General features: G+C 57.1%; 50 protein-coding genes and 3 pseudogenes (1 of these 53 running past the window's edge). 23 read left to right on the forward strand and 30 right to left on the reverse strand.

Annotated features, from left to right (window positions below; all coding sequences use genetic code 11):
- The first annotated feature begins 382 nt into the window (after positions 1–382).
- Both BM395_RS17500 and BM395_RS17505 read left to right on the forward strand, forming a co-directional pair.
- Entirely contained in the window at positions 383–1,774 is a 1,392-nt protein-coding gene (locus BM395_RS17500; RefSeq protein WP_090514252.1) for a DUF2868 domain-containing protein, read from the forward strand.
- The gene (locus BM395_RS17505) at positions 1,767–3,164 is read left to right on the forward strand and encodes a GTPase/DUF3482 domain-containing protein (RefSeq protein ID WP_069902303.1); all 1,398 of its coding nucleotides are present in this window, start codon (positions 1,767–1,769) and stop codon (positions 3,162–3,164) included. Before BM395_RS17500 ends, BM395_RS17505 begins: the two co-directional genes overlap by 8 nt.
- Here BM395_RS17505 and BM395_RS17510 read toward each other — a convergent pair.
- The 4 genes from BM395_RS17510 to BM395_RS17525 all read right to left on the reverse strand — a co-directional run bounded on the left by BM395_RS17510 (position 3,161) and on the right by BM395_RS17525 (position 6,967).
- Positions 3,161–4,225, reverse strand: a complete 1,065-nt coding sequence (locus BM395_RS17510; RefSeq protein ID WP_244529005.1) for a transporter substrate-binding domain-containing protein — start codon at positions 4,223–4,225, stop codon at positions 3,161–3,163. The two genes, BM395_RS17505 and BM395_RS17510, sit on opposite strands and share 4 nt — an antisense overlap.
- Before the next feature lie 138 nt (positions 4,226–4,363).
- Positions 4,364–5,158, reverse strand: a complete 795-nt coding sequence (locus BM395_RS17515; RefSeq protein WP_069902302.1) for a thymidylate synthase — start codon at positions 5,156–5,158, stop codon at positions 4,364–4,366.
- 95 nt (positions 5,159–5,253) lie between these two features.
- Complete coding sequence (lgt, locus tag BM395_RS17520) at positions 5,254–6,060, reverse strand: prolipoprotein diacylglyceryl transferase (RefSeq protein WP_090514255.1); 807 nt, start codon at positions 6,058–6,060, stop codon at positions 5,254–5,256.
- A 124-nt stretch (positions 6,061–6,184) separates the two neighbouring features.
- Entirely contained in the window at positions 6,185–6,967 is a 783-nt protein-coding gene (locus tag BM395_RS17525; protein ID WP_090514258.1) for a sulfite exporter TauE/SafE family protein, read from the reverse strand.
- Positions 6,968–7,181: 214 nt separating this feature from the next.
- Between BM395_RS17525 and BM395_RS17530 the strand changes: the two genes are divergently transcribed.
- Complete coding sequence (locus tag BM395_RS17530; RefSeq protein WP_090514261.1) at positions 7,182–7,928, forward strand: NRDE family protein; 747 nt, start codon at positions 7,182–7,184, stop codon at positions 7,926–7,928.
- Between the two features lie 38 nt (positions 7,929–7,966).
- Here the strand turns inward: BM395_RS17530 and ptsP are convergent, their stop codons facing one another.
- On the reverse strand, positions 7,967–10,246 hold the full coding sequence (ptsP, locus tag BM395_RS17535) for a phosphoenolpyruvate--protein phosphotransferase (protein WP_069902298.1): 2,280 nt from the start codon (positions 10,244–10,246) through the stop codon (positions 7,967–7,969).
- 22 nt (positions 10,247–10,268) lie between these two features.
- On the reverse strand, positions 10,269–10,748 hold the full coding sequence (locus tag BM395_RS17540) for an RNA pyrophosphohydrolase (protein ID WP_069902651.1): 480 nt from the start codon (positions 10,746–10,748) through the stop codon (positions 10,269–10,271).
- 196 nt (positions 10,749–10,944) lie between these two features.
- Here BM395_RS17540 and BM395_RS17545 point away from each other — a divergent pair, with 196 nt between their 5' ends.
- Both BM395_RS17545 and BM395_RS23195 read left to right on the forward strand, forming a co-directional pair.
- A complete protein-coding gene (locus BM395_RS17545; RefSeq protein WP_069902297.1) occupies positions 10,945–11,598 on the forward strand; it encodes a histidinol-phosphatase in 654 nt (217 codons plus the stop codon).
- 112 nt (positions 11,599–11,710) lie between these two features.
- Complete coding sequence (locus BM395_RS23195; RefSeq protein ID WP_141124107.1) at positions 11,711–12,100, forward strand: hypothetical protein; 390 nt, start codon at positions 11,711–11,713, stop codon at positions 12,098–12,100.
- A gap of 914 nt (positions 12,101–13,014) precedes the next feature.
- Here the strand turns inward: BM395_RS23195 and BM395_RS17550 are convergent.
- The gene (locus tag BM395_RS17550) at positions 13,015–13,455 is read right to left on the reverse strand and encodes a DUF2269 family protein (RefSeq protein ID WP_090514264.1); all 441 of its coding nucleotides are present in this window, start codon (positions 13,453–13,455) and stop codon (positions 13,015–13,017) included.
- 14 nt (positions 13,456–13,469) lie between these two features.
- Positions 13,470–14,984: a threonine ammonia-lyase, biosynthetic gene (gene ilvA, locus BM395_RS17555; RefSeq protein WP_069902650.1), complete on the reverse strand. Its 1,515-nt coding sequence runs from the start codon at positions 14,982–14,984 to the stop codon at positions 13,470–13,472.
- 193 nt (positions 14,985–15,177) lie between these two features.
- Between ilvA and rpiA the strand changes: the two genes are divergently transcribed.
- Together rpiA and BM395_RS17565 are read left to right on the forward strand one after the other, a co-directional pair.
- Positions 15,178–15,849, forward strand: a complete 672-nt coding sequence (gene rpiA / locus BM395_RS17560; protein ID WP_069902295.1) for a ribose-5-phosphate isomerase RpiA — start codon at positions 15,178–15,180, stop codon at positions 15,847–15,849.
- A gap of 75 nt (positions 15,850–15,924) precedes the next feature.
- A complete protein-coding gene (locus tag BM395_RS17565) occupies positions 15,925–16,257 on the forward strand; it encodes a YegP family protein (protein ID WP_069902294.1) in 333 nt (110 codons plus the stop codon).
- A 67-nt stretch (positions 16,258–16,324) separates the two neighbouring features.
- Here the strand turns inward: BM395_RS17565 and BM395_RS17570 are convergent, their stop codons facing one another.
- From BM395_RS17570 to BM395_RS17590, 5 genes are all read right to left on the reverse strand, one after another.
- Entirely contained in the window at positions 16,325–17,260 is a 936-nt protein-coding gene (locus tag BM395_RS17570) for an SdiA-regulated domain-containing protein (protein ID WP_090514268.1), read from the reverse strand.
- 133 nt (positions 17,261–17,393) lie between these two features.
- Complete coding sequence (locus BM395_RS17575; protein WP_090514271.1) at positions 17,394–17,741, reverse strand: NirD/YgiW/YdeI family stress tolerance protein; 348 nt, start codon at positions 17,739–17,741, stop codon at positions 17,394–17,396.
- A gap of 83 nt (positions 17,742–17,824) precedes the next feature.
- The gene (locus tag BM395_RS17580) at positions 17,825–18,736 is read right to left on the reverse strand and encodes an SdiA-regulated domain-containing protein (protein ID WP_090514274.1); all 912 of its coding nucleotides are present in this window, start codon (positions 18,734–18,736) and stop codon (positions 17,825–17,827) included.
- Positions 18,737–18,815: 79 nt separating this feature from the next.
- Positions 18,816–19,481 (reverse strand): fumarylacetoacetate hydrolase family protein, encoded by a 666-nt coding sequence (locus BM395_RS17585; protein ID WP_090514277.1) that lies wholly within the window; start codon positions 19,479–19,481, stop codon positions 18,816–18,818.
- 99 nt (positions 19,482–19,580) lie between these two features.
- On the reverse strand, positions 19,581–20,975 hold the full coding sequence (locus BM395_RS17590) for an FAD-binding oxidoreductase (protein ID WP_069902289.1): 1,395 nt from the start codon (positions 20,973–20,975) through the stop codon (positions 19,581–19,583).
- A gap of 183 nt (positions 20,976–21,158) precedes the next feature.
- On the opposite strand from BM395_RS17590, the gene serA reads away from it, so the two are divergent.
- Positions 21,159–22,388 carry a phosphoglycerate dehydrogenase gene (serA, locus tag BM395_RS17595; RefSeq protein WP_069902288.1) on the forward strand — a complete coding sequence of 410 codons (1,230 nt, stop codon included), beginning with the start codon at positions 21,159–21,161 and terminating at the stop codon, positions 22,386–22,388.
- 84 nt (positions 22,389–22,472) lie between these two features.
- On the opposite strand, the gene BM395_RS17600 is transcribed toward serA, so the two are convergent.
- From BM395_RS17600 to BM395_RS17610, 3 genes are all read right to left on the reverse strand, one after another.
- Positions 22,473–22,907: a DUF4399 domain-containing protein gene (locus tag BM395_RS17600; RefSeq protein ID WP_069902287.1), complete on the reverse strand. Its 435-nt coding sequence runs from the start codon at positions 22,905–22,907 to the stop codon at positions 22,473–22,475.
- A 124-nt stretch (positions 22,908–23,031) separates the two neighbouring features.
- Positions 23,032–23,529 (reverse strand): 2-thiouracil desulfurase family protein, encoded by a 498-nt coding sequence (locus tag BM395_RS17605; RefSeq protein WP_090514280.1) that lies wholly within the window; start codon positions 23,527–23,529, stop codon positions 23,032–23,034.
- Between the two features lie 35 nt (positions 23,530–23,564).
- Positions 23,565–24,188, reverse strand: a complete 624-nt coding sequence (locus BM395_RS17610; RefSeq protein ID WP_090514283.1) for a 2OG-Fe(II) oxygenase — start codon at positions 24,186–24,188, stop codon at positions 23,565–23,567.
- An 84-nt stretch (positions 24,189–24,272) separates the two neighbouring features.
- Here BM395_RS17610 and BM395_RS17615 point away from each other — a divergent pair, with 84 nt between their 5' ends.
- Positions 24,273–25,040 (forward strand): DUF2059 domain-containing protein, encoded by a 768-nt coding sequence (locus tag BM395_RS17615; protein WP_090514286.1) that lies wholly within the window; start codon positions 24,273–24,275, stop codon positions 25,038–25,040.
- Positions 25,041–25,044: 4 nt separating this feature from the next.
- Here the strand turns inward: BM395_RS17615 and bipL are convergent, their stop codons facing one another.
- Positions 25,045–25,983 (reverse strand): phospholipase BipL, encoded by a 939-nt coding sequence (gene bipL / locus BM395_RS17620; protein WP_090514289.1) that lies wholly within the window; start codon positions 25,981–25,983, stop codon positions 25,045–25,047.
- A 118-nt stretch (positions 25,984–26,101) separates the two neighbouring features.
- Between bipL and BM395_RS17625 the strand changes: the two genes are divergently transcribed.
- Complete coding sequence (locus BM395_RS17625) at positions 26,102–26,689, forward strand: DUF6436 domain-containing protein (protein WP_069902282.1); 588 nt, start codon at positions 26,102–26,104, stop codon at positions 26,687–26,689.
- Positions 26,690–26,783: 94 nt separating this feature from the next.
- On the opposite strand, the gene BM395_RS17630 is transcribed toward BM395_RS17625, so the two are convergent.
- Entirely contained in the window at positions 26,784–29,000 is a 2,217-nt protein-coding gene (locus tag BM395_RS17630; RefSeq protein WP_170860618.1) for a membrane-bound PQQ-dependent dehydrogenase, glucose/quinate/shikimate family, read from the reverse strand.
- A gap of 306 nt (positions 29,001–29,306) precedes the next feature.
- On the opposite strand from BM395_RS17630, the gene BM395_RS17635 reads away from it, so the two are divergent.
- Complete coding sequence (locus BM395_RS17635; protein ID WP_090514295.1) at positions 29,307–31,688, forward strand: penicillin acylase family protein; 2,382 nt, start codon at positions 29,307–29,309, stop codon at positions 31,686–31,688.
- 195 nt (positions 31,689–31,883) lie between these two features.
- On the forward strand, positions 31,884–32,099 hold the full coding sequence (locus tag BM395_RS17640) for a hypothetical protein (RefSeq protein ID WP_090514298.1): 216 nt from the start codon (positions 31,884–31,886) through the stop codon (positions 32,097–32,099).
- Positions 32,100–32,200: 101 nt separating this feature from the next.
- Here the strand turns inward: BM395_RS17640 and BM395_RS23875 are convergent.
- Positions 32,201–32,566, reverse strand: a pseudogene (locus tag BM395_RS23875) (methyl-accepting chemotaxis protein); the annotation flags it as partial.
- Between the two features lie 168 nt (positions 32,567–32,734).
- Positions 32,735–33,556 (reverse strand): annotated as a pseudogene (locus tag BM395_RS23880) (PAS domain-containing protein); the annotation flags it as partial.
- 467 nt (positions 33,557–34,023) lie between these two features.
- Between BM395_RS23880 and BM395_RS17650 the strand changes: the two are divergent.
- On the forward strand, positions 34,024–34,467 hold the full coding sequence (locus BM395_RS17650) for a YtoQ family protein (protein ID WP_090514301.1): 444 nt from the start codon (positions 34,024–34,026) through the stop codon (positions 34,465–34,467).
- Positions 34,468–34,555: 88 nt separating this feature from the next.
- Here BM395_RS17650 and BM395_RS17655 read toward each other — a convergent pair whose 3' ends face one another.
- The 8 genes and pseudogenes from BM395_RS17655 to BM395_RS17690 form a co-directional block, all read right to left on the reverse strand.
- The gene (locus tag BM395_RS17655) at positions 34,556–35,437 is read right to left on the reverse strand and encodes an ABC transporter permease subunit (protein WP_069902277.1); all 882 of its coding nucleotides are present in this window, start codon (positions 35,435–35,437) and stop codon (positions 34,556–34,558) included.
- Entirely contained in the window at positions 35,434–36,315 is an 882-nt protein-coding gene (locus BM395_RS17660) for an ABC transporter permease subunit (protein WP_170860623.1), read from the reverse strand. The genes BM395_RS17655 and BM395_RS17660 overlap by 4 nt, the downstream gene beginning before the upstream one ends.
- Positions 36,316–36,341: 26 nt before the next feature.
- Positions 36,342–37,484, reverse strand: a complete 1,143-nt coding sequence (gene potA / locus BM395_RS17665; protein WP_069902275.1) for a polyamine ABC transporter ATP-binding protein — start codon at positions 37,482–37,484, stop codon at positions 36,342–36,344.
- Between the two features lie 52 nt (positions 37,485–37,536).
- Positions 37,537–38,630: pseudogene (locus tag BM395_RS17670) on the reverse strand (polyamine ABC transporter substrate-binding protein).
- Positions 38,631–38,897: 267 nt separating this feature from the next.
- Positions 38,898–39,992 carry a polyamine ABC transporter substrate-binding protein gene (locus tag BM395_RS17675; RefSeq protein WP_090514307.1) on the reverse strand — a complete coding sequence of 365 codons (1,095 nt, stop codon included), beginning with the start codon at positions 39,990–39,992 and terminating at the stop codon, positions 38,898–38,900.
- A gap of 158 nt (positions 39,993–40,150) precedes the next feature.
- Positions 40,151–41,524 (reverse strand): aspartate aminotransferase family protein, encoded by a 1,374-nt coding sequence (locus tag BM395_RS17680; protein WP_090514490.1) that lies wholly within the window; start codon positions 41,522–41,524, stop codon positions 40,151–40,153.
- 56 nt (positions 41,525–41,580) lie between these two features.
- Positions 41,581–42,939 (reverse strand): glutamine synthetase family protein, encoded by a 1,359-nt coding sequence (locus tag BM395_RS17685; protein ID WP_069902273.1) that lies wholly within the window; start codon positions 42,937–42,939, stop codon positions 41,581–41,583.
- A gap of 39 nt (positions 42,940–42,978) precedes the next feature.
- On the reverse strand, positions 42,979–43,731 hold the full coding sequence (locus BM395_RS17690; RefSeq protein WP_090514310.1) for a gamma-glutamyl-gamma-aminobutyrate hydrolase family protein: 753 nt from the start codon (positions 43,729–43,731) through the stop codon (positions 42,979–42,981).
- A gap of 278 nt (positions 43,732–44,009) precedes the next feature.
- Here BM395_RS17690 and BM395_RS17695 point away from each other — a divergent pair, with 278 nt between their 5' ends.
- The 8 genes from BM395_RS17695 to aguA all read left to right on the forward strand — a co-directional run bounded on the left by BM395_RS17695 (position 44,010) and on the right by aguA (position 51,805).
- The gene (locus BM395_RS17695) at positions 44,010–45,389 is read left to right on the forward strand and encodes a glutamine synthetase family protein (protein ID WP_069902271.1); all 1,380 of its coding nucleotides are present in this window, start codon (positions 44,010–44,012) and stop codon (positions 45,387–45,389) included.
- 176 nt (positions 45,390–45,565) lie between these two features.
- Positions 45,566–46,624, forward strand: coding sequence for an extracellular solute-binding protein (locus tag BM395_RS17700; RefSeq protein WP_090514313.1), 1,059 nt, complete (start codon positions 45,566–45,568; stop codon positions 46,622–46,624).
- A gap of 157 nt (positions 46,625–46,781) precedes the next feature.
- Positions 46,782–47,390, forward strand: a complete 609-nt coding sequence (locus BM395_RS17705) for a LemA family protein (protein ID WP_069902269.1) — start codon at positions 46,782–46,784, stop codon at positions 47,388–47,390.
- A 1-nt stretch (position 47,391) separates the two neighbouring features.
- A complete protein-coding gene (locus tag BM395_RS17710; RefSeq protein ID WP_212633031.1) occupies positions 47,392–48,276 on the forward strand; it encodes a TPM domain-containing protein in 885 nt (294 codons plus the stop codon).
- A complete protein-coding gene (locus BM395_RS17715) occupies positions 48,276–48,779 on the forward strand; it encodes a TPM domain-containing protein (protein WP_090514316.1) in 504 nt (167 codons plus the stop codon). The genes BM395_RS17710 and BM395_RS17715 overlap by 1 nt, the downstream gene beginning before the upstream one ends.
- Before the next feature lie 74 nt (positions 48,780–48,853).
- A complete protein-coding gene (locus BM395_RS17720; protein WP_069902267.1) occupies positions 48,854–49,495 on the forward strand; it encodes a TetR/AcrR family transcriptional regulator in 642 nt (213 codons plus the stop codon).
- Between the two features lie 257 nt (positions 49,496–49,752).
- The gene (gene aguB, locus BM395_RS17725; RefSeq protein WP_090514319.1) at positions 49,753–50,634 is read left to right on the forward strand and encodes an N-carbamoylputrescine amidase; all 882 of its coding nucleotides are present in this window, start codon (positions 49,753–49,755) and stop codon (positions 50,632–50,634) included.
- 73 nt (positions 50,635–50,707) lie between these two features.
- Positions 50,708–51,805 (forward strand): agmatine deiminase, encoded by a 1,098-nt coding sequence (gene aguA, locus BM395_RS17730; protein ID WP_090514323.1) that lies wholly within the window; start codon positions 50,708–50,710, stop codon positions 51,803–51,805.
- Between the two features lie 65 nt (positions 51,806–51,870).
- Here the strand turns inward: aguA and BM395_RS17735 are convergent, their stop codons facing one another.
- Positions 51,871–53,133: an OprD family porin gene (locus BM395_RS17735; RefSeq protein WP_090514326.1), complete on the reverse strand. Its 1,263-nt coding sequence runs from the start codon at positions 53,131–53,133 to the stop codon at positions 51,871–51,873.
- 498 nt (positions 53,134–53,631) lie between these two features.
- The gene (desA, locus tag BM395_RS17740) at positions 53,632–54,819 is read right to left on the reverse strand and encodes a delta-9 fatty acid desaturase DesA (RefSeq protein WP_090514328.1); all 1,188 of its coding nucleotides are present in this window, start codon (positions 54,817–54,819) and stop codon (positions 53,632–53,634) included.
- Between the two features lie 166 nt (positions 54,820–54,985).
- On the opposite strand from desA, the gene BM395_RS17745 reads away from it, so the two are divergent.
- The gene (locus BM395_RS17745) at positions 54,986–57,259 is read left to right on the forward strand and encodes a putative bifunctional diguanylate cyclase/phosphodiesterase (protein WP_090514332.1); all 2,274 of its coding nucleotides are present in this window, start codon (positions 54,986–54,988) and stop codon (positions 57,257–57,259) included.
- Between the two features lie 194 nt (positions 57,260–57,453).
- Positions 57,454–57,671: the 5' portion of a PAS domain S-box protein gene (locus tag BM395_RS17750; RefSeq protein WP_244529006.1), read on the forward strand. The gene runs 4,942 nt beyond the window's last position; the window shows 218 of its 5,160 coding nt (coding positions 1–218); the start codon lies at positions 57,454–57,456; its stop codon lies off the right edge, out of view.

Below are 57,671 nucleotides of genomic sequence, written 5' to 3' on the forward strand. Positions count from 1 at the left end.
GATATCGTATGGCGTGGGAACGGGGTGATGCCGGTGGGCGCGGTGGTGGCGGTGAAAATCCATCGCGGGGAATTATTTGGTGTGGCCTGTATCGCCTGACGGATTGCCCCCTAGGGGCTATCCATCCTCCGGATCTCATACGGCGTGGGAACGAGGTGATGGCTTTGTGCGTGGAGGATGGATAAACCGCAGGTTAATCTGTCATGGCGATCTGTGGGATGTGGATTGCGATCGTGCTTGTGATGGTATTTTTCGCGGGTGTGGTAACACGTGAGTCCGGGTTGTCGAAAGCCTTGGCCCCAATCCATTGGGCTCATCAAGATTTAGCCCAACGCCGTATCAGGGGTTATGCTGAGGACATCATTCTGATTTGAGAAGCCGTGTGACTGACGCCTCAACGCCTCCAAACAAACTCAAACGCCTGTGGCTGACCGAGACTATCCGCCTGCGTGAAGAACACACCGGCCCGCTGGAAGACAGCGAGGCCAACCGTCAGGTGCGCGCCGCTGGCGGTGACTTCACTGAGCGTTTGCACGCGCGCGCACTGATACTCGCCGAGCGTGATGGCCAGTTGCGTGCGCTGGGTCACTGGATACAGGGCGCACGACTGGCGTTATTGGCCATTCTGTTGCTGGCGATTGTCAGCGGTGCGGGGCTGGCTGTGGCGGCGCTGGGCGACGGCAGCCGACCGGTAAACGTGTTCTGGGCACTTGGCAGTCTGCTTGGACTGAACTTGATAATGCTGCTCGGCTGGCTGCTCGGTTTGCTGTTTGCCGGAGGCGGCGGAGCACTGGGCCGCTTGTGGTTATGGCTGAGTGAGAAATTCGCCCGCGATGCGCAGGCCGCGCAACTGGCGCCTGCGTTGATGATTGTGCTGCAACGCCAGCGACTCAGCCGTTGGGCGCTGGGCATGCTGACCAATGGATTCTGGCTGGTTACCCTGTCCAGCGCCTTGCTCACACTGCTGCTGATGCTCGCCACCCGCCGCTTCGGCTTTGTCTGGGAAAGCACCATTCTGGGCGGCCAGACCTTCACTGCCCTGACCCAGGCAATCGGCGCGCTGCCAGCATTGTTTGGCTTCAGTCTGCCCGATGCCGAGCTGATCAGCGCCAGCGGCAACAGTGAATTAATCAGCGAATCGGCCCGGCAAATCTGGGCCGGCTGGCTGGTCGGCGTCGTGTTGGTGTACGGCATTATCCCGCGCCTGCTGCTCATACTCGGCTGCGCATGGCGCTGGTTCAGCGGCTGCAAAATCCTCGAGCTTGATACCAGCCTGCCCGCCTACAGCTTGCTGCGTGAGCGCCTGCAACCCAGCAGTGAACGCATTGGCATCAATGACGCCGCGCCTGAACAACTGCATCAAAACCATGCGGGCAATGCGCTGAATACCAGCGATGAGGCCATTGTGCTGGCGATAGAACTCGACAGCCGTCGTCAGTGGCCGCCAAGTCGCCTGCCCAAAGGCGTCGTCGATGCGGGCATGATCGACACGCGCGAACAACGCCAGCGCCTGCTCGAACAACTCAGCCGCTTCCCGCCCGCGCGTCTGGCCATCGCCTGCGATCCTCGCCGCTCGCCAGACCGGGGCAGCCTGGCCCTGATTGGCGAACTGAGCCGCAGTGCCGGCGCCACGCGCATTTGGTTACTGCAACCGCCCGCGGGTGAAGCGCTCGACAGCGATCGCCTGAGCGACTGGCACAGCGCCCTCGATAAACTGCAATTGCCTCATGCCGATAGCGCACCGCTGAAATGGCTGGAGACAGGCCATGACTAACAAGCCGCTGACACTGGCATTGGTGGGCCACACCAATGTCGGCAAGACTTCGTTGCTGCGCACCCTGACCCGCGATGTTGGCTTTGGCGAAGTCTCGCATCGCCCCAGCACCACCCGTCACGTTGAAGGGGCACGCCTGTCGGTCGAGGGTGAGCCGCTGCTGGAGCTGTACGACACGCCTGGCCTTGAGGATGCAATTGCGCTACTCGACTACCTCGAGCGTCTGGATCGACCCGGCGAACGTCTGGATGGCCCGGCGCGACTGGCGCGTTTTCTCGACAGCAGTGAAGCGCGCCAGCGTTTCGAGCAAGAGGCTAAAGTGCTGCGCCAGTTACAAGCCTCCGATGCCGGCCTTTACGTGATTGATGCACGCGAACCGGTGCTGGCCAAGTACCGCGATGAATTAACTGTATTGGCCATGTGCGGCCGGCCGTTACTGCCGGTGCTCAACTTTGTCGCCAACGACGCCCACCGCGAGCCGGAATGGCGCGAGGCACTGGCCCGCCTTGGTTTGCATGCACTTGTGCGGTTTGACAGCGTGGCGCCACCGGAAGATGGCGAGCAGCGGCTGTATGAGAGCCTGGCATTGTTGCTGGAAAAAGCCCGGCCCAAGTTGCAGCGCCTTGTTGATGATCACAACACTCAGCGCCAGGCCCGCCGCGAAGCGGGTATGCGTCTGATCGCCGAATTGTTGATTGATTGCGCGGCGTGTCGACGCAGTGTGCCGGCCGAACCGGCCGCGGAAAAGGCCGCAATCGAAGGGTTACGCCAGAGTATTCGCTTGCGTGAGCAGAACTGCGTTGAAGCGCTGCTGCGGCTCTACGCATTTCGCCCGCAAGATGCTCATTCGCAAGACTTGCCACTGCTCGACGGACGCTGGGGCGACGATCTGTTCAACCCGCAAACACTCAAGCAGTTAGGGGTCAAGGTGGGCGGCGGCATGGCGGCAGGCGCAGCCACCGGCGCGGGCATAGATTTACTGCTCGGCGGCCTGACGCTGGGCGCGGCGGCGGCGCTTGGAGCCATTGTCGGCGGCAGCGCGCAAACCTTGCGCAACTATGGTTCGCGCCTCAAAGGCAAACTGCGTGGGGAGCGCGAGCTGACCGTGGATGATGCAGTATTGCGCCTGCTCGCATTGCGTCAGCAGATGCTCCTCGACGCTCTGAATAGCCGGGGCCACGCGGCGGTCGATGCGGTGAAACTGGCCGCACCGCAAGACACCGCCTGGCGTGATGGCAAACTACCCGACGCCCTGAACAATGCCCGGGCGTATCCGCAATGGTCGAGCATTGGCAACGCCAACTGGCGCGACACCGCAGAGCGGCGCGCCGAGGTTGATGATCTGGCCGCGCGCTTGCTCAAGGACGCGGCCAAACGCCAACCGGTTTAGCGTCCCAGATAAAGCTCCTGCATTCTCGGCCACTCATCGCTGTTGGTAATGCGCAGCACTTCCTGGCTGATCGGCTCGCGCAGTTTGCTGCCGCTGGCCACGGCAATGGCGTAGGCCTGATTTTCGAAGGTGCCGGGCAGAATATTCAGCTCGCCCTTCTCCAGTTGGCGATTGCGAAACTGCATGATCGGCAGGTCATAAACCATCGCATCGACCTCGCCGTCCTGCACCGCACGCATACCGCTGAGTACATCCGGGTAACGGCTGTTACGAATCCGCTGGCTGTCGAGATAACGCGCACTGATGGTTTTGTCGATGGTCGCGACGTGCGAGCGGCGCAAGTCATCGACACCTTGAATGCCGCTGTGCAGACCGCCCAGCGTCAGCGTGCTGGTCACGGCAGCGGTAAAGGTCGACACCATGATCAACGCCGCAAACATCCAGACAATCGCAATCAAGCGGCCACCCATAGTCACCGGCGCCTTGTCGCCATAACCCACCGTGGTCATGGTCACAGCAGCCCACCAGAAACTATTGCCTAGCCCCTGAGCCGGGTTACCGCCGAACTGGTCCTTGTTGCGACGGCGCTCAAACGCCCAGAGCAGTGCGCCCACCAACAACAGCAAACCTGCAAGGCCCAACACCAGGCTGAAGAACTGCCACGAGAACAAACCCTTGAGCGCGTTCCAGCCAGCCGAGTCTTCGCCTTTAGGCACGGCAATGGCCAGGCCGGTTTGATAAAACGGGTGAGTGAAGTCGAGTTTCTCTTCGCGCTCGGCCGTCATGGTCAGCGCGCCGATCACCACATCCAGCTGATTGGCTTCGAGGCTGGGCAATAATTCGCCGAATTGCATGGGCACCAGCTCGAACTGATAGTCGAGCGACTTAGCAATATCCTGCCAAAGATCGACGCTGATCCCGCGCCAATTGCCATTTTCTTCGTGGATTACAAACGGTGGGACTTCGCTGATACCGACCCGTAATACCGGCTTTTCAGGCTCTGCGGCCCAGCTTGAAGTGCCCATCAGGCACAACAGAATTACGCTCAAAATCCTCAACACAAACCCGCTCCTTGCAGACTATCAAAGTCTCAGGGTAACAAATTTGTGCCAAGTGACCGGCCCGCTGATCATCGACGGCGCCGAAAAGGCGCCGACAACCCGTGCCTGAAAGCGCTGCGAATGCAGCGCTGGAGTGACTCAGACCGCGACTTCGGCCTTGATGTGCGGATGTGCTTCGTAGCCTACCAACTCGAAATCTTCGAACTTGAAATCGAACAGGTTGGTGACCGCCGGATTCAGTTTCATCTGCGGCAATGGCAGCGGCTCACGCGTCAGCTGCAAGTCGGTCTGCTCGATGTGATTGGCGTACAGGTGGCAGTCGCCTCCGGTCCAGATGAAATCACCCGGTTGCAGCCCGCAAACCTGCGCGACCATCAGCGTCAGCAGCGCGTAGCTGGCGATATTGAATGGCACGCCGAGGAAAATATCCGCCGAACGCTGGTACAGCTGGCAGCTCAACTTGCCATCCGCGACGTAGAACTGGAACAGCGCGTGGCACGGTGGCAGCGCCATTTGATCAACCAGCGCCGGGTTCCAGGCTGAGACGATCAGGCGACGCGAATCCGGGTTGGTCTTGATCATGTCGATCAGCTTGCTGATCTGATCAATCGACTGACCATTAGGCGCAGGCCAACTGCGCCACTGATAGCCATATACCGGGCCAAGATCACCGTTTTCATCGGCCCACTCGTCCCAGATGCGCACACCGTTTTCCTTGAGGTAACGGATGTTGGTGTCGCCCTGCAGGAACCACAGCAGCTCATGGATAATCGACTTGAGATGGCACTTCTTGGTGGTCACCAAGGGGAAGCCATCCGCCAGATTGAAGCGCATCTGATGGGCAAACACCGAGTAGGTGCCGGTGCCGGTGCGATCACTCTTGAACGTGCCGGTTTCGCGCACCAGACGCATCAGATCGAGATACTGTTTCATTACAACTCCGCAAACGTGCCATCGGCGCTGACCGACTGGACTCAATCGGTCAGCACAAAGGTTTAATCGAGCATTTTACTTGAGCTGGAGCCTTCTCAGTGCGAGTTGGCGGCAGCGGGCGACTGACGGCGGTAAGCGTAGGCGATAAGGCCCAGACCGCCGAGAATCATCGGCAGCGACAATACCTGGCCCATGGTCAGCCAGCCCCACGCCAGATAGCCCAATTGTGCATCCGGCACACGGACAAACTCGACAATAAAGCGGAAGATCCCGTAGCACATGGCAAACATGCCGGACACTGCCATGGTTGGACGCGGCTTGCGCGAGTAGAACCAGAGAATGGTGAACAGTGCCACGCCCTCAAGGGCAAACTGATACAACTGCGACGGGTGGCGCGCCAACTGCTGCGGGTCGGTCGGGAAGACCATAGCCCACGGCACGTCCGTTGCCTTGCCCCACAATTCAGCATTGATGAAGTTGCCGATGCGCCCAGCGCCCAGACCAATCGGCACCAGCGGCGCGATAAAGTCCATCAGCTCGAAAAAGGTCTTGTTGTTGCGTTTGCCGAACAGCCACGCCGCCAACATCACGCCGATAAAGCCGCCGTGGAACGACATGCCGCCCTTCCACACTTCGAGAATCAGCAGCGGATTGGCGATGTAAGACGACAGATCGTAAAACAGCACATACCCCAGACGGCCGCCCAAAATCACGCCCATCGCGCACCAGAACACCAGGTCGGAGAGCTTCTCCTTGCTCCAGGTCGGCGCAAAGTCATGCAACCGGCGCGACGCCAACAGCCAGGCACCACCAATGCCGATCAGGTACATCAGGCCGTACCAGTGAATCTTCAGGGGGCCGATGGCCAGAGCAACCGGATCAATCTGCGGGTAAGGCAGCATTCAAAACTCCTCAGTGCCTTCGCGAATATCAGGCCAGGCAATAAATTAACGGTGCGCAGTTTACGCCAGAGTGACAGTAACTGGCGAAAACCATAAGCGCCAATCAAGCAGTTTCAGACCAGAATCACAGCAAGAAATTCACACCCACCGAGAACAGCAGCAGCGCAAACAACCGCTTGAGCATCAGCGGTGATAACCGATGCGCCAGCCGCGCGCCAACACGGGCGAAAAACATGCTGCTGATGGCGATGCCCGCCAGCGCCGGCAGGTAAATAAAGCCTGCACTCCATTCGGGAAGCTGCGGGTTGTTCCAGCCATTCCACATAAAACCGATGGCGCCGGAAACGGCAATTGGCAGGCCACAGGCGGCTGAGGTGGCCACGGCTTTTTGCATCGGCACGCTGCGCCAGGTCAAAAATGGCACGGTCAATGTGCCGCCACCGATACCGAATATTGCCGAGGCCCAGCCAATAACCACACCGGCGCCCGTCAACCCGACCTTGCCCGGCACAACACGGCTGGGATTGGGCCTGAGTTGCAGGCTCATTTGCACCGCAACCACAAGGGCGAAAACCCCGATAATCCTTTGCAGCATTTCACCGTTGAGCAGCGCAGCGGTCATGCTCCCGAGCTGGCCTCCGAGGCAAATGCCCAGCAGCATCCAGACAAATAGCGGCCAGAGCACTGCGCCTTTGCGGTGATGCTCAAGTACCGAGTTGATCGAGGTAAAAATGATCGTCGCCAGCGAGGTGCCGATCGCCAGATGCGTAAGAATCTCGGGGGCAAGACCCTGCGCTTTGAAACTTAAAACCAGCACCGGAACGATGATTATTCCGCCACCTACGCCAAACAGACCGGCCAGAACCCCGGCCGCCGCGCCCAGCGATAAATACATCAACAGTTCCATGCCCACCCCCGATAACGAAGACGCATGTTAACGGATGCACAGACGTGGCTCTAGTCGAACCAGTAAGTGCTACGAGGCTGATCAGGCAGAGCAATTGAATGCTGGACGCTGGGCGCTTGATGCACGTATTTTCAAATGAACAGGAACCCGGGTAAGCGTGTCTGCCGATTGTGCTGGCGGAACGCATTGCCAAATTGACCCAAGGAGTTTGTTCATGTGCCTGATCGTTTTTGCCTGGCGGCCCGGCCACGCTCAACCCCTGATTGTCGCGGCCAACCGTGACGAATTTTATGCGCGCCCGAGCGCTGCGCTGACGCAATGGCCAGAAGCGCCTGGCGTGTATGCCGGGCGTGATCTGGAAGCTGGTGGAACCTGGCTGGGTATTGGCCCAAATGGGCGCTTTGCGGCACTGACCAATATTCGCGACCTAACCCTGACGCCAGGGCTGCGCTCGCGTGGTGAATTGCCGGCGGCGTTTCTGCTCGGTCAGGCGAGCCCTGAAGACTACCTGACTGAACTGAGCCGCTCGGGTGAGAGCTATTCAGGTTTTAATCTGCTGGTCGCAGATCAACAGCAGATGTGTCATTTGAATTCGCAGACGGGCCAATTCCGCGTACTGGAAGCAGGCGTCTATGGCCTCTCCAACGCAGACCTCGACAGTCCCTGGCCGAAGGTGCAACACGCTCGCCACGGGCTTGCCGAGCTACTGGATCAACCACAACTCGAACCGCTGGCAGAGCTGATGCATGACAGCAGCCAACCCGATGACAGTCGCTTACCGCACACCGGCGTAGGCATTGCGACCGAGCGACTGCTGTCGAGCATGTTTATCGCCAGCGCCAATTACGGCACCCGCGCCACCACCGTGCTGATCAGCCACGCCAATGGCCAGAGACAATTGCTTGAGCGCAGTTTTGGCCCGCATGGGGCAAAGTTGGGTGAGGTGACGCTGACGTTGTGAGTCGGGCGGCGTTGCGCCCGACTTTTGCAAGCGCAGGGTTACGCCTGGATATCTGACGCCGGGTTTATCATGCGGCCGAGGCCAAGATTACGCAGCGCGAGTTGCAAGGTACTGTCGACCAAGTGCGGGTTGTCGATCTTCATCACCTTGCTCAACAAGTCCTGAGCCTTGGTCATGGTCACCTGACGCAACAGCCACTTGACCTTGGGCAGGTTGGTGGCGTTCATCGACAGGCTGTCAAAACCCATCGCGGTCAGCAGCACAGCCGCCGCCGGGTCACCGGCCATTTCGCCGCAAATGCTCACCGGCTTACCTTCTGCGTGGGCATCTTCGACCACTTTCATCAGCGCTTGCAGCACGGCCGGATGGTAGAAGTCGTAAAGGTCCGCTACGCGTGGATTGTTGCGGTCCACGGCCAGCAGGTATTGGGTCAGGTCGTTGGAACCGACCGAGAGGAAGTCGACCTGACGCGCCAATTCACGAGTCTGGTAAACCGCCGCCGGGATTTCGATCATTACACCGATGGGCGGCAATGGCACATCCGTGCCTTCGTCACGCACTTCGCCCCACGCCCGGTGAATCAGGTGCAGGGCTTCTTCAAGCTCCTGAACGCCGGAAATCATCGGTAGCAGAATCCGCAGGTTGTTCAGCCCTTCGCTGGCCTTGAGCATGGCGCGGGTTTGCACCAGGAAGATTTCCGGGTGATCGAGGGTCACGCGAATGCCGCGCCAGCCCAAGAACGGGTTGTCTTCTTTAATCGGGAAATACGACAGCGCTTTGTCACCGCCAATGTCCAGGCTGCGCATGGTCACGGGCAGCGGATGGAAGGCCTGTAACTGCTCGCGGTAAATCGCCAGTTGTTCTTTTTCGCTGGGGAAGCGCTCGTTGATCATGAACGGCACTTCGGTGCGGTACAAACCCACACCTTCGGCGCCACGCTCCTGCGCCCGGGCTACATCGGCAAGCAAGCCGGTGTTGACCCACAACGGCATGCGATGGCCATCGAGGGTTTCGCACGGCAACGCACGCAGCGCATCGAGGCCCTGACTGAGCTGGCGCTCTTCCTCAACCACATCGGCGTATTGCTTGCGCAGCAACTCACTGGGGTTGGTGAATACTTCGCCGTGATAACCGTCGATGATCAGCTGAATGCCGTCGATCTTCGAATACGGCAGATCAACCGCACCCATCACCGTCGGAATACCCATGGCACGGGCAAAAATGGCCACGTGCGAGTTACCCGAACCGAGTACTGAGACCAGACCGACCAACTTGCCTTCCGGAACCTCGCCGAGCATCGACGGCGACAGTTCTTCACTGACCAGAATGGTGTTGTCGGGATAGGTAAGCGTCTGCTGGCGCGCCTGCTGCAGATAAGCCAGCAAACGCCGCCCGAGATCTTTTACATCGGATGCACGCTCACGCAGGTAGGCGTCATCCATCAATTCAAAGCGATTAACGTGCTCGCTCACAACCTGGCGCAATGCGCCTTGCGCCCATTGGCCGGTCTTGATGACCTTGACCACTTCATTTCCGAGGGCGGCGTCTTCGAGCATCATCAGATAAACATCAAACAGTGCGCGCTCTTCCTTGCGCAACTGAGTGGCCATTTTCGCCGAAAGTGCGCGCATATCACGGCGAACACCTTCTAATGCAGTCGAAAACAGCGCTAATTCAGCTTCAACGTCGTCAACATGTTTGTCCGGTACAACTTCCAGGTCTGCGGGAGGTAGCACAACTACAGCCGTGCCCACTGCCGCGCCTGGCGACCCCGGCACGCCGACGAACTTGGCCTCCTGAATCCCTTTACCCTGTCGCCCCAGACCGCGAATGGAACCGGTGGCTTCAGCGTGAGCGATTACCCCAGCAAGCTGCGCGCTCATCGTTACGAGGAAGGCTTCTTCACCCTCATCGAACTGGCGACGCTCTTTTTGCTGGATAACCAGAACACCCATCACCCGACGATGGTGAATGATCGGTGAACCGAGGAATGAGGCATAACGCTCCTCGCCGGTTTCAGCGAAGTAGCGATAACGCGGGTGAGCGGCGGCATCTTCGAGGTTGAGCGGCTCTTCGCGCGTACCAACCAAACCCACTAGGCCCTCGTTCGGGGCCATGCTGACCTTGCCAATCGAGCGCTTGTTAAGGCCGTCGGTGGCCATCAGCACAAAGCGATTGGTTTCCGGGTCGAGCAAATAAACCGAGCAGACCTGGCTGCCCATGGCCTCTTTTACGCGCTGCACGATAATGCCCAACGCCGACTTGAGATCCTTGGCGGCGTTTACTTCCTGGACAATTTTGCGCAGCGTATTGAGCATGGCTCGGCTCTATCTGTTGGTTTCAGTCTCGCGCTAACAGGCGCGGGGCAAGTTCCTTAAGTGCACGACGATAAACTTCGCGCTTGAATGTAACCACTTGGCCTAACGGATACCAGTAACTAACCCATCGCCAGCCGTCAAATTCCGGCTTATTGGTCAGATCCATGCGCACCCGCTGCTCATCAGCGGTCAAACGCAGCAGAAACCATTTTTGCTTCTGGCCTATGCACAGCGGTTGGCTATGCGTACGCACGAGACGCTGGGGTAGACGATACCTCAACCAGCCCCGCGTGCAGGCGAGAATTTTCACATCCTTCTGTTCCAGCCCTACCTCTTCATTCAATTCGCGGTAGAGCGCTTCTTCGGGGGTTTCGTTGTCATTGATTCCACCCTGAGGAAACTGCCACGCGTCTTGGTTTATCCGACGCGCCCAAAGCACTTGGCCAGCATCATTGGTCAGAATGATGCCGACATTGGGGCGAAAACCATCAAGATCGATCACGGCACACAACCCTGTAAACGCATGTTCCAGCATTGTTCCATAAAGGTTGTGAAAGCAGCAACGTGAGTGGCCCAAGAATTGCTCTGACTCTTAAAAGCGCAATTAAATCCCTGCCATTTACCCATTGAGGATTTTCCCTACACCCGCAAAAATCGGTATTCTGAGCGCCCTCGACGTGACAAACAGAAGGTGCCCCGTGCGTTTAGCTTTATTTGACCTCGATAACACATTGCTCGGCGGTGACAGCGATCACGCCTGGGGTGATTACCTGTGCGAGCGCGGGATACTCGATGGCGTAGCCTACAAGGCGCGTAACGACGAGTTTTATCAGGACTACCTGGCCGGCACCCTCAACCTGACCGACTACCTGAACTTCAGCCTCGAAATTCTTGGCCGCACCGAAATGGCCCAACTGCAAACCTGGCATCAGGAATTCATGCGCGACTGCGTCGAGCCGATCATTCTGGCCAAGGGCGAGGCCTTGCTGGCAGAGCACCGCGCCGCTGGCGACAAGATTCTGATTATCACCGCGACCAACCGCTTCGTCACCGCGCCAATCGCCAAACGCCTGGGTGTTGAAACCCTGCTGGCCACCGAATGCGAAATGCTCGACGGCCGCTACACCGGCCGCACCACAGACGTGCCGTGCTTCAAAGAAGGCAAAGTGACCCGTCTGCAGCGCTGGCTGCAAGAAAACAACATGACGCTGCAAGACAGCAGCTTCTATAGCGACTCAATGAACGACCTGCCCCTGCTCGAGCAAGTCACCCGCCCGGTGGCAGTAGACCCAGACCCAAAACTACGCGCCGAAGCCGAAAAACGCGGCTGGGAAATCATCTCCCTGCGCTAGCCCACCTTGTCGCACAGACACGGCAAATTGCGGCGCATGCGCCGCAATTTTAGTTTTGAACCAACGCAATACCACCAACCAAAAACAGCCAGCACCCAGCGGGAAGTCAGCCATGACGGAAGCCGCGACGCGGATTCCATCCTCCAGTGAAAACGCCATCAAGGTATTCTCAATTAACCGGAGGATGGATAGCGGCGCAAAGCAACGCAATCCGTCGGACGATTTGCGCCACGCCACCAATCCCGAGTCGACCCGTAAGTCCTCCATAAAGCAGCCAACTCAAACATCCCCAAGCCGATCACCAAAAGCCCAGACACCACCAACCGCCCCATTCCAGCCGGCCAAATGTAATCGTTGCGCCAGCGTTCAAAAATCAAAAAACCAATCAAAAGCAGACCGCGCACAGCAGGCCATCCGCCATGTCGGAAGCCGCGATGCGGATTCCAACCTCCGCATTAACCGCGTGAGTCGAGGAGGATGGATTAGCCGCCACGCGGCGTAATCCGTCATGACATTGCGTCGGGATGATGCACAAGCCGCGGGCGGATTCCATCGTCCGCATTCAGCCCAAACGCCGACCATCCCCAGCCGATCACATCCAGCCCAGACACCGCAAAGCGCCCCATTCCAGCCGGCCAAATGCAATCGTTGCGCAGTGGGTCGAGCCGCAGGGATGCGGCGAGAGTTGCGTTGGGCCAAGGACGGCCCATCGCGACGTGCCCACGGAGCAACGATGGAATGCGGGAAGCCGAGCAAAGCGAGGCCCAATGGAGGGGCATAGATTTTTTGGTTACTTTTGCATCGCGTGGCAAAAGTGACTCGCCGTAAGGGCGAAAAGGTGACCAGAGCACACCCGAAATCCGAGCTTAGCGCCAGCGTTCAAAAATCAAAAAATCAATCAAAAGCATACCGCGCCCCAGCAGGCCATCCGCCATGTCGGAAGCCGCGTTGCGGATTCCAACCTCCGTATAAATCGCGTAAGTCGCGGAGGATGGAGTAATCCGTCATAGCATTGCGTGGGCGGAATACATAATCCGGAAGATAAAAAATATTACGACACCAATCAAAAGCAGACCGCGTCAGCGAGAAAGCCGTCATGACGGAAGCCGCGATGCGGATTCCATCCTCCGCATCAATCGCGTGAGTCGAGGGGGATGGATTCGCCATATAGGCCGCGTGAGTCGCGGAAAATGGATTCGCCACATAAACCGCGTGGACCGCGGAGGATGGATTAGCCGCCACGCGGCGTAATCCGTCATGGCATTGCGTGGGTGGAATGCATAAACCATCGCCAGCATTAGCCCCGACAACCCCAAGCCGAGCACACCAAACCCAGCCTTCACCAAACGCACCTTACCAACAAGCCTAAAAAACTCGCTGCAAGACGCGCTTGCCGCCACCCCACTCACACAAAAGTTAAACCGGCTTGGCGCCCATCAATCCCATAATGGCCACCAACACAACCAAAATCAGCACCGCATAAACCAGGCACAAACGCACCAGCCCAGTCGGTGCTGGCGTCTCACCGAGCGCCTGCCAAACCCGCAAACGCCCCGACAACAACAGCCCCAGAATCACCATCAGCGCAAACAAGCCACTGCTCGCCAGCAGCCACATCTGACTCAACGGCAATGCCGTTTTATCCACCATCCAGTAACCACTGAACGGCAGCGTCAGCGCCAGCAAACCCAGCACTGGCAGGCTGATCATGCGGGTGCGCTTGATCTTGCGCTGCAACACCGCAGCATCACCGCCGCGCTTGGCTTTGAAAATCATGAAAAAGTGCGCCAGCAACCCAAGAAGCAGAAGTCCGGCAATTGCACTGTGGGCGATTTTGACCAGCTGATAATGTTCCATATGCGCCTAGTTAGTTATCCAAGAAAAAGGGTGTAGGCCGGATTATTACTTTCATCCCAATAGGGATAGCCGATTTCATCCAATGCTGCCGGCACCAGATGGCGCTCCTCGGCAGGCACTTGCAAGCCAGCCACTACACGGCCATCAGCCGCGCCGTGGTTACGGTAGTGGAACATCGAAATATTCCAGCGCCCGCCCAGCTTCTGCAAAAAGTTGAAAAGTGCACCCGGACGCTCCGGGAACTCGAAGCGCAGCACAATCTCGTCACTGACCTTGGCCGCATGGCCGCCGACCATATGGCGGATATGCAGTTTGGCCAGCTCGTTATCAGTCAGGTCGATCACCGGGAAACCCTGACTGCTCAGGCTTTCGACCAGAGCCACGCGTGGGTCATTCTCGGGATGCGTCTGCACGCCGACAAAAATATGCGCTTCGCGGCCGGTGTGATATCGGTAATTGAACTCGGTGATCTGGCGCTTGCCGATTGCCTCGCAGAAGGTCTTGAAGCTGCCCGGCTGTTCGGGGATGGTGACCGCGATGATTGCCTCGCGGCCTTCACCCAACTCGGCGCGTTCAGCGACGTGGCGCAGGCGATCGAAATTGACGTTGGCGCCTGAGTCGATGCCAACCAAAACCTGATCACTGCAACCGCGGGTTTCGACGTACTTCTTGATACCGGCCACACTCAGTGCGCCCGCAGGCTCGGTGATCGAGCGGGTATCGTCGTAGATGTCCTTGATCGCCGCACAGATTTCATCGGTGCTGACGGTGATCACTTCATCGACATAATCTTTGCAGATATTGAAGGTATGCTCGCCAATCTGCGCCACGGCAACGCCATCCGCAAACAAGCCGACCTGGCTTAGCACCACGCGCTCGCCTGCGGCCATCGCAGCCTGCAAGCAATTGGAGTCGTCCGGCTCAACGCCGATTACGCGAATTTCCGGGCGCAGGTACTTCACATACGCAGCAATGCCGGCAATCAGGCCGCCACCGCCTACCGGTACAAAAATCGCGTCGATCCGGCCCGGATGCTGGCGCAGAATCTCCATTGCCACGGTGCCTTGGCCGGCAATCGTGTGCGGGTCATCGTAAGGGTGAACATAAATGTAGCCCTTCTCGTTGACCAATTTCAGCGAGTGCGCGAGGGCCTCGGGGAAACTGTCTCCGTGCAACACCACTTTGCCGCCGCGTGAGCGAACGCCATTGACCTTGATCTCGGGAGTCGTCTTGGGCATCACGATTGTGGCCTTGACCCCAAGCACTTTGGCCGCAAGCGCCAGACCTTGCGCATGGTTGCCGGCCGAAGCTGTGACCACGCCACGCGCCTGTTCCTCGGGGCTGAGCTGGGCCAGCTTGTTATACGCGCCGCGAATCTTGAAAGAGAACACCGGCTGCAGATCTTCGCGTTTGAGCAGAATCTGATTGTGCAGACGCTCGGAAAGCTGGTTGGCAATTTGCAGGGGCGTTTCTACGGCTACATCGTAAACACGCGAGGTGAGGATCTTCTTGACGTACTGTTCGAGCATGGCGGGCATCGCAGGCGGCTAAATCAGGGAACCAACGAGTCTACCCCAGCCATCGGCTGTACGACCACACGAATACTGGGCTTTTAGCCCTCATTTCGCCGATCTTTGCCCATCGCCAACCAACACACCGCAACCGCCGACGGGCCGAACAGCTATAATGCGCCCTCTCAGTTTCTTCTAAGTGGAACCCGGCATGACCCAGGATCAACTCAAGCAAGCAGTCGCTCAGGCTGCAGTCGACTTCATCCTTCCAAAACTCGACGCCAAAAGCGTAGTTGGGGTCGGCACCGGCTCCACCGCCAACTGCTTCATTGATGCATTGGCCAAACACAAGACCGAGTTCGATGGCGCCGTTGCCAGCTCCGAAGCCACCGCCGAGCGTTTGAAAGGCCATGGTATTCCGGTGTACGAGCTGAACACCGTCAGCGACCTGGAGTTCTATGTCGACGGTGCCGACGAGAGCGATGAGCGCCTTAACCTGATTAAGGGCGGTGGCGCAGCGCTGACCCGCGAGAAAATCGTCGCGGCGGTGGCAAAGACATTTATCTGCATCGCCGACGCCAGCAAGCTGGTTCCAGTTCTGGGCACTTTCCCGCTGCCTGTCGAAGTGATCCCAATGGCGCGCAGCCATGTGGCGCGTGAGCTGGTAAAGCTGGGCGGCGATCCGGTTTACCGCGAAGGCGTGATAACCGACAACGGCAACGTGATTCTCGATGTGTGGAACATGCAAATCGTTAATCCGGTCGAGCTGGAAGCCCAGATCAACGCCATCGTCGGTGTCGTCACCAACGGCCTGTTTGCTGCACGCTCAGCCGACTTGCTCTTGCTCGGTACGCCTGAGGGCGTCAAGCAACTGGTCAAATAGTGATGAGATGACCTGACCTCCTTGAAAATCCGGACTAGTCTTGGCTTGTCCCTACCACAAGGAGTGAGGTCATCCATGGCCAGCAAATTTCATCTGAAGAAAGCTAAAGACGGTCAGTTCCACTTCAACCTGCTCGCCGGCAATGGCGAAATCATCCTTACCAGCGAGATGTACAAAGCCAAGGACTCAGCCCTCAACGGGATCGAGTCAGTGCGCAAGAACTCGCAGCGTGAGGGTGCTTTTGAGGTTAAAGAGTCGAGCAACGCCAAGCACTACTTCGTACTGAAAGCGACCAATGGTCAGGTTGTTGGCCAAAGCCAGATGTACGCCAGTGCGTCGAGCTGCAAGGGTGGCGTTGAGTCGGTGCAGAAGAATGCACCAGAAGCCGTACTCAACGACGAAAGCTGAATTCACCCCAAGTAATCAAACGCCGAAGCCCAGGTTCTGAGCTTCGGCGTTTTGCTGTGCGCGATGTTCAATCGCTGTTTTCAGTACTTTTTTCGAAGACATAAAACAGATTCGGCTCACTGATCAGATACAGCACACCCTGGTCATCCATCGCCACGCCTTCGGCCTGCGGTACCGAACGCTTTAAACCATGCCGACCTGCCAGCAACGATAAGGTGCTCACCGGTTTTCCCTCAGAATTGAGCTCGATAATCAACCGAGACTCATCTGACAACGCCAGCAAATGGCGAGTCCGACTGTCAAATTGCAAGCTGGACAAATCCCGCACGAACAAACCTTTGTCGCGCTCAAGATTATCGGCAATGTTCACGGACATACCTGACTGCCCAGCCGTTTCGGCAAAGCCGGTTATCTCAATAATCCGCATGGGATCGCGTTCTTTGGCAACAAATAAACGCTTGCCGGCCCTGTCGTAGGCCAGCCCCTCAAAGCCCTTGTTACCGTTGAGCCCGATGCCCAGTGACAATTGCGCCGCGTCCTGCGCATTCAATTGTGTGGTGATACCGGCGTCATCTATCTGCACTTTAAACAGCCGATGCTCACGCTCATCGGTAATCACGAACACGTTAGGGCTGATGTACTCCACGGCTTCCGGGTCGCCGAAACCCGTCAGCTGAATGCGCCGGAGCACTTCTCCGTCGAGCGACAACTCGATCAACTGAGGATTTTGATTGGTCACGGTAAACAGGCTGCGCCGGTCCGGGTCATAGGTCAGTGCCGAAATGTCCGCCTCAAGCCCCGCAATGGGCTGCGCCTCGACCTTCACGCGATAGTCCGTCAGCCAAATTGAGTTGGCCTCCTGCATCGCGGCGTCACGCCAAACATTCGAATTAAACCAGGCCCGCTGGACTAACCGGTGTTGCTGCGCCCAAACAGCCAATGCCAGGAGTACGACGACCAACAAGGCCGCCAGCACACGTTTTAAGGTCAAGAAAGAACGCATGCGTCATCTCAATAAGTAAAAATCCAGAGCCCGAGCAGAACTTGCCGCCCGGTAAGTTTATGCAGAGAGTCAAACAAAGCGAAAACCCCGCTCACAACAGTGAGCAGGGTTGGCGTTCGATTTACAGCGGGACTTACTTGACCAGTTCGACCCGGTCGACTTCAACATCACGACGGTCGCGATGAACGTCTACCTCGCCGGTCAGACGCACTGTGGCGGTTTCAGACACTTGCTGCTGCGGCCACTTGTCATCATCGATTTCAACTTCGATGGTGCCGGAAGCATCTTTGAACAGGTACTGCTCATGCTTGAGGCGCTTGACGATTTGTCCCTCCAGCACAACCGGAGTGTCATCAGCTGCAGTCATCGCACCTGCGACATCTTTTATCTGTGGGGTATCGCTGGGGCCGGTGTAGCCGGCCGCCATGACCGCGCCAGAGAAAACAGGAGCCAGCAGCAAAGCCAATACAGTGCGTTTCATATTCATATCCTCATGCGTTGAAGTGATGGGGAAAGAGTAGTTGCGCTAACTGAATTAACTCTTAAACAGGGCTTAAGCCAAACTTAATTCGGCTCAACCTCTTTGCGGAACACGTACATAAGGTCCGGTTCGGCAATTACATAAATAGTGCCATCTGTAGCAATTGCAACGCCCTCGGGTTGTTTGATGCCCAAGGAAAAACCACCCATGCCCACACCCAGATTGATAAAGCCCAGTGGATAACCTTGCGTATCCAGCTCGACCAGCATGCGTGATTCGTCTGACAACACCAGGATGTTCCCGGTGCGAGAGTCATAGCCCAACGAGGAAATGTCCCGAACGAATAGCCCGCCGCTCACCAGCTCTTGCAGGGTTACAGTTGTATTGGCTTCAGCCGGCAATTGAAAGCTGAATATGCCCAGCGGATCACGCTCTTTAGCCAGCAGCAAGCGCTGCTGATCTGGGTCCCATGCCAACCCTTCAAAGCCTTTGTTTCCAGCATCGGCAAAGCCCAAGTCATAATTTTCAGCCGTGCTGGCATCGAGGCTTTGAGTGTGCTCATCAACTTGAAACACGCTCATGCGATGCATGCGCTCATCAACCACCGCAATGCGCCCGCCCGACAACACCTCAACCGCCTCAAGATTGGATACGCCATTGATGGGGATCTGCCGCAATACGTCGCCGGCAAGCGACAGCTCGATCAGAAAAGCCGTCTTGCCGGTTACGGCAAACAATGTATTGCTGCTGGCGCTGTAACTCAGGCCCGAGGTTTCAAAAGCCTCGAGTCCGCTTAGCTTATGCGGCTTGCCGATTATTCGGTAATCGCCCAATCCGATGCTGGCCGCTCGCTCGGCGGGCGACAACATCAGCTCTTGTGCCCATAGAGTAGCGCGTGGAAATAGCTGAAGGTAAATCACCGCAGCAGTGATAAGACCAATGACAACGTACAACAGCACCTTACGTGCATAGCGTAGCCATGAAGCTGCAAGCATCTGTATATCTCTTGTAATTATTATCAATCATCACCTGCGCGGCGGACGCAGGTGAGCAGTGCAGAGATGCAATCAGCGTTTAGCAGACTTTACTGGTGAAGCTCGAATGGCCAACCAGTTCCAGTTCGACTTCGTCACCCTTGTTCAGCGGGCCAACGCCTACCGGCGTGCCCGTTAGAATGACATCGCCAGGCTGCAGGCTGAAGTGGCCGCAGATGTGCTGGATCATCGGAACAATCGGGTTGAGCATGTCGCTACTGTTACCGTCCTGACGCACAGCACCGTTAATAGTCAGACGAATGCCGATATCGGTCAGATCAGCGATCGCATCGCCCTGCACAAACGGTGCGAGCACGCAGGCGCCATCGAACGACTTGGCGATTTCCCACGGATAACCTTTCTCTTTGAGCTTGGCTTGCACGTCACGCAGAGTTAGATCCAATGCCGGTGCAAAGCCCGAAATCGCATCCAGCACTTCTTCTTCATTCGGCGTGCGCGACAGCGGCTTGCCAATCAAAACCGCAATTTCAGCTTCGTAATGCACCGAACCCCGGTCTTCAGGAATGCTGAAACCGTCGTCCACAGCCACCACACAACTGCCCGGCTTGATGAAAAGGATGGGCTCAGTCGGCACCGGGTTATTCAGCTCTTTGGCGTGTTCGGCGTAATTACGCCCGATGCACACAACTTTACCCAACTGAAAATGGATATGGGTGCCGTCAACATACTGGTGCTGGTAACTCATAAACGCTCCTGACAAAGGAAAACTGCCCAACTGGGGCTGCTGCAAGCAAACCGGCGAGATCAGCTGTGCAAACCTCGCAGGCAGTAAATGGCAGTCAGATTATTCAGCGAATATTTTGCCCGGGTTCATGATGCCGTTCGGGTCAAAGACTGCCTTGATCGCTTTCATGTAGCTGATTTCGGCGGCACTGCGGCTGTAATGCAAGTAGTCACGCTTGGTCATACCGACACCGTGCTCGGCCGAGATCGAGCCGTTGTACTTCTGCACGATCTCAAACACCCACTTATTAACAGTTGCGCATTTGCCGAAGAATTCGTCTTTAGTCAAAGACTCGGGCTTGAGGATGTTCAGGTGCAGGTTGCCGTCGCCGATATGGCCGAACCAGACAATCTCGAAGTCCGGGTAGTGTTTGCCGACGATCTCGTCGATATCGTGCAAGAAGGCCGGTACTTTTGACACAGTCACCGAAATATCGTTCTTGTAAGGCGTCCAGTGCGAGATGGTTTCAGAGATGTACTCGCGCAGCTTCCACAGGTTCTGCAGTTGCTGTTCGCTCTGGCTCATCACGCCGTCCAGCACCCAGCCTTGCTCGACGCAGTGCTCAAAGGTTTCCAGTGCCGCGTTGGCGACTTCTTCTGTGCTGGCTTCAAATTCAAGCAGCGCATAAAACGGGCAATCAGTCTCGAAAGCAGGTGGCACATCGCCGCGCGCCATGACTTTGGCCAGTGCTTTGTCGGAGAAGAATTCGAACGCGGTCAGGTCCAGTTTGCTCTGGAAGGCGTGGAGAACCGGCATGATCGAATCGAAGTCAGCAGCGCCCAGCACCATTGCCGTGAGATTTTGCGGCGCGCGATCAAGGCGCATGGTGGCCTCAACCACAAAACCCAGCGTACCTTCGGCACCGATGAACAGCTGGCGCATGTCGTAGCCGGTGGCATTCTTGATCAGGTCTTTGTTGAGTTCCAGCAACTCACCCGTGCCGGTCACCACTTTCATGCCCGCTACCCAGTTACGGGTCATGCCATAACGGATCACCTTGATACCGCCAGCATTGGTGCCAATGTTGCCGCCAATCTGGCTGGAACCCGCCGAGGCGAAGTCGACTGGGTAATAAAGGCCCTGCTCTTCAGCAAAGTTCTGCAACTGCTCGGTGACAACGCCCGGCTGGCAGACAACAGTACGATCAAATTCGTTGAAATCGAGAATCTGATTCATGTAATCGAACGAGACGACCACTTCGCCATTGGCCGCTACAGCGGCGGCGGAAAGACCGGTGCGGCCACCCGACGGCACCAGCGCAACCTTATGCTCATTCGCCCAGCGAACAATGGCCTGAACCTGCTCGATGCTCTTCGGAAACACGATGGCTTGCGGAGCCGGGGCAAAATGCTTGGTCCAGTCCTTACCAAAAGCTTCCAGGGATTCGGCGTCGGTCAGCACTTTTCCAGGCTCAACCAGGGACTTTAGCGTTTCAATCAGGGCTGGGTCAGTCATCGATAGAACTCTCAAACGATTCATGGTCACCCTGAGCACGCTTCATCTGCCAGGGTAGGTGTTTCGCGGGGCTCGTATGCTAGCATATGCACCCTGCAAATCATGCTCCAGGCTGATCTGCGGGCCCGATCAGCAATGGCGCTGACTTCCGTGACACTTAATTGTGGGACAACAGGTACTCCGATGAGCAAGACCTCTCTCGACAAGAGCAAGATCAAGTTCCTTCTTCTCGAAGGCGTCCACCAAAATGCTGTGGACACTCTGACGGCTGCTGGCTACTCAAACATCGAGTACCTCACCGGCTCGCTGCCTGAAGCAGAACTGAAGGAAAAGATCGCCGAGGCGCATTTTATCGGCATTCGTTCACGCACCCAGCTCACCGCTGAGGTGTTTGACTGCGCCAACAAGCTGGTTGCAGTTGGCTGTTTCTGTATTGGCACCAATCAGGTTGATCTTGACGCTGCACGTGAGCGCGGCATCGCCGTTTTCAACGCACCGTACTCGAATACCCGTTCGGTTGCCGAACTGGTACTGGCTCAGGCCATCTTGCTGCTGCGCGGCATCCCTGAGAAGAATGCTTCCTGCCACCGTGGCGGCTGGATCAAAAGCGCGGCCAACTCCTTCGAAATCCGCGGTAAAAAGCTGGGTATCGTTGGTTATGGCTCCATTGGTACGCAGCTGTCGGTTCTCGCCGAATCGCTGGGCATGCAGGTGTTCTTCTACGACGTAATCACCAAGCTGCCGCTGGGTAACGCCACCCAGATCGGCAAACTGCACGACCTGCTGGGCATGTGCGACATCGTCTCGCTGCACGTTCCGGAACTGCCATCGACTCAGTGGATGATTGGCGAGCCGGAAATTCGCGCCATGAAGAAGGGCGGCATCCTGATCAACGCGGCGCGTGGCACCGTGGTTGAGTTGGATCATCTGGCAGCGGCAATCAAAGACGAGCACCTGATCGGCGCGGCCATCGACGTATTCCCGGTAGAGCCACGCTCTAACGCCGAAGAGTTCGAAAGCCCGCTGCGCGGCCTCGATCGCGTGATCCTGACTCCGCACATCGGTGGCTCGACTGCCGAGGCTCAGGCCAACATTGGCCTGGAAGTCGCCGAGAAGCTGGTCAAGTACAGCGACAACGGCACATCGGTGTCTTCGGTCAACTTCCCGGAAGTGGCTCTGCCATCGCACCCGGGCAAGCACCGTCTGCTGCACATCCACGAAAACATTCCGGGTGTGATGAGCGAAATCAACCGTGTGTTCGCCGAAAACGGCATCAACATCTCGGGTCAGTTCCTGCAGACCAACGACAAAGTGGGTTACGTAGTAGTCGACGTCGACGCCGAATACTCGGACCTGGCGCTGGAAAAACTGCAGCACGTCAACGGCACCATCCGCAGCCGCGTACTGTTCTAATTCCGAACAGTTGTAACGGCTGAAACGAGAAGAGGGAGGCTCAGGCCTCCCTCTTCTCGTTTCAGCGCAGCAAACGCCGTGGATTTACTTGACGGTGATGGTGATTTTGTCCGACAGCAGCGGCGGATCGAATGGCACGTGGCCTTTATCGCCCAACAACAGTTGCAGGGTGTGCTGGCCCGGCTCGAGCGTCAGCTCAGTTTCAGTCTGGCCACCGCCATAGTGAATAATCTTGTCGGTGGCGGGGATCACCTTGTCCATCGCCGGCAATGTGTCCTGGTCGATCAAAAGATGGTGGTGCCCGGTATTGGGGGCATCCGTACCCGCTGGCGCAACGTTCATACCGCTGATACCGAACTTGACGGTGAACGTCTGGCTGACGGTCGCACCATCAGCTGGCTCCACGATATATACCCGTGCATCTTCCATGGCCTTGGCTCTTGGCGCTTCAGCCAAGGCAGGGCTACTGACGGCAAACAAAAGGGCGGCTAGCCCGAGAGTGGGCATGACTACTTTCATAACAGACTCCGTGTCTTTTGGTTGAGTACAATGGACGGCAAACCCCGCCAATCGTTCAGCGTAACTACGCTATCGCCAAGTGTAGGCGTCATCCAAAAGATACGCGCGGAATCGGCTGAAATACCTATTCCAGAGCAGATTCAAGCGCAGCCAACGCCAAACTGGCCTGCGCCAACTGGGTTTCATTGAAGACCTGCACACCCGCTCGCTGCAACAGCGCCGCGGTAACACCCTCGCCCGCCACCTTCACGCCGCTAAAACTGCCGTCGTAGTTCTCCAGGTTGCCGCACGACGGGCTGCGCGCTTTGAGTAGCGCCAAGCCAATCCCGTGTTGGCGAACCAGCTCCAGCGCCTGCTGCGCGCCACTGACAAAGGCTTCGGTGCAATCTTCGCCATCAATGGTCAACACCCTGAGCAATCCGTCCAACACCTGCGCTCCTTGTCCGCCAGCAATCTCTGCCGGCGGGCGTGGCGTTGGCAAGCCGCCAGCCACTTCAGGGCACAGCGCGATGACCCGGCCTTCTGCCTGCCATTGCTGCAACAGATCGAACGGCCCATGCGCACCGCCGTCATAGCGCACGCGATGACCAAGCAGGCAACGACTGACCAAGATTTTTTGCACAGCAAGCTCCTGCATTTACTCGAATGGCAAAGCTATCAGAACGTATCGGCGCCGCGCCGACGGAACCAACCGGCTAACGACAGACGCTCACGGGTGGCCGGCAAGACTTCGTGGGGCATATCGGCCGACATGAAAACCACCAGGCTGCCGGCCTCTGGCCGCACGTCGCGGGTCTCGCCATCCGGCAGGTACAGGCGCAGTTCGCCGCCAAAGTCGTCCTGCCATTGTTCATTCAGATAGAGCACGACCGAGACCGTGCGCCGGTCGTCATCGCGAAAGCGGTCGAGGTGCTTTTTATAAAAAGCCCCTGCCGGATAGAAAGCGAAGTGGCTTTCATAGGAATCCAGACCGAGAAACAGCTGCTGATTAAGCGCGATCCGCAAGCCGTCGATCAATTGCAGATACGCATCGGTGGGGGCCGACTGCCCCGGCTCCAGCCACTCGATCTGATCGCCGCGGATCGCCTCGCGGATCTCCTGCCCGGCACCGCGCCCCACTCTGGCGGGGCTCAGAGCGCCATTTTTTACCCGGGCACGGCACTCTTGGGCCAGTTCGGCTGTCAAAGTCTGACTAGCAAAACCGGGCAGCAGCGACCAGCCCTGCGTGGCAAGGTCATCAATAATTACTGCAAAGGGCATATCAGTGGTATCGGTTGTCATGCGTATAATTCTATCAGTCTCGTTGCCGCGCCTCGATATGCTTCTCCGCCCTTGAAATCAGTGCCCGCCAGACAGGAGTCTTTAATGCGCGCGATCTTCACCGCTCTATTCATGCTACTGAGCTTGCCGGCTCTGGCCGATGTGCACACTGATCTGTATAAGGCCGCCGGCTGGGCGCAACAACGGGCCAATTTCAATGACGCACTCGCCGCCGCGCAGCAGCGCTATCGCCAAAGCCTGCCACCCGCGGTGTATGACGCACTGGTGAGCAACAGCAATCAGCGATTCGCACCGCAAGCGATGGATCAGCGCGCGCAGCAAAGCTTTCGCGAGAATCTGCACGAGCCGCAGTCGGCCCTGCAATTCTTCGAGTCACCGCTGGGCCGCAAGGTCGTCAGCGCCGAGCAACTGGCTACGCGCAAGGATCAACTGGCGAAATATGCCAACGGCCTGCCCCGCGTTGATGCCAGCGACAGTCGCCGCTTGTTGATCAGCCACCTCGCGCAGGCCCTGCCCGCCAAGGAAGCCGGCGCCGAAGTGAGCCTGGCGCTGGCCGGCGTGGCCGCAGACAGCCTGAGCCAGATGATCCCCGGCTTGCTCGGCGGCGACACCGCGCAAAGCATGCTCAACAGCCAGCGCCAACGCCTGATGGGTCAGATTGGCACTGATCTGGACAACACCTTGCTGTTTGTTTATCGCGACTTGTCCGATCCTGAGCTGGATGAGTTCATCACTTTCGCCGAATCGCAGGCCGGTAAAGACTATTATCAGGCCGCACTCGCCGCCGTGCGCGCCGGCCTTGCCGTTGGCCAGAGCACATCCAGCCTGAATCAGGCACCGCAAGGTATCTAACTGCTCAGCGATTGAGTTGTTCGGTGAGAAAACTGAAGTACTCAGCGCGAAATTCCGCCGACTCATTGGCCAGATGATGGCGCGCCTGCTTGATACGCAGCACACGCGGGCCGGCAAATTTGTCGGCCAGCACCTGCAGGTTATACGGCCAGTCTACCGTGCGGTCTTCCTCACCCTGTACCACCAACGGCCGCCGTGGACTGCGCGGGGCGTTCTCGATACGCGGCACCCAGCGCCCCAGCGCACCGACCCAGGCAGTCGGCAAGTCGCGTGGCTGTAACGGGTCGCGATTACGCAGGAAGTCGAGAAACACAGGGTCATGTGAGTTATCACTGAAACGCCGCTCTATCTTGCTCACAAACGACTTGAGCAGCAGATAACTGAGCTTCGACCAACCCCAGGCCCGCGGCCGGACCAACGGCGCCAGCAGAATGGTCTCACCGATATCACTCTGCGGATTTGCCGTCAGCAGGTAATCAATCAGGATCGCGCCGCCAGTGCTCTGGCCAAACAGGTGCAAAGGTGCCGGTAGCTGCAACTCACGAACCAGCTCAATCGCAGCCTCCAGCACGGCCTGATACTCGGCGAAGTCGTTAATACTGGCGCGGGTGCCGCTGGATAAACCATGCCCGGGCAAGTCGAGCGCCATAACGGCCAGATTCTGCTCCAAAGCCCAGCGCATGACATGGCCATACAAACCACTGTGGTCGTAATAGCCATGCAGCAAAATCAGTGTCGCTCTTGGCTGCTCAGGCAGCCAGAGTTGCGCGGCAATGCGGTAACCACCCGCATCAAAGTAACCCATGCGCGCATGTGCTGCCGGTAATTGCTCAAGGCCGTAGAACGCCCGATAAGCCAACTCTTGCGGCAATGCCTGGGCGGGCGCGGACGTTAACGGGCGAAGACCTGCGACTAAACGCTCAGGCTTAAATTGCTCTAGCATGCAGCGATCCATAAATCAGGCGGGGTAAGCAGGCATCCAATGCACTACAACGAACTGCAGATATTCTGCTGCCAGACGCATCGTGGCAAGCTATGCACCCCAGAGATAGAACCTTGTCATGCCTCGATTCAGCCGTAAAACCTTACTGGCCTGCGTAATAGCAGGCGTATCAGTGATAGTGCTAATACTCGCCTTTAGCTGGTTCGAAGCCCGCTATGTGCGCTCATTCAGTGAACGTACGGCGATATTTTCCGGCGATCAATTGCAATTACCCGCCGAGTTAGCCGGCCCCGGGGCAATTCGCATGGTGCACTTCTGGGACCCGGCCTGCCCCTGCAACGTCGGCAACCAACAGCACCTTGCCGAGCTGGTGAAAAATTTCACACCGCTGGGCGTTGAGTTTTTTGCCGTGCAAAAGCCCGGCAGCCACGGCGAATTGCCCGCTGATCTCAAAGCGATCAAAGCCTTACCCGCTCTGCCGGGTTCAGCCGATTTGCCAGCCAGCCCGGCGGTAGCGATTTGGGACCGTGAAGGCAAGCTGGCCTATTTCGGTCCTTACAGTTCAGGCATTACCTGCAATTCGAGCAACAGCTTTATCGAGCCGATACTCAATGCGCTCAAGGACGGTCGCAAGGTACACGCCAGCAACAACATGGCAGTCGGCTGTTTCTGTGACTGGAAGCCGGCCGAGAAAGCCGAGCCATGAACATGACGTCCTAGCGCCAGCAAAGCTGTCTGGCTGCACGTAAAAACCCCGGCAGAGCACTGAGTGCGCTGCTGGGGCTGAAGTTACTGACGCCCTACTGCTTGGTTTTTTCCGGCAGCGCGAAGGCCACCAGATAATCACCGCGATCATTCGGGTTATGCGGCGCTCCGGCGGCGTTAACCACTATGAACTGGCGCCCTGACTTCTTATCGATGTAGGTGATAGGTGTCGCCTGACCGCCAGTCGGGATGGCGCCTTTCCACAGTTCCTCACCCGTTTCAACGTCATAGGCGCGCAGATAGTAGTCCTGCGTACCTGTCATAAACACCAGCCCGCCACTTGTGGTCACCGTGCCGCCCAAGGTCGGCAAACCCACTTTAATCGGCAACCTTGTCGCAATACCAAACGGCCCGACCTCTTCGGCAGTGCCTACCGGCCGCTGCCAGACCACCTTGCGCGTTGCCAGATCAATCGCCGTTAAAGTGCCAAAAGGCGGCTGCACACAAGGCACGCCAATCGGCGACATGAACATGTTGAGCTTGAGCCCATAAGGCGTGCCGTATTGCGGGTTCCACTCGCCGTGAGGTTTAGCCCCGCCAAGGGACTTCATGACCTTGTCGATCTCGCCGCGCGGCATCAGGTTGGTGCGAATCGGCATGCGCAAATCATTGACGATCAGAAGATTACGCTCCTGATCAATGGATGCGCTGCCCCAATTGAAGCCACCATAATTACTCGGAAATTGAATGATCGGTTTCAGGCTTGGCGGCGTGAAATCGCCCTTGTAGATGCTCTTCTTGAACATGATGCGGCAATAGAGCTGATCCACCGGCGTAATGCCCCAGGCGTTGGTTTCGCTCAAGCCTGCTGCGCCAATCGCCGGCATGCCTACCGAATAAGGCTGAGTGGGCGAGTAGCGTTCACCTTTAACATCACCGGCAGGCACCGGACGCTCTTCAATTTTGGTCAGCGGGGTTCCGTCACGCCGATCAAAGGTGAAAATCTGACCGCGCTTGGTCAACAGAATCAGCCCCGGTACGGTTGTGCCGTCCGGCATGGGAAAGTCCACCAAGGATGGCTGTGACGGAATGTCGTAGTCCCAGAGGTCGTGATGCACTGTTTGAAACTTCCAGCGCTCCTTGCCCGTGCTCAGGTCAACGGCAACGATTGAGGAGGAGTAATCATCCATCGCCTTGGTGCGCGGGCCGCCGTAATAGTCCGGGGTCGCGTTACCGGTTGGCAGGTAAACCAAGCCGAGATCCAGGTCATAAGACATTGGCGCCCATATATTGGGCGTACCGCGGGTATAGGTTTCGCCTGGCGGTGGCAGCTTGTCGATTTTCGCATTGCCCAGGTCCCACGCCCAATCCAGCTCACCCGTGCCGGCATTGAAGGCGCGCACAACGCCTGAAGGCTCGCCAACCGACATGTTGTCTGCCACCCAACCACTGAGCAAAATCTTGTCGCCCGCGACCATCGCCCCTGAAGTCTGCATATAGAAACCGGGCTTGGCTTCGCCAATACCCTGCTGCAAGTTGACCACGCCGTGGTCACCGAAGCTTTCGCAGAGTTCACCATCGCTGGTCTTGATGGCCAGTAAACGCATATCGATTGTGGCCATGACAATGCGCGTGCCGCAGGCGTCGGGCTTGGGCGGCTTGTACACGGCAACACTGCGGCAACGGTTCCAGAACGGCGCTTCGGCTTTCGGATCAAACTGCCAGCGGGTTTTACCCGTGTCGCCATCCAGTGCGGTCAGGATGTTGCGCGGCGAACAGTGATAAACCACGCTATCGACATACAGCGGAGTGTTCTGGTTTTCGTCGCCAAGTTCGGCAATATCGCCATGACGGGTAGTCCAGGCCACTTTTAACTGATCGACATTATCGACGTTGACCTGATCAAACGGCGCATAGCGCGTGCCTTCACCTGTGCGTCCGTAGTCGGTCCATTCGCCACCTGTGGCAGCGGTCAGGTCCGTCACCTTACCCGGCGTAAACGCTACGGTGTTCTGCACAATACCGTGCGGTACGAACATCCCGGCCAACGCTGCAATAAAAACGCCCAGAAGAGCAACGCCAGCAATCACTGCGCCTCGTTTGAGCGCAGCCGAAGCCGGTGAAAACAGCGGAACCAAGAGCAACGCAATGATTGCCAATACCAGATGCACGAGCGTGCGCGGCACCAATGCCCAAAAGTTAAATTGCACCTCGGATACTGCCCAGACCAGCGTGAGCGCAAAGAGCGCCATGAGCAGGCCAAAACAGCGCACGAGTGCACTGACAGGTTTATGCGAACCAATCGAAGTCATTAACAACATCCTTGTAATAAATCACTTGGTGCGGAGGGCGGATTTACCTGAAACGACTGTACATAGAAAGTTACTCATTACCTGACGCCAACCGGCCACACGCCTCGGCAGAAAAGTTAATCGCCTAATAACCAGACGTAAGAACTGTGAACCCTTTACCAGACAGGCAGACCTGCACGCTTGATAAGGCCATCAGCCATCATTCAGCATGCTGATAAGCTGTTAGCCGATTGACCTGTTATTTTCAGTCATGGTGTATTGCCAGGCTGTTAGGAACCAATCGCCCAATAATAAAAAGGACTTGCGATGAAGCGCACTCTGACTGCACTTGCCATCATCATTGGCGTGGCCGCCGCTGGCGGCGCCTGGTACGTCACCAGCAAACAACCAACCCGCGACGGCAGCGTCGATCTTGCGCACCTGCAAGCCCCCGTCAGCGTTGCTTATGATGAGCGCGGTGTGCCGCATATTCAGGCCCAGAACGAAGCCGACATGTACCGCGCATTCGGCTTTGTGCATGCGCAGGATCGGCTGTTCCAGATGGAATTGATGCGCCGTCTGGCGCGCGGCGAATTGGCCGCGGTTCTGGGTGACAAACTGGTGGAAACTGATCGATTGTTTCGCACCCTCGGCATCCGTCAACATGCAGATGCCTACGCTCAGGCGATGGATACCAGCCTGCCTTCATACAAAGCCCTGCAAGCCTATCTGGATGGCATAAACCAATATCAGGGCAGCCATCCAGCGCCGGTAGAATTCGACCTGCTGGGCATCGAGAAGCGCCCGTTCACCGTCGCCGACACCATCAGCGTGGCCGGCTATATGGCCTACAGCTTTGCCGCTGCATTTCGCACCGAGCCGGTACTGAGTTTTGTGCGCGACCAGCTCGGCGCCGATTATCTCAAGGTCTTCGACCTCGCCTGGCATCCACAAGGGGTAATGGGCCAGCCGCTGGCCAGCAGCGACTGGCAGGATCTCAACAGCATCGCTCAATTGAGCAATAACGCACTCGCCGAGGCCGGCTTGCCGCAATTCGAGGGCAGCAACGCGTGGGCGGTTTCGGGCAGCCGCACTGCCAGCGGCAAGCCATTGCTGGCGGGCGATCCGCACATTCGCTTCTCGGTACCGGCGGTTTGGTACGAAGCCCAACTGAGTTATCCCGGCTTCGACTTGTACGGCCACCATCAGGCCCTCAACCCGGTTGCATCGCTCGGCCACAACAAGGACTTCGCCTGGAGCATTACCATGTTCCAGAATGACGACCTCGACCTGATCGCCGAGAAGGTCAATCCGCAAAACCCCAATCAGGTCTGGTATCAGGGTGAATGGACCGACCTGCAAACACGCAGCGAAACCATCGAAGTCAAAAACGGCGAACCAGTCCAACTGACGCTGCGCAGCTCAAAGCACGGCCCGATCATTAACGATGCGCTGGGTAACACAGTCGGCCAAACCCCGATCGCCATGTGGTGGGCATTTCTCGAAACCGACAACCCGATTCTCGACGGCTTCTACAAGCTCAACCGTGCAGACACGTTGAGTAAAGCCCGCAGCGCGGTGGAGAACATCGAAGCGCCGGGGCTTAACGTCATCTGGGCCAATGCCAAGGGCGATATCGGTTGGTGGGCTGCGGCCAAACTGCCTCGCCGACCTGCCGGGGTGAACCCGAGCTTTATTCTCGACGGCGCCAGCAGCGAGTCGGACAAACTCGACTTCTACCCGTTCAGTGACAACCCACAAGAAGAAAACCCTGCACGCGGCTACATCGTCTCAGCCAACTTTCAGACCGTGTCGCCAACAGGCATAGAAATTCCGGGCTACTACAACCTTCCCGACCGTGGTCAGCGCCTCAATCAACACCTGGCCGATAGCAGCGTGAAATGGGATCAGAACAACAGCCGTGCCTTGCAACTCGAGACAGGAACGGGCTATCCCGCTCGACTGCTACAGCCGATTATCAACGACCTGCAAGCCGCCGCTGCGGATGACCAGGAACGCGCATTGGTCGAGCAGCTCGCCCAGTGGGACGGCGACCATACGCTCGAATCGGTGACGGCGACTGTATTCAATCAACTGGTCTACGAAATCGCCCGCCACGGCATGGCTGACGAACTCGGCGAAGCCTTTTTCAACAACCTGATCGCCACACGCGTGCTGGATATCGCGCTGCCGCGACTCACGGCAGACGAGCAATCGCCCTGGTGGGATAACCGCAACACCGATGCTGTGGAAAACCGCGCCAGCACCATCAAGGCCGCCTGGCAGGCGAGCATGCAGCACCTCAGGCAAACGCTGGGCGACAACCCTGCCGACTGGCAGTGGGGTAAAACTCACACCCTCACCCACAACCATCCACTGGGCCAGAAAAAGCCGCTGGATCGCCTGTTCAATATCGGCCCGTTTGCCGCCCCCGGTGGTCATGAGACCCCGAACAACTACGCCCACAAAATCGGCCCCGCGCCCTGGGATGTTAGCTACGGCCCATCAACCCGGCGCCTGGTCGACATGGCTGATGCCAGCAAGGCCATCGGCATCAATCCAGTTGGGCAAAGTGGCGTGCCATTCGATAAACACTTCAGCGATCAGGCCGAACGCTACATGCGCGGCGAATACGTGCCTATGCACCTGAGCCAAGACGATGTCGCCGCCCACACCGAAAGCACCCTGACGTTAAAGCCGGTCGAGTAACGACTGTGCTGATGCGCAACAACCGACGCCCGGGTGGAGCGAATGCGAAACCCGGGATGTTTTTGAGTGCAGCCAATAACGACGCCAGCCACAGCAAAATCTCGTACCTGATTACGGATCTAATTGGTCGGACTGCAATCAAAAGGAAATATCTGCGCCCTACAGTACAGCCTCGATTTTAGGAGTAGCCCTCTCGTGAGCCGCACAACTCGAAATATCTGCAGAACCCTTGATCAGGTTGCCTCAAACAACGAGGACGCCGCTGTGGCGATGATGCGTGCCGCCGAGCGGATCAGTGACGAGGTGCTCAAGCAGCAACTGTTCAACCTGATCCACCGGCTTAATCTCGATGCATCACAACTGCGCTTCACCCGCGAAGAAATAGCCAACCAAGGGCTTAAGCGCGCCTGATAGTGCCGGACACTCAAGAAAGGCTAGTGCGCAATCCGCAGCCGATGCCCGCTAAGCCTTGAAGGCCAAGCCCGGCAAGGGCTGGCCTTCGGGCTCTGAATTTATTGCAGGCGCAAGCTTGAGCTGAACTGGCTGATAGCATCCACAACATGCTGCGAGCCTTGCTGGATTTCCAGAATCACCTCGCCCGCCTCGTTCGCCAGCTCAACACCTACGCTGGTGCGACTCAGGCTGGACTGCATGCTCTCTACAGCTGAGCGTGAGAGTTCGTTGTTCTGGCGCACCACTTCTACAATTTCCAGCGTTGCCTGACTGGTGCGCGCAGCAAGACTGCGCACCTCGTCTGCAACCACTGCAAAACCGCGCCCATGCTCGCCGGCCCGCGCCGCTTCGATCGCCGCGTTAAGGGCCAGCAGGTTGGTCTGGTCGGCAATTCCGCGAATGGTCTGCACGATGCTGCCGATCACTTCAGACTGCTTATTCACCGCATCGATACTGCGCGCGGCCTGATTGAGATTGCTGGAAATCTCTTCGATCACCTCAACTGTCTGGCGCACCACAGCCGAACCCTTCTTGGCGCACGCATCGGTCTGTACCGACGTGGCATGGGCGGTGTCTGCGGCCGCTTGCTGAGAGGTCATTTGCTCGGTGATGTCACTGGCGAATTTGACGACCTTGTATAAGCGCCCCTTGGCATCAAAAATCGGGTTATACGAAGCCTCCAAAAATACCTGTCGGCCATGGCTGTCGACGCGCGAGAAGCGCCCGCTGAAGTATTCCCCGCGATTCAATGCCGCCCAGAACGCTTTGTAGCCAGGGGATTCGCGCTCTTCGCGCGAGCAGAACATGCTGTGATGCTGGCCAATCACCTCGGCCGGCTTGTAATGCATGGCGCTGTAGAAGTTCTCGTTGGCCTTGATAACCCGGCCATCCGGACTGAACTCGATGACCGCCATCGACCGGCCAATAGCCTTCAGCATACCTTCGCCTTCACGCTCACGGTGAACCCGCTCGGTGATGTTGGAAGCCACTTTGATCACACTGGTGACCTGACTTTGGGCGTTTTTAACCGGCATATAGCTGGCTTCGAGCCAGATTTCCCGGCCACTCTTGTCCAGCCGCATGAAGGTGCCACTGAGCGGCTTGCCCGCCGCCAGATCGAGCCAGAATTGAGCGTATTCAGGGCTGCGATACTGCGACTCTTCGCAGAATACCCGGTGGTGCTTGCCGCATACCTCATCAGCGCCGTAGCCCATCACAGCGCAAAAATTGTCGTTGGCACTCAACACAATGCCATCTGGGCTGAATTCGATCATTGCCATTGAGTTGCTGATCGCGGCCAACTTGGCGTTGAGTTCACAAACCGTCGCGTTGCAGCGCTCGCATTCGTTTTGGTAGTGCTTGCGTGCTGAGTTGAACATCCAATCATCCTCATAGCTGAAAGCAAATAAATGCATGACCAGGCGATTTTTATAGGCCAGCTCCGGCGCTGCACTCCTGCAACACGGGGACTGACAACTGTTCTTACCGGGTAAATCAATCAACAACCGAACACGTTTTGGCGCGGGCCCTTTTGCCCATCGGCGCAGACAGATGACAGAACTTGATCTGTCCGCCGGCGACTGGCAAACAAAGGCGCTATGACTAAAGATCTCGACCAAGAAATGTAATTCTTTATGTATCTCGTCGGCAAATGCAGCGTACTAGCCATCAAATGGCCATCATGTGAACCAATGCGCATTTTGGTACGTGCGTACTTATATTAGAAGCCATTTTTTCGGCGTCAATTTTAATCAGGCACAAAGCTGGACACCCCGCGCCCCAGCCGTTAGCGTGACTGCCCGTCCGAAAACCAAACGCCTCGCCTACCCGAACCGTTCGGTTTTCATCGAATACACGATGACCCTGAAGGGAACAGACAATCATGAGCTTGAACGTATTTTTATCCGGCGAGATCCACACCGACTGGCGCCAGCAGATCATGCAGGGCGCACGTGAACTGGGGCTCGACATTACCTTCAGTTCGGCAGTGACCGACCACGACAGCAGCGATGCGGCGGGTGATGTGCTGGGCGCAGAAAGCAATCCGTTCTGGCGCGACCACAAGTCGGCCAAGGTCAACGCGATTCGCTGCAAGACCCTGATCGAACAATGCGATGTGGCAATCATTCGCTTCGGTGACAAGTACAAGCAGTGGAACGCCGCATTTGATGCAGGCTACTGCGCAGCGCTCGGCAAGCCGTACATTACCCTGCATGGCGAAGACATCATCCACCCGCTGAAGGAAGTGGATGGCGCTGCAATGGCCTGGGCACAAACGCCCGGTCAAGTTGTCGAGCTGTTGCAATACATCACCCGCAACGCCTGATGACTGCGGGCTGAAATGCTGCTTGCCGACTGAATGGCAGGCAAAAAAACGGGCCGTGAAAACGGCCCGTTTTTTTGTGTGAAAACCCTTAACCAGCGGCTTTCGCTTCAGGTTTGTCCTGCTGCCAAGTGGCTGCAGCACCTTCTTCAATCGCTTGCTGAACGGCCTTGCGGCGTTTTTCTTCAGCGCGACGGGAGATGATCCAAACCAGGAATGTCGCCGCCGATACTGCCAGCAGAATCAAACTGGCAATCGCGTTGATTTCCGGCTTAACCCCCAGACGTACCGCCGAGAACACTTCCATCGGCAGGGTTGTTGAACCCGGCCCGGAAACGAAGCTGGCCAGTACCAAGTCGTCCAACGACAGTGCAAAGGACATCATGGCACCGGCTGCCAATGAAGGCGCGATCATGGGGATGGTGATCAAAAAGAACACCTTCAATGGCTTGGCGCCAAGGTCCATGGCCGCTTCTTCGATCGACATGTCCAGCTCACGCAAGCGTGAAGACACGACCACCGCCACGTAGGCTGTACAGAACGTGGTATGCGCGATCCAGATGGTCACGATACCGCGCTCCTGCGGCCAGCCGAGAATCTGCGCCATGGCCACGAAAAGCAGCAGCAGCGACAGACCGGTGATCACCTCAGGCATAACCAGCGGTGCAGTAACCAGTCCGCCGAACATGGTGCGGCCCTTGAAGCGCGTCACGCGGGTCAGCACGAAGGCTGCCAGTGTGCCGAGAATCACTGCCGAGATCGCCGTGTAAAAGGCGATCTCCAGCGAGCGCAGGACCGCGCCGATCAACTGACGGTTATCGAGCAGGCCGACATACCACTTGACCGACCAGCCACCCCATACCGTTACCAGGCGCGAGCCGTTGAACGAGTAGATGACCAGAATCAGCATGGGCAGATAGATGAACAGGAAACCGACCCAGAGCATCATGTTGGAGAAACTGAAACGCTTCATGCGCGGCCCTCCATTTCTTTGGCCTGGTTACGGTTGAACAGAATGATCGGCACGATCAGCAATGCCAGCATCACTACTGCCAATGCGGAGGCTACCGGCCAGTCACGGTTGTTGAAGAACTCTTGCCAGAGGATCTTACCGATCATCAGGGTTTCCGGACCGCCAAGCAGCTCAGGAATAACGAACTCGCCCACTGCCGGAATGAATACCAGCATGCAGCCGGCAATGATGCCGTTCTTCGACAGCGGCACGGTGATCTTCCAGAAGCTGTTGAATGTGCTGGAGCCCAGATCTGCCGCAGCTTCAAGCAAGCTCTGATCATGTTTGACCAGGTTGGCATAGAGCGGCAGCACCATGAATGGCAGATACGAATAAACAATACCGATGTAGACCGCGAAGTTGGTATTGAGGATCTGCAGCGGTTCGCTGATCAAGCCCACGCTCATCAATGCACTGTTGAGCAGACCGTTGTTGCTGAGAATTCCCATCCAGGCGTAAACGCGGATCAGAATCGCTGTCCAGGTCGGCATCATGATCAGCAGCAGGAACACTGTCTGCATCTCAGGCTTGGCGCGCGCAATGGCGTAAGCCATCGGATAACCGATCAACAGGCAGATCAGGGTGCTGAAGAACGCCATCTTCAGCGAGCCGAGATAGGCGGCCAGATACAGCTCATCTTCGGTCAGGAAGATGTAGTTACCCAGGTTGAGAATGATCGACAACTGGCCTTCAGCCCAGGTGTAAATCTCGGTATACGGCGGAATGGCAACGTCGGCTTCGGCAAAGCTGATTTTCATCACAATGATGAAAGGCAGCAGGAAGAACAGGAAGAGCCACAGGAATGGCACACCTATTACAAAATGCCGGCCTTTGGGCATTCGCCGGCTAATGCTTCGGGAAATGTTCATGAGCGCAACGCCACCCCGCTATCGTCCTCCCACCAGACGAAGACCTGGTCGTCCCAGGTAGGTCGTGCGCCGCGTCGCTCAGCGTTAGCAACGAAGGACTGAACAATCTTGCCGCTTGGCAACTGAACGTAGAACACCGAGTGACCGCCCAGATAGGCGATATCGTGAACGACGCCACGCGACCAGTTGTATTCGAAGGCCGGCTGCTCGGTGGTAACCAACAGCTTCTCGGGACGAATCGCATAGGTGATGGTCTTGTCTTGCACCGAGGTGCTCACACCGTGGCCCACGTAAATATTGCGCTCGAGGTCCGGGCTGTCGATCAACGCGTAGGCTTCGGAGTCATCAACCACCACGCCGTCAAACAGGTTGACGTTACCGATGAATTCACAAACCAGGCGACTGGTTGGCGTTTCATAAATATCAATCGGGCTGCCAATCTGGGCAATCCAGCCCAAGTGCATGATCGCAATCCGCTGGGCCATGGTCATGGCCTCTTCCTGATCGTGGGTCACCATCACGCAGGTTACGCCGACGCGCTCGATGATTTCGACCAGTTCAAGTTGCATCTGCGAACGCAGTTTTTTGTCCAGTGCGCCCATCGGCTCGTCGAGCAACAGCAGCTTCGGGCTTTTAGCCAGCGAGCGCGCCAGTGCCACACGCTGGCGCTGACCACCTGAAAGCTGATGCGGCTTACGCTTGGCGTACTGCGACATCTGTACCAGCTTGAGCATCTCGGCGACGCGCGCCTCAATGTCGGCCTTGGGCATTTTGTCCTGACGCAGACCGAAGGCAATGTTTTCCGCCACAGTCATGTGCGGGAACAAGGCGTAGGACTGGAACATCATGTTGATCGGGCGCTCGTAGGGCGGCAGATCAGTGATGTCTTCGCCGTCGAGGTAAATGCGACCCTCAGTCGGCCGTTCGAAACCGGCCAGCATACGCAGCAGCGTTGACTTACCCGAGCCGGAGCCACCCAACAGGGCGAAGATTTCGCCCTTGTTGATGGTCAGGGAGACATCATCGACAGCGATGGTCTCGTCAAATTTCTTGGTTACTCGATCAATCTTGACCAGCACTTCTTTCGGTTGCTGATCTCCCTCGAGTACCTTTTTATAGGTGCTTGAAGCCACTGCCATTACGAAACTCCCGGAAAACGCGCCCTCACCTTTGAGGAGGGGCGCTTAATAATTATTTGCCCGACTTGATCTTGGTCCAGCTGCGTGTCATTACGCGCTGAATCTTGCGCGGCATCTCAGCCTGAATGAACAGTCTGTCCAGGACTGCTTGCGGTGGATAAACCGCTGGATTCTCACTGACTTCTTTATCCATGAACTCCCGGGATTTCAAATTCGGGTTGGCGTAGCCAACGTAGTTACTTACCTGCGCGATTACTTCCGGCTGGAGCAAGTAGTTGATATATGCGTGGGCTTCCTTGACGTTCTTGGCGTCTGCCGGAATCGCCATCATGTCGAACCACAAGTTGGCACCTTCTTTCGGAATGGCGTAGGCGATTTCGATACCCTTGCCAGCCTCATCAGCGCGGTCAGCCGCCTGAATCACGTCACCGGAGAAACCAGCCGCCACACAAATGTTGCCATTGGCCAAATCACTGATGAATTTGGACGAGTGGAAGTAAGTTACGTACGGGCGCACTTCCAACAGCTTGGCTTCGGCTTTCTTGTAGTCGTCCGGATTCTTGCTGTTCGGGTCGAGGCCCATGTAGTTGAGCACGGCCGGGATCATTTCATCCGGCGAGTCGAGGAACGAGACGCCGCAGGTGGTGAGCTTCTTCATGTTCTCGGGCTCGAACAGCACCGCCCATGAATCGATATGATCCACGCCCAGCACTTCCTTGACCTTGGCCACGTTGTAGCCAATGCCGTTGGTGCCCCACAGATAAGGCACTGCGTACTGGTTGCCCGGATCATTGGTGTTCAGTTGCTTGAGCAGACGCGGGTCAAGATTGTCCCAGTTGCTCAGCTGCTGCGATCAAGTTTCTGGAACGCGCCAGCCTTGATCTGCTTGCCGAGGAAGTTGTTCGACGGCACCACAATGTCGTAGCCGGTGTTGCCCGACAGAAGCTTGCCTTCAAGGGTTTCGTTGGAGTCGAAAACGTCATAGCCAGGCTTGATGCCCGTGGCTTTTTCGAAGTCGGCCAGCGTGGTCTCGCCGATGTAGTCGCTCCAGTTATAGATATGCACAGAAGACTCGGCTTGAGCTCCGGCGATCAGGCCGAGTGTCAGCGCAGTTACGGTAAACGTCTTGCTGAAGGGAATCTGCATATTTAAGTCCTTTTGTACGTACCGGTTGGCTCGGCCGCACTTGATTCGTCTTGGATTTATTGTGTCCATAACAGCGGCCTGTTGGCCGATCATTGGTAATCGAACGCCACCCTTTGTGGATGCTCCAGAACTGCGACTTAGCCCATCACAGTTACTTTATCGGACCGCTGGCTTGCGTGTATTGCAAACCTCAACGGCTGGCTCAGCACTCGATAACCGACAACCACTGGGCGCCGCACAGGCGCCGCCCAGTAACTGCATTGCCTGTTAACGACCTGACTTGACCTTGGTCCAGCTGCGAGTCATTGCACGCTGAACTTTCGGGCTCAACTCGGAGAAGGTGTACAGCTTCTTGGAAGCCTCTTCAGTCGGGTAGATGCCAGGGTTGTTACGGATTTCTTCGGATACCAGCGGCGTAGCAGCGCTGTTGCCGTTCGGGTATGCCACGTAGTCAGAGATCGGCGCGATCACTTCAGGCTTCATGATGTAGTTCAGGAAGGTGTAAGCCTCCTCTGGATTCTTGGCATCAGCCGGAATCGCCATCATGTCGAAGAACGCAGCCGCACCTTCTTTAGGAATGGTGTAGGAAACTGGCACACCGTTCTTGGCTTCTTCAGCGCGCGCTTCAGCCTGGAAAACGTCGCCAGACCAACCCAACGCCACGCAGATGTTGCCGTTAGCCAGGTCGGAGATGTACTTGGACGAGTGGAAGTAGGTGATGTTCGGACGAATTTTCAGCAGCAACTCTTCGGCCTTCTTCACGTCTTCAACGCTTTGCGCGATCGGGTTCAGACCCAGATAGTGCAGCGTTGCAGCGTAAACTTCTTCCGGAGCGTCGAGCATCGACACGCCGCAAGACTTCAGCTTCTGCATGCTTTCTGGATTGAACAGCACTTCCCACGAGTCGATTTTGTCGGTGCCCAGAGCGGCTTTGACCTTCTCAGGGTTATAGCCGATACCGGTAGTGCCCCACAGGTAAGGGAACGCGTACTGGTTGCCCGGATCAGCGGCTTCCAGCGCCTTGAGCAGGTCTGGGTTGAGGTTTTTCCAGTTTGGCAGCTTGGATTTATCCAGCTTCTGGAATACGCCCGCCTTGATCTGTTTAGCCAAGAACTGGTTCGAAGGTACAACGACGTCGTAGCCGGAGTTACCCGAAAGCAGCTTGGCTTCCAGCGTCTCGTTACTGTCGAAAACGTCGTACACAACTTTGATGCCGGACTCTTTCTGGAAGTTGTCCAGGGTGTCTTCAGCGATGTAGTCAGACCAGTTGTAGACGTGCAGCACTTTATCTTCAGCCTGCGCTGCACCCGCTACAGCCCCAGCCAGCGAAAGTGCGAGAAGAGTTTTGCCGAATAATGTCATGCGTACAGCTCCTGTTGTTTTATAAGTTATTCCAGAAGGCGGCGCAGCCTGTCTGCACCACCCCTGGTGAGCCTGGCCAACGCACTGGCGCAGTCTTGCAAGTTCGAGGGGCTTTTTACAACACTCAGATGCACATTGAGTGTTGTAACCCCGCGTTCTTAACCTGCTATCTCAGCCAACGTCAGATCCAAGCACTGACGGGCCTTGCTAACCAGTTCGTCGATCTCGGCGTTGCTGATAACCAACGGTGGCGAAATAATCATCGTGTCGCCTACAGCTCGCATAATCAGACCATTGGCAAAGCAATGGGTACGGCAAATCATGCCCACACCCTGATCGCTTGAATAACGCTCACGGGTTGCCTTGTTCTTCACCAACTCAATGGCGCCGAGCATGCCAACACCGCGAACTTCACCCACCAATGGATGATCAGCCAGCTCACGTAAACGTTTCTGCAAATACGGTGCCGTCTCGGCTTTTACCCGCTCAATAATTTTTTCTTCGCGCAGGATTCGCAGGTTTTCCAAACCAACAGCAGCCGCAACCGGGTGCCCGGAATAGGTGAAGCCGTGGTTGAAATCGCCGCCCTGATTAAGCACTTCAACAATCTCGTCACGGACGATCAGGCCACCCATCGGGATGTAACCGGAAGTCAGGCCCTTGGCGATGGTCATCATGTCCGGCGTGTTGCCGAAGAAGTCGCTGCCGAACCATTCGCCGGTACGGCCGAAACCGCAGATAACTTCGTCCGCCACAAACAGAATTTCGTACTTGGCGAGGATTTCACGCACTTTCGGCCAGTAGGTATCTGGCGGAATGATTACGCCGCCCGCGCCTTGAATGGGCTCGGCAATGAATGCGCCGACGTTTTCTTCGCCGACTTCGAGAATCTTCTTCTCCAGTTGCTCGGCCGCCCAGATGCCGAACTCGTCCGGCGTCATGTCACCGCCCTCGGCAAACCAGTATGGCTGCGGGATGTGAACGATGCCCGGAATTGGCAGGTCGCCCTGCTCGTGCATGTAGGTCATGCCGCCCAGGCTCGCGCCCGCAACGGTTGAACCGTGATAGCCATTGACCCGGCTGATGATAACTTTCTTGTTCGGCTTACCCTTGATCGCCCAGTAATGACGAACCATGCGCAGCATGGTGTCGTTACCTTCCGAGCCGGAGCCGGTGAAGAACACATGGTTCATGCCTTCCGGCGCAACAGCGGCAATCTCTTTCGCCAGCTCAAGCGCAGGCGGAGTCGCTGTCATGAAGAACATGTTGTAGTACGGCAGCTCCTGCATCTGCTTATAAGCAGCTTCGGCCAGTTCCTTGCGGCCATAACCGATGGCGACACACCACAGGCCGGCCATGGCATCAAGAATTTTGCTGCCTTCGCTGTCCCACAGATAAACGCCTTCGGCCTTGGTGATAATCCGCGGTCCGACCTCAGCAAGCTGTTTGAAGTCGCTGAACGGAGCCAGGTGATGGTCACGGCTCATGGCCTGCCATTCAGCGGTTTTCGGGTTGTTCACTTGGTTGGTCATATCCACCTCAAAAAAATAATCAGGATGGGTGCCGGCCGCAGCCAGCACCCCGCCCCTCAAACAGACAGCAGCAGGAATTCGCGCTCCCAAGAGCTGATTACCCGCTTGAAGTTCTCATGCTCGGCGCGTTTTACCGCGACGTAGCCACTGATGAACTTGCTGCCTAAATACTGCTCTGCAAGCTTGCAGTTTTCCATGCGTTCCAATGCCGCTTCCAATGTCAGCGGCAGGCGCAGGTTACGGCGCTCGTAGCCGCGACCAACAACTGGCGCGCTTGGCTCAATTTTTTCAACCATACCGATGTAGCCACACAGCAGGCTCGCCGCCAAGGCCAGATACGGGTTGGCGTCAGCACCGGCCAAACGGTTTTCAACACGACGGTTTTGCGGGTCGGCATCCGGCACGCGCAGGCCCACGGTGCGGTTCTCTTCGCCCCACTCAACGTTTACCGGTGCCGAGGTGTCCGGAAGGAAACGACGGAACGAGTTAACGTTAGGCGCGAACAGCGGCAGCAGCTCAGGAATCAGCTTCTGCAGGCCACCGATGTGGTGCATGAACAGCTCACTCATTGAACCGTCTTCATTAGAGAAGAGGTTCTTGCCAGTGGCCTTATCAATGATGCTCTGGTGCACGTGCATTGCACTGCCCGGCTGATCGGTGATCGGCTTGGCCATGAAGGTTGCGGTGACATCGTGCTTGAGCGCGGCTTCACGCATGGTGCGCTTGAATACCAACACCTGATCCGCCAGGTGCAACGGCTCGCCATGACGGAAGTTGATTTCCATCTGCGCCGGGCCTTCTTCGTGGATCAGCGTGTCGAGGTCCAGGCCCTGGATTTCACACCAGTCATACATGTCTTCAAACAGCGGGTCGAATTCGTTCGCCGCATCAATCGAGAACGACTGACGACCAGTTTCCGGGCGACCCGAGCGGCCCAAAGGCGCTTCCAGCGGGAAGTCAGGGTCGCTGTTGCGCTTGGTCAGGTAGAACTCCATTTCTGGCGCCATGATCGGCTGCCAGCCTTTATCGGAGTAGAGCTTAAGCACTTTCTTGAGAATGTTGCGCGGCGACAATTCAATCGGATTGCCTTGCTTGTCGTACGTGTCGTGGATCACCTGTGCGGTGGGCTCAATGGCCCAAGGCACCAGGAACACTGCGCTCTCGTCGGGACGGCAGACCATATCAATGTCAGCCGCGTCGAGCAGGTCGTAATAGATGTCGTCTTCGACATAGTCGCCGGTCACAGTCTGCAGCAGCACACTCTCGGGGAGGCGCATGCCTTTTTCTGCAATGAACTTGTTTGTCGGCGAAATCTTGCCCCGGGCGATGCCGGTAAGATCGCTGACCAGACACTCAACTTCGGTGATTTTGCGTTCTTTCAGCCAGCTGGATAGCTGGTCTAGTTTGGTGCTCATAGAGACCTCAGGGTTTGAGAGACGGCTTTAATAGTCGTCTCAGCGTTGCCCCGCCCTCTTCCTGCAAGCCTCACCAAAGGCCTGGAAGATGGCGAGATAATTCGGATTAGATCGTACTTGCCACTCAGGATGCCACTGCACCCCTAATGCAAAACTCGTAGCACCTTCGACGGAGAAGGATTCGATCAATCCGTCGGGCGCCAATGCTTCTACTCGAAGGCCAGGCGCCAGACGCTCAACGCCCTGACCATGAATGGAGTTAACAGTAATTTGTGTCGGTAAACCGATGGCAGCCAGCACACCGTCTGGCTGTACAGCGACGTCATGACGCGGCGAGAACTGCTGTTCAACCGGTGAGTCTTGCGGCTCACGATGATCCATCAATCCTTCAACTTCATGAACCTTTTGATGCAGCGTGCCGCCAAATACCACATTCATTTCCTGAAACCCGCGGCAAATGCCCAGCACAGGAATCCCGGCGGCAATAGCGGCTTTCAGAAGAGGCAAGGTGGTGCTGTCACGCGCAGGATCATGCAAAGTGCCGGGATCGCTGGCGGGGCCGCTATAATGATGGGGTTCTACGTTGGACGGCGAGCCGGTAAATAGCAGGCCGTCGATACTGTCGAGCAAGGCAGGCTGATCCAGCAGCTCACCCAGCGACGGTATGATCAGAGGCAAAGCCTGAGCCCCCAGAACTACGGCGCGGACATATTTGTCACCAGCAGCGTAATAGTTGTGAGAACCGATCAGCTTTGTATCAGAAGTTACGCCGATTATCGGCAGGCGTGACATGGGACACCCTTTATTTTTTGCTGTTTTGGGTTTGAGCCGAGCTTAGCCTTGTTCATTTTATTTCACAATAGGTATGTAAAAAATCGAACACACCCCACTGAGCACCCTGTCGGTAAAGGCTTTGCGCACCGCTGCAGGGGCCTAAAACGCCCCATTAAGGGCCGCGAGGCACCATAAGGGTGCACAAAAAGCCCAGCTTGACAGGCGAAGGGGTTTAAGATTGACTCACACCCGTGCATTCGCATGATTGATATTTTTAACAAAATAGGTGTTGCATCATGTCGGTACCCCCGCGTGCCGTTCAGCTTAATGAAGCGAACGCGTTCCTTAAGGAACATCCTGAGGTCCAGTTCGTCGACCTTCTTATTGCAGATATGAATGGTGTGGTGCGCGGCAAGCGCATCGAACGCGCCAGTCTTCATAAGGTGTACGAGAAAGGTATTAATCTTCCCGCTTCCCTTTTCGCACTCGATATCAACGGCTCCACGGTGGAAAGCACCGGTCTGGGTCTGGATATCGGTGACGCAGACCGTATCTGTTTTCCAATCCCTGACACACTGTGCAACGAGCCTTGGCAGAAGCGCCCTACCGCGCAATTGCTGATGACCATGCACGAGCTGGACGGCACGCCATTCTTTGCCGACCCGCGTGAAGTGTTGCGCCAGGTGATCCAGAAGTTCGACGAACTAGGCCTGACTATCTGCGCCGCTTTCGAACTCGAGTTCTATTTGATTGACCAGGAGAACGTCAACGGCCGTCCGCAGCCGCCGCGTTCGCCGATCTCGGGCAAGCGTCCACACTCGACTCAGGTTTACCTGATCGACGACCTCGACGAATACGTCGACTGCCTGCAAGACATGCTCGAAGCTGCAAAAGAGCAGGATCTGCCAGCAGACGCCATCGTCAAGGAAAGTGCTCCGGCGCAATTCGAAGTCAACCTTCACCACACCAAAGATGCGCTCAAGGCCTGCGACTACGCCTTGCTGCTCAAGCGTCTGATCAAGAACATTGCCTACGACCACGAAATGGACTCGACCTTCATGGCCAAGCCGTATCCGGGTCAGGCAGGTAATGGTCTGCACGTGCACATCTCCTTGCTCGACAAGAAGACTGGCGAGAATATCTTCACCTCGGAAGATCCGATCACCAACGATGCACTGCGCCACTCCATCGGCGGGATCCTCGAAACCATGCCGGCTTCGATGGCGTTCCTGTGCCCGAACGTCAACTCGTACCGTCGTTTTGGCGCTCAGTTCTACGTGCCAAACGCGCCGAGCTGGGGCCTGGACAACCGTACCGTAGCCGTGCGCGTGCCAACTGGCAGCCCGGACTCCGTGCGTATCGAGCAGCGCGTCGCCGGTGCCGATGCCAACCCGTACCTGATGATGGCGTCGATTCTGGCCGGTATTCACCACGGCCTGACCAACAAGATCGAGCCGGGCGAGCCAATCGAAGGCAACTCTTACGAGCAGCTGGAGCAAAGCCTGCCGAACAACCTGCGTGATGCTCTGCGCGAGCTGGATGACAGCGAGATCATGGCCAAGTACATCGACCCGAAATACATCGACATCTTTGTCGCCTGTAAAGAGAGTGAGCTGGCTGAATTCGAACACTCGATTTCAGACCTCGAGTACAACTGGTACTTGCACACAGTTTGACGCTGCACCCGACGCCGGCCATTGAGCCGGCGTCTTTTTATCCAGTAGGATCTGCTCAGTACTGATTATTTTGCCGCCCTTGCAAGCGCGGCCTGGAGCGTTTCTGTGCGCGCCAAGACCTGACATTAATTGCCACGCCAACTGGCGAGGAAGCACCTGATCAAAGGAAGATACTCATGCACCATAAGCTCGCCGCTGTATTGCTTGCCTTCAGCCCCTTGCTGGCCTTCGCTGAAGACAAGATAGTGGTGTACAACTGGAACGACTACATCGCCCCGCAGGTCCTTGAAGACTTCACCGCAGACACCGGTATCACGGTCGATTATCACACCTTCAGCACAGCCGACGAGTTGGCCAAGATCATGGCCAGCGGCGCGTCGATCGATGTTGCCGTGCCGTCTAACGACACCATTCCCGAGCTTATAAAAACCGGCGCCATCCTCCCGCTCGACATGCGTCAGTTGCCGAACCACAAGCATCTCGACAAACAAATTCTGAGCAAACTGGCCGCCGTCGATCCGCGTAACAAATATGCCGTGCCCTATCTGTGGGGCGCCGTTGGCCTGGCCATCAACACCCAAAAAGCTCAGGCCGCATTCGGCGGGCCACTGCCGGAGAGCTGGAGCGTACTGTTCGACCCCGAGCAAAGCGCACGGCTGAGCAATTGCGGGATCAGCGTGCTTGATGCGCCCGACGAGACCTTGTCGCTGTTGCTCAATTATCAGGGCCGGGATTTCTCACGCAGCCCGCCAAGCCGGATCAAGCGCACCGGCGATGCGCTGGCGACGTTGCGTCCACTGGTGCGTTACGTAGACAGCGAGCGCTATATCGAAGACCTGCAAAACGGCAGTCTGTGCATGGCCATGGCCTGGGTCGGCGATGCACTCGCGGCCAAACAGGCGGGGCAGCCGGTGGAGTTCATGGTTCCGAGCGAAGGCACGGTACTGTTCATCGACAACCTGGTGATCCCGAAAACGGCCAGCCGAGCGGATCTGGCGCTGCGTTTTATTGATTACATGATGCAGCCAAAAGTTGCCGCCGAAATCACCACAGAAACCCTCTACCCCAACGCCAACGCAGACTCCAAAGAATTCCTCACGGCTGAGCTGCAGGCCATGCCAGACCTGTACCCAAGCCTGGAAATCAAGCGGCGTTTCTACACCCTGAAAACCATATCGCCGGAACAGAAGGCCGCGCGTGACGAGGTCTGGAGCCAGTTCACCGCCGTGCCGTAATCCGTGCCAGCACTTGCCGCCTGCCCGTCACCAACTAACGTTATGTCTGCAGGCTGGCGCAAATGCCGCTACCCTGAGTGCGAGCTGGAGGCTCACAACGCGCCAACTTTGGCTGGCGCGAGCCTCATGACTACGATCCCACCTCAATGGAGCGCCCATGAAAACTGTCCACTTTCTGTTATTGCTGTTGCTTGGCGCCAGCCTCACTGGCTGCGGCTACAACGATATGCAACGCCAGGACGAAGCAGTCAAAGCGGCGTGGTCGGAAGTCATCAACCAGTATCAGCGCCGCGCTGATCTGGTACCTAATCTGGTCAATACCGTGAAGGGCTACGCCCAGCACGAAGAAAAAGTCTTCATCGAAGTCACCGAGGCCCGCGCCAAGGTCGGCAGCATGCAGATCAACACCGACAGCCTCGACGACCCGCAAAAAATTCAGCAGTTTCAAGCCGCGCAGGGCGAGCTTTCCAGCGCGCTGTCACGCTTGATGGTGGTGAGCGAGAACTACCCGCAGCTCAAGGCTGACGGCCTGTTCCAGAACCTGCAGGCGCAGCTTGAAGGCACTGAGAACCGGGTGACCGTGGCACGTAACCGCTATGTGCAATCGGTGCAGGCGTACAACAGCATGATCCGCACCTTCCCCAACAACCTCACGGCCATGGCGATGGGCTATTCGGTGAAGCCGAATTTCAGCGTCGAGAACGAGAAAGAAATCTCCACCGCGCCGACCGTAGACTTCGGTAACGCCGAACCTGCCAAGCAATAACATGATGACGGCTATCGCGTGGCGTTCGCGCCTGTTGCTGTGCGCTGCCCTGCTGATGCTCTGCCTGCCGTTCAACGGCGCGCAAGCAGCAGAGGTGCCTATTCTCAAACGCCATGTCACCGACCAGACCGGCACCCTCACGGCTGAGCAGATCAACGAGCTGGACAGCCAACTGGTCGCATTGGAGAAGCGCAAGGGTGCGCAGCTGGTGGTGTTGTTGGTCAGCAGCACCCAGCCGCAAGACATCGAAAGCTATTCGCTGGCGGTGGCCGAGGCCAACAAGATTGGCCGAAAGGGCACCGACGACGGCATTTTGCTGCTGGTGGCCAAGGATGACCGGCGTGACCGCATCGAGGTCGGCTATGGCCTTGAAGGCGCCGTGCCCGACGCAGCCGCTGCACGCATCCAGCGCGAGTACATCGAGTCACGCTTCAAGCAGGGCGATTTCTATGGCGGCATCCGCGACGGCATTGACGCACTGACCAAACTGATCGACGGCGAACCACTGCCTGCGCCCAGCCGGGCCTCATCGTCGTCACAACCGACGGACTTCCTGGACATCGGCTTCATTGGCCTGGCCATTGCCTTTGTGCTGCGCGGCTTGGCCCGCGGTTTCCCGCTGATCCTGCGCATGGGCTTTGGCGCACTGATCAGCTCGATCTTTATCGGCTTTCTGCTCGGCAGCCTCACGGCAGCGCTTATTGGCGGGGCCATTGGCGCGTTCATCATGCTGTTGCCGTATGGCGGCGTCGCTGTAGGCGGCGGACGCGGGGGCGGCTTTGGTGGCGGAGGATTCGGCGGCGGTGGCGGTGGTTTCGGAGGTGGCGGCGGCTTTAGCGGCGGCGGTGGTGGTTTTGGAGGCGGCGGTTCGTCGGGAAGCTGGTAATGATCGAATTCAAACGCATATTCAGTAACGTGTTTGGCGGCTGGTTCCAGCTCAAGCGCTGCTTCCCCAAGCCTCTGCTTACGGAGATCGGCGATGCTATTGGCGCGGGCGAGGCGAAACACATTGGTGAAGTTCGCTTTGCCATAGAGTCACGCTTGTCCTTCGCCGAGGTGCTGGCCGGGGTCAATTCGCGGGGTCGGGCTGAACAGATTTTTGCACAGCAAGGTGTTTGGGATACTGAACACAACAGCGGCATTCTGTTCTACCTGCTTTTGTCTGAACATCGCATCGAAATCGTCGCCGATCGCGGCGTCTCACGCTACGTTGAGCAAGCCCGCTGGGATGCAATCTGCCAGCGCATGTGCAGCCAGTTTGCCCTCGGTAATTGGCGCGAAGGCAGCCTCGCCGGTATTGCCGAGGCTCACGAAATACTCGGCGAGTACCTTTCTGATCCGAATGTGCCCAACCCGAATGAGCTGCCGAACAAGCCGATCATTCTCTAAGCCGATCAGCCCTTAGCTGAACTTGCCTTAGCCCTTGGATTAACGTCCAATGGGCTTTTTGCCCAGAGCCGATCATGCCGCGCCCCACGACGACTGTCCGCAAACCCCGCGCCAGCAGCCAGGCCCGTATTGCTGCCATTCTTACCGTCGCCCGTGACCTGATGGCCGAACAAGGCGTTGCCAGCCTGTCGATCTACAACGTCGCCGAACGCGCCGCCATTCCGCCTTCCTCGGTGTACCACTTCTTCGCCAGCGTGCCGGCCTTGCTCGAAGCGCTCACCGCAGACATTCACGCAGCCTTTCGCGCCTGCCTGCAAGAACCTGTCGAGCATACGCAACTGCGAGACTGGCGCGACCTTTCGGCGATTGTCGAGCAGCGCATGCTGGCCATTTATGCCCGCGACCCTGCCGCCCGCCAACTGATTCTGGCGCAACATGGCCTCAGTGAAATCACTCAGGCTGACCGCCAGCACGACATCGAACTCGGCGCGCAAATGCGCAACCTGTTTGCACGCCACTTCATGCTGCCGCCCTTGCCGGACGATATCGATGTATTCGCCCTCGCCATGGAGTTGGGCGACCGCGTGTATGCACGCTCGGTGCAACTGCACGGCACCATCAGCCCACGCCTCGCAGAAGAAGGTATGCGCGTGTTTGACGCGTATTTGAGCCTGTACCTGCCCCCACTACTGCCAAAGCGCCCAGAGCCGCTCTAAAGCCCGCCCCAAAGCCTTTTCCTGATGCGCGGCCGATCTGATTCGGCCATGCGCGAAGAGTTTCGCCTACCGAATTTAAACCGATATTTATCGGTATATTTATTAATTAATATCTCTCAATAGAAAATAATCGCTTCAAAAGCGGATTTTTATCGACTATAAAGACTGCGCTTTCCCTCCGCCAAGCCAAAAATCGGATTTCGCTGAGGCTTGCCCGGGGCTTATTGATCTGCCCAAAAACTAATAAGAGGTGCTTCATGTCACGCAACGTAACCGTCGCCGCCACCCAGATGGCCTGTACTTGGGACCGCGGAGCGAATATCGCCAAAGCCGAACAACTGGTGCGTGAAGCCGCCGCCAAGGGTGCGCAGATCATCCTGATTCAGGAACTGTTCGAAACACCGTACTTCTGCCAGAAGCCCAACCCGGACTATCTGCAACTGGCCACGACTGTCGATACCAACGAGGCCATTGCGCATTTTCAGAATGTCGCCAAAGAGTTGCAGGTGGTCTTGCCGATCAGCTTCTTTGAGCGCTCCGGCCGTGCGCGCTTCAACAGCATTGCCATCATCGATGCCGACGGCAGCAACCTTGGTGTGTATCGCAAGAGCCATATTCCGGACGGCCCCGGCTACCACGAAAAGTACTACTTCAATCCGGGCGATACCGGCTTCAAGGTCTGGGATACCCGCTACGCCAAGATCGGCGTGGGCATTTGCTGGGACCAGTGGTTCCCCGAGTGCGCACGCAGCATGGCATTGCTCGGCGCCGAAATTCTGTTCTACCCGACCGCTATCGGCAGTGAGCCGCATGACCCCAACATCACCTCGCGCGATCACTGGCAGCGTGTGCAGCAAGGCCATGCCGGCGCCAACCTGATGCCACTGGTGGCGAGCAATCGCATCGGCCGTGAAGAGCAAGGCGACTATGACATCACCTTCTACGGCTCATCGTTTATCGCCGACCCATTCGGCGCCAAGGTTGAGGAGCTCAACGAGACCGAAGAAGGTATTTTGGTACACAGCTTCGATCTCGATAAACTTGAGAACACCCGAAGCGCATGGGGATCGTTCCGCGACCGCCGCCCGAATCTCTATGGCCCGCTGAAGACTCTCGACGGCCACCTGGCGTCAGAGTAACTTGCGCAATAATTCGCGCCCCGCACGCTGCGGCGGGGCGCATTTCTTTTCGCTTTAATGTGTTGGTGACGCTATGACCACCCTGACTTCTACTCCACGTGCCGACGGTTTCCACATGCCAGCCGAGTGGGCGCCCCACAGCCAAACCTGGATGGTCTGGCCGCAACGTCCGGATAACTGGCGCCTGGGCGGCAAACCTGCGCAGCTCGCATTCAGTGCAGTGGCCAAAGCCATTGCCGAGTTCGAACCGGTAACAGTGTGCGTCTCGGCCGAACAGTATGAAAATGCCCGCGCCCGCCTCGACCACAGCAATATCCGCCTGGTCGAAATCAGCACGGACGACGCCTGGGTGCGCGATACCGGTCCGACATTCGTCACTAACAACCAGGGTGAAGTGCGCGGCGTCGACTGGACATTCAATGCCTGGGGCGGCTTCGATGGCGGTCTGTATTCGCCGTGGAACCGCGATGATCAGGTGGCCAGCAAGATCCTCGAAATCGAGCGCAGCAAGCGTTATCGCACCGAAGGTTTTGTGCTTGAAGGCGGCTCGATTCATGTCGACGGTGAAGGCACGCTGATCACCACCGAAGAATGCCTGCTCAACCGCAATCGCAACCCGCACCTGAGCCGCGAAGAAATCGAAGCAGTACTGAGCCAACATCTGGCTGTGGATAAAGTTATCTGGCTGCCGGACGGCTTGTTCAACGATGAAACCGATGGCCATGTGGATAACTTCTGCTGCTACGTGCGTCCGGGCGAAGTGTTGCTGGCATGGACGGATGACGAGAGCAATCCCAACTATGCGCGCTGCCAGGCAGCCATGCGCGTACTGCAAGCGACCAAAGATGCCAAAGGCCGCGAGCTGATCGTGCACAAGATGCCAATTCCCGGCCCGCTGCACGCCACCGAAGAAGAATGCGCAGGCGTTGATCTGGTAGCAGGTTCGCAAGAGCGCAGCCCGGAAGTCCGCCTTGCCGGTTCTTACGTCAACTTCCTGATTGTGAACGGCGGCATTATCGCCCCGCGTTTCGACGACCCGATGGACGCCGAGGCCGAAGCAATCCTCAGCCGGGTATTCCCCGAGCACCGCGTAGTCATGGTGCCAGGGCGCGAAATTCTGCTGGGCGGTGGCAACATCCACTGCATCACCCAGCAGCAACCGGCCGGCTAAGTCGTCCAAATCGCAGACAACAAAAAACCCAGCATCTGCTGGGTTTTTTGCACCTGACTGCCGGCTTACATCAACGGCAGGGTGTAGCTGACGATCAGACGGTTTTCGTCGATGTCTTTCGCGAAGTTCGAGCGCACAGTCGCGTTGCGCCAGCGCACGCCAAGGTTCTTCAGCGCGCCGTCCTGGAAGATGTACATCAGCTCGGTGTTGCGCTCCCACTCTTTGCCTTCGGCAGCGTTGGCAACGCCGGTATCTACGCTGTCACCGTTGAGGTAACGGGTCATGAACGTCAGACCCGGCACGCCGACAGAGGCGAAGTTGAAGTCGTAGCGCGCCTGCCAGGACTTCTCGTCCTTGTTGGCGAAGTCACTGATCTGAACATAGTTGACCAGGAACGGGGCAGTGTTGCCGACGTAGGCAAAGCCGCTGTCGCCAGTCATGCTCTGGTAACCCAGGCCGAAGCTGTGGCCGCTGAGACCGTAGGTCAACATGATGCCGTACGCATCGTTGTCGATGGTGCTACGTCCGTCGTCAGTCGAGTGTGCATAACGCAGATCTGTCTTCAGGCTCTGATTGGCAGCAATCGCCCAGGCGTGAGTCAGGTTGAAAGAGTGCTGTTTGTAGAAGTCTTCCAGATTGGAATAGTAGTAACCGGCAGCCAGTTCTTTGTTGATCGCGTACTTACCGCCAACATAGTCGAACGAGTCGGTGGTGGCGCCGCCCGTGACGGTGATCCCACGGCTTTTGCCGTTGGTGACGGTGATGTCTTCGTAGTCATTCGAGTTGCGGTTGTTCACTTCGCGAATGTGCGCTGCATCGAGGGTCAGGCCGTCGATTTCCTGAGAAACCAACTGACCGCCGCTGAATACCTGAGGCAACAAACGGCCATCGCTCGAGGCAATCGCCTGGTTCTTGTACTGCAGGCTACCGATCTTCAGCACGCTCTTGGAGATCTTGGCTTTACCGGCTACTGCCAGGCCAGAGAAGTTGTCCTGCGAGCCGCCAGACGAGCGATCCGGAACCAGCAAGCCGCTGCCCGCTGTGCCGTCACCCGAGTCCAGCTTGAAGCCGAACATGCCGATTGCATCAGCACCAAAGCCTACGGTGCCTTCGGTGTAGCCCGAATCCGCACGCAGGATGAAGCCCTGAGCCCACTCTTCCGACTTCGACTGGCTGGCGCCTTCGTCACGGAAATCGCGGTTGAAATAGAAGTTACGCGCCTCGATCGAGGCTTTGCTGTCTTTGAAAAACTCAGCGTGGGCAGTTTGACTCAAGGCCAGACCCAAGGAGGCCGCAGTAACGGCCAGCGCCAGGGAGGTCTTCTTCATTTATTGTTCTCCAGTAGTAAGGTTTTAATGCCAGACAAAGGACAGCTGGCTTTTACCAGGCACACACGCACTCGCCGCTTCAAAGCCGGTAAAGGCCCGTCGGTAAGTTGCTTGTGAGGTCAGTAAACGGGGTACGGCACTGAGCGCGCGGGCAATGAGCCAGGCACGTGAAATACGTGAGGACAGCAGTAAGAACAGGCAATAGTCATCGGAAAAATGTCTCTTGATCTTATTGTTTGCCGGCCGCTCGGCGGCTTATTTATGACAAACACATGGCAGATTGCGTGCCAAGACCAGAACTTTCGATAGTTGCTCAATGTTTCTGCGCATTAGAACCAGAACCGGCGTGCTAGAGCGTCGCAAGACGGCTTTGTCATCGGCGGATTATCGCCTACAAAACACCCCAAACCGGCGAAAATCCGCCAATTCGCGCTTGCCAAGGCTTTATCCAACGCATAAAAAACCCGGCACGTGGCCGGGTCTTCAACACTCGCTGGATCAGGCAGCCGTTGCCGGACGCAGCGAGTAGGTTTTCAGCTGCTCGGCGAATTCACGCAGCGAATGAATACCGCTGGCTTCTGCATCATGAATCCAATGCTTGATTGCTTCGAGCATGTCGTGGCCGTTGGTGCTGGTTTTGGCCCAGATCATTTGCAGCGCTAGGCGCTTTTCATAGATCACCTTGAGCGCATGGCTGTGCTCGAGCATGCGGTCGATGCGCGCTTGTTGCTGGTCCTTGAGCAGACTCGGCTCACGCGACAACAGGCGTTTGGCGCGATAGAAGTGGTCACGCACCGACGCATCGGCCTTGGCCAGTTCCTGTTTCACCAACGGCCCGATTACCAGCTTGCGGTACTGCGCCATGATCTGGAAACGGTTGTTGAGAATGGCCATCGCGGTGTCCATGTCCATGCTGCCTTTACCCGCGACACGGTGGGCAATTGGCGCGACACGTTGGACTTTGGCCAGCCCGAAGAAGCTCAGCAGCTTGATCCAGGCCCAGCCCATATCGAACTCCCAGCTCTTGACCGAAAGCTTGGCCGAGTTCGGGTAGGTGTGATGGTTGTTATGCAGCTCTTCACCGCCGATCAAAATGCCCCACGGCACCAGATTGGTCGCGGCGTCACGGCATTCGAAGTTACGATAACCGACAGCATGACCCAGGCCATTGATAACGCCCGCGGCCCAGACCGGAATCCACATCATCTGCACGGCCCAGACGGTGATACCGATTACGCCGAACAGCGCCAAATCGATAAACCCCATCAGCGCCACACCGCCGAGCGGGAAACGTGAGTAGAGATTGCGCTCGATCCAGTCTTCCGGGCAGTTCTTGCCGTAAATGCGCAGGGTCTCGCTGTTTTGTGCCTCTTCGGCATACAACTCAGCGCCTTTGCGCAAAACTGTACCCAGGCCTTTGATGACCGGACTGTGCGGATCATCTGCTGTTTCACACTTGGCGTGATGTTTGCGATGGATTGCCGTCCACTCGCGGGTGTTTTGCGCCGTGGTCAGCCACAGCCAAAACCGAAAGAAGTGCTTGAGCGCCGGATGCAACTCCAGAGCGCGGTGAGCTGAATAGCGATGCAAATAGATAGTGACGCTCACAATGGTGACATGCGTCATTACCAAAGTAGCCGCTACCAACTGCCAGACCGAAAGGTCGAGAATACCGTTGTACCACATGGGCTGTGTGCCTCTTTTGAATAAGTACGCGGCAGAGCCCAAAGCGCTGTCCGCGGTGCATTATCTCTAACCTGCACAATAAAACCAGTTGGTCTTTTGAATCAGGCTGTTACAAAACTAACCATCAGCAAAACCGTCTTTCAATGCCGACAGTGAGCCCGCTGGAATGAGATTGCGCTTTACCCCCACATCAATAACCCTGAGCTACCTGATTTTTTCCAGCGCCTGGGTTCTGCTGGGTGACAATCTGCTGGGCAGCCTGCATCTCTCCGCCGGGCACATTGAACTGCTGCAGTCAGCCAAGGGACTGGCTTTCGTATTGCTCAGCAGCCTTTTGCTGGGGTTGATGCTGCACGCTTATAACGCCCAGCACCGCAGAATCCGGCGCACGCTCAGAGGCAGCCAGCAACGCCTTAAACTGGCGCTTGAGGCGGCAGAATTCGGTCACTGGGACTGGCATCTGGGCAATCAGGAGGCGTTTTTTTCGACGCGCTATTGTCGCTTGCTCGGCGTGGAAGAACTTACCTCGAACACCTGGATTGAGCGAATCCACCCCGACGACCTGCCCGCATTTCGCCGAGATCTCAGACAAGCGGCAGATCATCAGAACGAAGTGCAATTTCATTCGGCTTACCGCTTGCGCCATGCCGATGGCCAATATCGCTGGATCGAGTCATTCGGCAAATTACTGCATGACGACAATAACCAGCCCGAGCGCCTGATCGGGATTGCCAGTGACATCACCCAGCGACGCAACGACGAACATCTGCTGCGACAAGCCGCAGCCGTGTTTGAGGCCACACAGGAAGGCGTACTGGTGACCAATGCGGCCCTTGAGATTGTGCATATCAACCCGACCTTTTCGCGAATCACCGGCTATGACACCGCCGAAGTGCTCGGCAAAAGCCCGACAGTACTCAAGTCGGGCCGTCATGATGCGGCGTTCTATGAGGCCCTTTGGCAAGACCTTAGCCAGAAAGGCAGCTGGAGTGGAGAGATCTGGAACCGGCGCAAGAGTGGTGAAGTTTATCCACAGTGGCAGAGCATCCGCAGCATCCATGACGCCCATGGTCAGCTAACCCATTACGTCGCAGTTTTTTCGGATATTTCGCTGCTGCATCGCTCGCAAATCGAGCGCGATCATCTGGCCCACTTTGACCCGCTAACCGAGCTGCCCAATCGGTTACTGTTCAGCGAGCGTGTGCAGCATGCATTGACCCGCGCCAAGCGCCTGCAACGTGGAGGCGCGGTACTGATTGCCAACATCGACCACTTCAAATTGATCAATGAAGGCCTCGGTCACAACACGGGAGACGCCTTGCTCAAAGCGGTAGCTAAACGCTTCCTGGATCAATTGGAGAGCGGCGTCACGCTGGCGCGCCTCGGCAGTGACGAATTCGGCCTGGTGTTTGAAGGCAGTGAGTTTGATGGCTTGGCGGTAGATCTGGCAGACAAACTGTTGCGCAGCCTGGATACGCCCTTCGCCCTCGCCGACCAGACGCTGTACATCAACGCCAGCATCGGAATTTATGAGTTTTGCGAAACCATCTGCCTTGAGCAAGTCATGCGCAATGCCAATTCAGCGTTGCACAAAGCCAAAAGCAATGGACGCCAGTGCGTTGCCGTTTACAGCCGCGAATTGACCGACTCGGCGCAACAACGCTTCGAGTTGGCCCACGCACTGCGACATGCCATCCGGAACAACCAACTAGTCGTGCATTACCAACCCCTGCACAGCTTAAATACCGGCCAACTGATCGGCGCCGAGGCGCTGGTGCGCTGGCAGCACCCGGAGCGCGGCTTGTTAGCGCCCGGCGTATTCATCCCGATTGCCGAAGAGACCGGTCTGATCGGCGAAATCGATGCCTGGGTACTGAATCAAGCCAGCCTGCAATTGGCTGAGTGGAGTAATGCAGGCCTTGAGTTACCGCGCATGGCAGTCAATGTGTCGAGCCGCCTGCTTTATCGCCCGGAACTACACACTAAAATTGCCGCATTGCTGGAAAGCACCCGGTTGGACCCTGCACGCCTTGAGCTTGAGGTAACCGAAAGTGCCGTGATGCAGGACCCGGCGCTTGCACAGGAGCATCTGAACAAGCTGCGCGCCTTGGGCGTTAATCTGTCGATCGATGATTTCGGTACAGGCTACAGCTCACTGGCGCGGCTAAAAAGGCTGCCAGTGAACAAACTGAAACTTGATCGCAGTTTTGTTCAAGGCCTGCCGCACGACAAAGACGACCAGGCCATCGCCCGCGCGGTTATTGGCCTCGGGCACAGCCTGGGCATGCAGGTTCTGGCCGAGGGAATCGAGCATCTGGAGCAGGCTGAGTTCCTCAAAGCCTGCGGCTGTGACAGTGCGCAAGGCTATTTATTCGGTAGGCCGATGCCGGCACCAGCCTTCGCCGCACAACTGAGCAACCTCAAGCGTGAGCAGACGTGAAGTAATTACAGCGATTGCCCGCGCCACGCCACAAAAAGCACAAACAGCACTGCCCAAAGCGCGCCCGAGCAGGCATGATTCCAGACAAATAAAGCCATTGCCGGACACCAGGCAGGGCTGCTAAAAGTTTGAGAATGCGGCTGCGGCATTGGCATCCGCATTACAGCTCAAACGTGCACTGGGGAAGTTGCAGTATGCGGTCAACCACCACAGAACGTCCCACCACAACCCGGCGCATCGTCGGTCTTGGTAGCCTGGCCCTGGCGTTACTATTCAGTGTGCTTGGCTGGCATGCCCTGCAAGAACGCGAAGCCCTGTGGCAGCTACAGATTGCCAAACAGGGCGAGTTGCAAAAGCTTGCCCTGCAAAGCGCACAAACCGCGCAACAGCAACAGGCACAAATACTCGCGCA

Origin of the sequence: Pseudomonas marincola (genome assembly GCF_900116605.1) — a bacterium.
GTDB classification, from domain to species: Bacteria; Pseudomonadota; Gammaproteobacteria; order Pseudomonadales; family Pseudomonadaceae; genus Aquipseudomonas; species Aquipseudomonas marincola.

Bases quoted from the DNA above. Each gene is read 5' to 3' on its own strand.
- BM395_RS17525 (WP_090514258.1), bottom strand. From the start codon at position 6,967: ATGGAACTGTTGATGTATTTATCGCTGGGCGCGGCGGCCGGGGTTCTG.
- rpiA (WP_069902295.1), top strand. From the start codon at position 15,178: ATGACCCAGGATCAACTCAAGCAAGCAGTCGCTCAGGCTGCAGTCGAC.
- ptsP (WP_069902298.1), bottom strand. From the start codon at position 10,246: ATGCTCAATACGCTGCGCAAAATTGTCCAGGAAGTAAACGCCGCCAAG.
- BM395_RS17505 (WP_069902303.1), top strand. From the start codon at position 1,767: ATGACTAACAAGCCGCTGACACTGGCATTGGTGGGCCACACCAATGTC.
- potA (WP_069902275.1), bottom strand. From the start codon at position 37,484: ATGGCAGTGGCTTCAAGCACCTATAAAAAGGTACTCGAGGGAGATCAG.
- BM395_RS17580 (WP_090514274.1), bottom strand. From the start codon at position 18,736: ATGCTTGCAGCTTCATGGCTACGCTATGCACGTAAGGTGCTGTTGTAC.
- BM395_RS17635 (WP_090514295.1), top strand. From the start codon at position 29,307: ATGAAGCGCACTCTGACTGCACTTGCCATCATCATTGGCGTGGCCGCC.
- bipL (WP_090514289.1), bottom strand. From the start codon at position 25,983: ATGCTAGAGCAATTTAAGCCTGAGCGTTTAGTCGCAGGTCTTCGCCCG.
- BM395_RS17550 (WP_090514264.1), bottom strand. From the start codon at position 13,455: ATGGAACATTATCAGCTGGTCAAAATCGCCCACAGTGCAATTGCCGGA.
- lgt (WP_090514255.1), bottom strand. From the start codon at position 6,060: ATGCTGCCTTACCCGCAGATTGATCCGGTTGCTCTGGCCATCGGCCCC.
- BM395_RS17685 (WP_069902273.1), bottom strand. From the start codon at position 42,939: ATGAGCACCAAACTAGACCAGCTATCCAGCTGGCTGAAAGAACGCAAA.
- BM395_RS17570 (WP_090514268.1), bottom strand. From the start codon at position 17,260: ATGCGTTCTTTCTTGACCTTAAAACGTGTGCTGGCGGCCTTGTTGGTC.
- BM395_RS17565 (WP_069902294.1), top strand. From the start codon at position 15,925: ATGGCCAGCAAATTTCATCTGAAGAAAGCTAAAGACGGTCAGTTCCAC.
- BM395_RS17655 (WP_069902277.1), bottom strand. From the start codon at position 35,437: ATGAAGCGTTTCAGTTTCTCCAACATGATGCTCTGGGTCGGTTTCCTG.
- BM395_RS17660 (WP_170860623.1), bottom strand. From the start codon at position 36,315: ATGCCCAAAGGCCGGCATTTTGTAATAGGTGTGCCATTCCTGTGGCTC.
- ilvA (WP_069902650.1), bottom strand. From the start codon at position 14,984: ATGCTCGAACAGTACGTCAAGAAGATCCTCACCTCGCGTGTTTACGAT.
- BM395_RS17735 (WP_090514326.1), bottom strand. From the start codon at position 53,133: ATGAAGAAGACCTCCCTGGCGCTGGCCGTTACTGCGGCCTCCTTGGGT.
- BM395_RS17705 (WP_069902269.1), top strand. From the start codon at position 46,782: ATGAAAACTGTCCACTTTCTGTTATTGCTGTTGCTTGGCGCCAGCCTC.
- BM395_RS17530 (WP_090514261.1), top strand. From the start codon at position 7,182: ATGTGCCTGATCGTTTTTGCCTGGCGGCCCGGCCACGCTCAACCCCTG.
- BM395_RS17745 (WP_090514332.1), top strand. From the start codon at position 54,986: ATGAGATTGCGCTTTACCCCCACATCAATAACCCTGAGCTACCTGATT.
- serA (WP_069902288.1), top strand. From the start codon at position 21,159: ATGAGCAAGACCTCTCTCGACAAGAGCAAGATCAAGTTCCTTCTTCTC.
- BM395_RS17695 (WP_069902271.1), top strand. From the start codon at position 44,010: ATGTCGGTACCCCCGCGTGCCGTTCAGCTTAATGAAGCGAACGCGTTC.
- BM395_RS17585 (WP_090514277.1), bottom strand. From the start codon at position 19,481: ATGAGTTACCAGCACCAGTATGTTGACGGCACCCATATCCATTTTCAG.
- BM395_RS17600 (WP_069902287.1), bottom strand. From the start codon at position 22,907: ATGAAAGTAGTCATGCCCACTCTCGGGCTAGCCGCCCTTTTGTTTGCC.
- BM395_RS17625 (WP_069902282.1), top strand. From the start codon at position 26,102: ATGCCTCGATTCAGCCGTAAAACCTTACTGGCCTGCGTAATAGCAGGC.
- BM395_RS17575 (WP_090514271.1), bottom strand. From the start codon at position 17,741: ATGAAACGCACTGTATTGGCTTTGCTGCTGGCTCCTGTTTTCTCTGGC.
- BM395_RS17650 (WP_090514301.1), top strand. From the start codon at position 34,024: ATGAGCTTGAACGTATTTTTATCCGGCGAGATCCACACCGACTGGCGC.
- BM395_RS23195 (WP_141124107.1), top strand. From the start codon at position 11,711: ATGACGGAAGCCGCGACGCGGATTCCATCCTCCAGTGAAAACGCCATC.
- BM395_RS17720 (WP_069902267.1), top strand. From the start codon at position 48,854: ATGCCGCGCCCCACGACGACTGTCCGCAAACCCCGCGCCAGCAGCCAG.
- BM395_RS17630 (WP_170860618.1), bottom strand. From the start codon at position 29,000: ATGACTTCGATTGGTTCGCATAAACCTGTCAGTGCACTCGTGCGCTGT.
- desA (WP_090514328.1), bottom strand. From the start codon at position 54,819: ATGTGGTACAACGGTATTCTCGACCTTTCGGTCTGGCAGTTGGTAGCG.
- aguB (WP_090514319.1), top strand. From the start codon at position 49,753: ATGTCACGCAACGTAACCGTCGCCGCCACCCAGATGGCCTGTACTTGG.
- BM395_RS17675 (WP_090514307.1), bottom strand. From the start codon at position 39,992: ATGACATTATTCGGCAAAACTCTTCTCGCACTTTCGCTGGCTGGGGCT.
- BM395_RS17590 (WP_069902289.1), bottom strand. From the start codon at position 20,975: ATGACTGACCCAGCCCTGATTGAAACGCTAAAGTCCCTGGTTGAGCCT.
- BM395_RS17610 (WP_090514283.1), bottom strand. From the start codon at position 24,188: ATGACAACCGATACCACTGATATGCCCTTTGCAGTAATTATTGATGAC.
- BM395_RS17690 (WP_090514310.1), bottom strand. From the start codon at position 43,731: ATGTCACGCCTGCCGATAATCGGCGTAACTTCTGATACAAAGCTGATC.
- BM395_RS17515 (WP_069902302.1), bottom strand. From the start codon at position 5,158: ATGAAACAGTATCTCGATCTGATGCGTCTGGTGCGCGAAACCGGCACG.
- BM395_RS17615 (WP_090514286.1), top strand. From the start codon at position 24,273: ATGCGCGCGATCTTCACCGCTCTATTCATGCTACTGAGCTTGCCGGCT.
- aguA (WP_090514323.1), top strand. From the start codon at position 50,708: ATGACCACCCTGACTTCTACTCCACGTGCCGACGGTTTCCACATGCCA.
- BM395_RS17715 (WP_090514316.1), top strand. From the start codon at position 48,276: ATGATCGAATTCAAACGCATATTCAGTAACGTGTTTGGCGGCTGGTTC.
- BM395_RS17700 (WP_090514313.1), top strand. From the start codon at position 45,566: ATGCACCATAAGCTCGCCGCTGTATTGCTTGCCTTCAGCCCCTTGCTG.
- BM395_RS17710 (WP_212633031.1), top strand. From the start codon at position 47,392: ATGATGACGGCTATCGCGTGGCGTTCGCGCCTGTTGCTGTGCGCTGCC.
- BM395_RS17680 (WP_090514490.1), bottom strand. From the start codon at position 41,524: ATGACCAACCAAGTGAACAACCCGAAAACCGCTGAATGGCAGGCCATG.